This window comes from Herbaspirillum seropedicae, assembly GCF_001040945.1.
In the GTDB taxonomy this organism is placed as follows: Bacteria; Pseudomonadota; Gammaproteobacteria; order Burkholderiales; family Burkholderiaceae_D; genus Herbaspirillum; species Herbaspirillum seropedicae.
The window spans coordinates 1-57671 of the sequence record NZ_CP011930.1; the positions used below are offsets into that span (position 1 = coordinate 1).

At 60.5% G+C, this 57671-nt stretch carries 45 protein-coding genes (1 of these 45 running past the window's edge); 30 read left to right on the forward strand and 15 right to left on the reverse strand.

What is annotated here, in order from left to right; genetic code table 11:
* The 3 genes from dnaA (at position 1) to gyrB (ending at position 5753) form a co-directional block, all read left to right on the forward strand.
* Positions 1 to 1398: a chromosomal replication initiator protein DnaA gene (gene dnaA, locus ACP92_RS00005; protein WP_013232086.1), complete on the forward strand. Its 1398-nt coding sequence runs from the start codon at positions 1 to 3 to the stop codon at positions 1396 to 1398.
* 613 nt (positions 1399 to 2011) lie between these two features.
* Positions 2012 to 3118: a DNA polymerase III subunit beta gene (gene dnaN / locus ACP92_RS00010; protein WP_013232087.1), complete on the forward strand. Its 1107-nt coding sequence runs from the start codon at positions 2012 to 2014 to the stop codon at positions 3116 to 3118.
* Between the two features lie 136 nt (positions 3119 to 3254).
* Positions 3255 to 5753 (forward strand): DNA topoisomerase (ATP-hydrolyzing) subunit B, encoded by a 2499-nt coding sequence (gene gyrB / locus ACP92_RS00015; RefSeq protein WP_013232088.1) that lies wholly within the window; start codon positions 3255 to 3257, stop codon positions 5751 to 5753.
* Between the two features lie 99 nt (positions 5754 to 5852).
* On the opposite strand, the gene ACP92_RS24100 is transcribed toward gyrB, so the two are convergent.
* Positions 5853 to 6176, reverse strand: a complete 324-nt coding sequence (locus ACP92_RS24100) for a helix-turn-helix domain-containing protein (RefSeq protein WP_167578372.1) — start codon at positions 6174 to 6176, stop codon at positions 5853 to 5855.
* Between the two features lie 84 nt (positions 6177 to 6260).
* Here ACP92_RS24100 and ACP92_RS24460 point away from each other — a divergent pair, with 84 nt between their 5' ends.
* From ACP92_RS24460 to ACP92_RS00030, 4 genes are read left to right on the forward strand one after another with little or no spacing between them, the layout of a single operon-like run.
* Positions 6261 to 7127, forward strand: coding sequence for a sce7726 family protein (locus ACP92_RS24460; protein ID WP_167578373.1), 867 nt, complete (start codon positions 6261 to 6263; stop codon positions 7125 to 7127).
* A 56-nt stretch (positions 7128 to 7183) separates the two neighbouring features.
* A complete protein-coding gene (locus tag ACP92_RS24000) occupies positions 7184 to 8122 on the forward strand; it encodes a sce7725 family protein (protein WP_013232090.1) in 939 nt (312 codons plus the stop codon).
* Between the two features lie 54 nt (positions 8123 to 8176).
* Entirely contained in the window at positions 8177 to 11245 is a 3069-nt protein-coding gene (locus tag ACP92_RS00025; protein WP_013232091.1) for an RNA-directed DNA polymerase, read from the forward strand.
* Positions 11214 to 12347, forward strand: coding sequence for a DUF6516 family protein (locus ACP92_RS00030; RefSeq protein WP_156181666.1), 1134 nt, complete (start codon positions 11214 to 11216; stop codon positions 12345 to 12347). The genes ACP92_RS00025 and ACP92_RS00030 overlap by 32 nt, the downstream gene beginning before the upstream one ends.
* 85 nt (positions 12348 to 12432) lie before the next feature.
* On the opposite strand, the gene ACP92_RS00035 is transcribed toward ACP92_RS00030, so the two are convergent.
* Complete coding sequence (locus ACP92_RS00035; protein WP_013232093.1) at positions 12433 to 13761, reverse strand: aspartate aminotransferase family protein; 1329 nt, start codon at positions 13759 to 13761, stop codon at positions 12433 to 12435.
* Between the two features lie 224 nt (positions 13762 to 13985).
* Here ACP92_RS00035 and ACP92_RS00040 point away from each other — a divergent pair, with 224 nt between their 5' ends.
* The 6 genes from ACP92_RS00040 to ACP92_RS00065 all read left to right on the forward strand — a co-directional run bounded on the left by ACP92_RS00040 (position 13986) and on the right by ACP92_RS00065 (position 22787).
* Positions 13986 to 14987, forward strand: coding sequence for a phosphotransferase enzyme family protein (locus ACP92_RS00040; RefSeq protein WP_013232094.1), 1002 nt, complete (start codon positions 13986 to 13988; stop codon positions 14985 to 14987).
* Positions 14988 to 15046: 59 nt separating this feature from the next.
* On the forward strand, positions 15047 to 16108 hold the full coding sequence (qhpR, locus tag ACP92_RS00045; protein ID WP_013232095.1) for an AraC-like transcriptional regulator QhpR: 1062 nt from the start codon (positions 15047 to 15049) through the stop codon (positions 16106 to 16108).
* A gap of 203 nt (positions 16109 to 16311) precedes the next feature.
* Entirely contained in the window at positions 16312 to 17625 is a 1314-nt protein-coding gene (locus tag ACP92_RS00050) for a citrate-proton symporter (protein ID WP_013232096.1), read from the forward strand.
* Positions 17626 to 17666: 41 nt separating this feature from the next.
* A complete protein-coding gene (locus ACP92_RS00055) occupies positions 17667 to 19115 on the forward strand; it encodes an amidase (RefSeq protein ID WP_013232097.1) in 1449 nt (482 codons plus the stop codon).
* 362 nt (positions 19116 to 19477) lie between these two features.
* On the forward strand, positions 19478 to 20413 hold the full coding sequence (locus ACP92_RS00060; protein ID WP_013232098.1) for a type 2 periplasmic-binding domain-containing protein: 936 nt from the start codon (positions 19478 to 19480) through the stop codon (positions 20411 to 20413).
* Positions 20414 to 20450: 37 nt separating this feature from the next.
* Entirely contained in the window at positions 20451 to 22787 is a 2337-nt protein-coding gene (locus ACP92_RS00065; RefSeq protein ID WP_048348471.1) for a putative bifunctional diguanylate cyclase/phosphodiesterase, read from the forward strand.
* Between the two features lie 61 nt (positions 22788 to 22848).
* On the opposite strand, the gene ACP92_RS00070 is transcribed toward ACP92_RS00065, so the two are convergent.
* A complete protein-coding gene (locus ACP92_RS00070; protein ID WP_041309906.1) occupies positions 22849 to 23139 on the reverse strand; it encodes a DUF4148 domain-containing protein in 291 nt (96 codons plus the stop codon).
* A 202-nt stretch (positions 23140 to 23341) separates the two neighbouring features.
* Here ACP92_RS00070 and ACP92_RS00075 point away from each other — a divergent pair, with 202 nt between their 5' ends.
* A complete protein-coding gene (locus tag ACP92_RS00075; RefSeq protein WP_013232100.1) occupies positions 23342 to 24049 on the forward strand; it encodes a heavy metal response regulator transcription factor in 708 nt (235 codons plus the stop codon).
* Entirely contained in the window at positions 24046 to 25449 is a 1404-nt protein-coding gene (locus ACP92_RS00080; protein ID WP_013232101.1) for a heavy metal sensor histidine kinase, read from the forward strand. Before ACP92_RS00075 ends, ACP92_RS00080 begins: the two co-directional genes overlap by 4 nt.
* Positions 25450 to 25496: 47 nt before the next feature.
* Here ACP92_RS00080 and ACP92_RS00085 read toward each other — a convergent pair whose 3' ends face one another.
* Positions 25497 to 25766 carry a helix-turn-helix domain-containing protein gene (locus ACP92_RS00085; RefSeq protein WP_013232102.1) on the reverse strand — a complete coding sequence of 90 codons (270 nt, stop codon included), beginning with the start codon at positions 25764 to 25766 and terminating at the stop codon, positions 25497 to 25499.
* A 263-nt stretch (positions 25767 to 26029) separates the two neighbouring features.
* On the opposite strand from ACP92_RS00085, the gene ACP92_RS00090 reads away from it, so the two are divergent.
* A complete protein-coding gene (locus ACP92_RS00090; protein ID WP_013232103.1) occupies positions 26030 to 27307 on the forward strand; it encodes a DUF445 domain-containing protein in 1278 nt (425 codons plus the stop codon).
* 19 nt (positions 27308 to 27326) lie between these two features.
* Here the strand turns inward: ACP92_RS00090 and ACP92_RS00095 are convergent, their stop codons facing one another.
* A complete protein-coding gene (locus ACP92_RS00095) occupies positions 27327 to 28949 on the reverse strand; it encodes an acyl-CoA synthetase (RefSeq protein WP_232284953.1) in 1623 nt (540 codons plus the stop codon).
* Positions 28950 to 29276: 327 nt separating this feature from the next.
* On the opposite strand from ACP92_RS00095, the gene ACP92_RS00100 reads away from it, so the two are divergent.
* From ACP92_RS00100 to ACP92_RS00145, 10 genes are all read left to right on the forward strand, one after another.
* Positions 29277 to 32018, forward strand: a complete 2742-nt coding sequence (locus ACP92_RS00100; RefSeq protein WP_048348472.1) for a type VI secretion system Vgr family protein — start codon at positions 29277 to 29279, stop codon at positions 32016 to 32018.
* 3 nt (positions 32019 to 32021) lie between these two features.
* Positions 32022 to 33752 carry an esterase/lipase family protein gene (locus ACP92_RS00105; protein ID WP_013232106.1) on the forward strand — a complete coding sequence of 577 codons (1731 nt, stop codon included), beginning with the start codon at positions 32022 to 32024 and terminating at the stop codon, positions 33750 to 33752.
* A gap of 89 nt (positions 33753 to 33841) precedes the next feature.
* Positions 33842 to 34816: a T6SS immunity protein Tli4 family protein gene (locus ACP92_RS00110; protein ID WP_232284888.1), complete on the forward strand. Its 975-nt coding sequence runs from the start codon at positions 33842 to 33844 to the stop codon at positions 34814 to 34816.
* A gap of 74 nt (positions 34817 to 34890) precedes the next feature.
* Positions 34891 to 35952, forward strand: coding sequence for a T6SS immunity protein Tli4 family protein (locus ACP92_RS00115; protein ID WP_013232108.1), 1062 nt, complete (start codon positions 34891 to 34893; stop codon positions 35950 to 35952).
* Positions 35949 to 37553: an esterase/lipase family protein gene (locus ACP92_RS00120; RefSeq protein WP_013232109.1), complete on the forward strand. Its 1605-nt coding sequence runs from the start codon at positions 35949 to 35951 to the stop codon at positions 37551 to 37553. The genes ACP92_RS00115 and ACP92_RS00120 overlap by 4 nt, the downstream gene beginning before the upstream one ends.
* Positions 37554 to 37677: 124 nt before the next feature.
* Complete coding sequence (locus ACP92_RS00125; protein WP_013232110.1) at positions 37678 to 38736, forward strand: T6SS immunity protein Tli4 family protein; 1059 nt, start codon at positions 37678 to 37680, stop codon at positions 38734 to 38736.
* Positions 38733 to 39218, forward strand: coding sequence for a hypothetical protein (locus tag ACP92_RS25000; RefSeq protein ID WP_013232111.1), 486 nt, complete (start codon positions 38733 to 38735; stop codon positions 39216 to 39218). The genes ACP92_RS00125 and ACP92_RS25000 overlap by 4 nt, the downstream gene beginning before the upstream one ends.
* Complete coding sequence (locus ACP92_RS25005) at positions 39209 to 39643, forward strand: hypothetical protein (protein ID WP_013232112.1); 435 nt, start codon at positions 39209 to 39211, stop codon at positions 39641 to 39643. Before ACP92_RS25000 ends, ACP92_RS25005 begins: the two co-directional genes overlap by 10 nt.
* Positions 39644 to 39732: 89 nt before the next feature.
* On the forward strand, positions 39733 to 40713 hold the full coding sequence (locus ACP92_RS00140) for a T6SS immunity protein Tli4 family protein (protein WP_013232113.1): 981 nt from the start codon (positions 39733 to 39735) through the stop codon (positions 40711 to 40713).
* A 51-nt stretch (positions 40714 to 40764) separates the two neighbouring features.
* Positions 40765 to 41031 (forward strand): PAAR domain-containing protein, encoded by a 267-nt coding sequence (locus ACP92_RS00145; protein ID WP_013232114.1) that lies wholly within the window; start codon positions 40765 to 40767, stop codon positions 41029 to 41031.
* 42 nt (positions 41032 to 41073) lie between these two features.
* Here the strand turns inward: ACP92_RS00145 and ACP92_RS00150 are convergent, their stop codons facing one another.
* The 8 genes from ACP92_RS00150 to ACP92_RS00185 form a co-directional block, all read right to left on the reverse strand.
* Positions 41074 to 42678: a methyl-accepting chemotaxis protein gene (locus tag ACP92_RS00150; RefSeq protein WP_013232115.1), complete on the reverse strand. Its 1605-nt coding sequence runs from the start codon at positions 42676 to 42678 to the stop codon at positions 41074 to 41076.
* Positions 42679 to 42909: 231 nt separating this feature from the next.
* Positions 42910 to 43548: an ABC transporter ATP-binding protein gene (locus ACP92_RS00155; RefSeq protein WP_013232116.1), complete on the reverse strand. Its 639-nt coding sequence runs from the start codon at positions 43546 to 43548 to the stop codon at positions 42910 to 42912.
* A gap of 65 nt (positions 43549 to 43613) precedes the next feature.
* The gene (locus ACP92_RS00160) at positions 43614 to 43865 is read right to left on the reverse strand and encodes a hypothetical protein (RefSeq protein ID WP_041311393.1); all 252 of its coding nucleotides are present in this window, start codon (positions 43863 to 43865) and stop codon (positions 43614 to 43616) included.
* A gap of 232 nt (positions 43866 to 44097) precedes the next feature.
* Positions 44098 to 46470 carry a TonB-dependent receptor gene (locus ACP92_RS00165; RefSeq protein ID WP_013232118.1) on the reverse strand — a complete coding sequence of 791 codons (2373 nt, stop codon included), beginning with the start codon at positions 46468 to 46470 and terminating at the stop codon, positions 44098 to 44100.
* A 116-nt stretch (positions 46471 to 46586) separates the two neighbouring features.
* The gene (locus tag ACP92_RS00170) at positions 46587 to 47597 is read right to left on the reverse strand and encodes a FecR domain-containing protein (protein WP_013232119.1); all 1011 of its coding nucleotides are present in this window, start codon (positions 47595 to 47597) and stop codon (positions 46587 to 46589) included.
* 16 nt (positions 47598 to 47613) lie between these two features.
* Positions 47614 to 48108 (reverse strand): sigma-70 family RNA polymerase sigma factor, encoded by a 495-nt coding sequence (locus tag ACP92_RS00175; protein WP_269147543.1) that lies wholly within the window; start codon positions 48106 to 48108, stop codon positions 47614 to 47616.
* Between the two features lie 110 nt (positions 48109 to 48218).
* On the reverse strand, positions 48219 to 48794 hold the full coding sequence (locus ACP92_RS00180) for a DUF2325 domain-containing protein (protein ID WP_013232121.1): 576 nt from the start codon (positions 48792 to 48794) through the stop codon (positions 48219 to 48221).
* A gap of 202 nt (positions 48795 to 48996) precedes the next feature.
* Positions 48997 to 50235 carry an MFS transporter gene (locus tag ACP92_RS00185; RefSeq protein ID WP_013232122.1) on the reverse strand — a complete coding sequence of 413 codons (1239 nt, stop codon included), beginning with the start codon at positions 50233 to 50235 and terminating at the stop codon, positions 48997 to 48999.
* A gap of 134 nt (positions 50236 to 50369) precedes the next feature.
* Here ACP92_RS00185 and ACP92_RS00190 point away from each other — a divergent pair, with 134 nt between their 5' ends.
* Positions 50370 to 51365, forward strand: coding sequence for a LysR family transcriptional regulator (locus tag ACP92_RS00190; protein ID WP_041309917.1), 996 nt, complete (start codon positions 50370 to 50372; stop codon positions 51363 to 51365).
* Positions 51366 to 51383: 18 nt separating this feature from the next.
* Here the strand turns inward: ACP92_RS00190 and ACP92_RS00195 are convergent, their stop codons facing one another.
* Positions 51384 to 52886, reverse strand: a complete 1503-nt coding sequence (locus ACP92_RS00195; RefSeq protein ID WP_013232124.1) for an acetyl-CoA hydrolase/transferase family protein — start codon at positions 52884 to 52886, stop codon at positions 51384 to 51386.
* Positions 52887 to 53059: 173 nt separating this feature from the next.
* On the opposite strand from ACP92_RS00195, the gene ACP92_RS00200 reads away from it, so the two are divergent.
* From ACP92_RS00200 to ACP92_RS00210, 3 genes are all read left to right on the forward strand, one after another.
* Entirely contained in the window at positions 53060 to 53965 is a 906-nt protein-coding gene (locus tag ACP92_RS00200) for a LysR substrate-binding domain-containing protein (protein ID WP_013232125.1), read from the forward strand.
* Positions 53966 to 54161: 196 nt separating this feature from the next.
* On the forward strand, positions 54162 to 56297 hold the full coding sequence (locus tag ACP92_RS00205) for an FUSC family protein (RefSeq protein WP_013232126.1): 2136 nt from the start codon (positions 54162 to 54164) through the stop codon (positions 56295 to 56297).
* 85 nt (positions 56298 to 56382) lie between these two features.
* On the forward strand, positions 56383 to 57507 hold the full coding sequence (locus tag ACP92_RS00210; protein ID WP_013232127.1) for a mechanosensitive ion channel family protein: 1125 nt from the start codon (positions 56383 to 56385) through the stop codon (positions 57505 to 57507).
* 112 nt (positions 57508 to 57619) lie between these two features.
* Here the strand turns inward: ACP92_RS00210 and ACP92_RS00215 are convergent, their stop codons facing one another.
* Positions 57620 to 57671, reverse strand: partial view of a DUF4148 domain-containing protein gene (locus ACP92_RS00215; RefSeq protein WP_041309920.1) — the final stretch only. The gene runs 245 nt beyond the window's last position; only the last 52 of its 297 coding nucleotides appear in the window; its start codon lies beyond the right edge, outside the window — the gene reads right to left on this strand; its stop codon occupies positions 57620 to 57622.

A 57671-nucleotide genomic window follows, 5' to 3' on the forward strand; every position in this document is an offset into this window, starting at 1 on the left:
ATGGAAAACTTTTGGCAGGCCTGCTCTCAAAAACTTGAGCAGGAGCTGACACCCCAGCAATACAGCGCCTGGATCAAGCCCCTGGTGCCGCTCGACTACGAAGACGGGCTGCTGCGCGTGGCCGCGCCCAATCGGTTCAAGCTGGACTGGGTCAAGACCCAGTTCGCCAACCGCATCACCGCGCTGGCCTGCGAGTACTGGGACGCGCCCACCGAGGTGCAATTCGTGCTCGACCCGCGTGGCAACCAGGGCCGTCGTCCGGCGGCGGCCGCCGCGGCCGGCAATGGCGCCAGCGGTCTGGGTTTGCCCAATCACGAGCAATTGCACCTGGACCCCGAACCGGCCCAGCCGGTGCGCGCGGTCGCGCCGCGCCAGGAGCAGTCGCGTATCAACCCGGTGTTGACCTTCGACAATCTGGTGACGGGTAAGGCCAACCAGCTTGCCCGCGCAGCCGCCACCCAGGTGGCCAACAACCCCGGCACGTCCTACAACCCGCTGTTCCTGTACGGCGGCGTCGGCCTGGGTAAGACCCACATCATCCACGCCATCGGCAACCAGGTGCTTGTGGATAACCCGGGCGCGAAAATCCGCTACATCCACGCCGAGCAATACGTGCGCGACGTCGTCACGGCCTACCAGCGCAAGGGTTTTGACGACTTCAAGCGTTATTACCACTCGCTGGACCTGCTGCTGATCGACGATATCCAGTTCTTCGGCGGCAAGAGCCGTACCCAGGAAGAGTTCTTCTACGCCTTCGAAGCCCTGATCGCGGCCAAGAAGCAGATCATCATCACCAGTGATACCTATCCCAAGGAAATCAGCGGCATGGATGACCGCCTGATCTCCCGCTTCGACTCGGGCCTGACGGTGGCCATCGAGCCGCCGGAGCTGGAAATGCGGGTAGCGATCCTGATGAAGAAGGCTTCCGCCGAAGACGTGGTGCTGTCCGATGACGTCGCCTTCTTCGTGGCCAAGCACCTGCGCTCCAACGTGCGTGAGCTGGAAGGCGCGCTGCGCAAGATCCTGGCCTACTCGCGCTTCCACGGTAAGGACATCACCATCGACGTGGTCAAGGAAGCCCTGAAAGACCTGTTGTCGGTGCAGAACCGCCAGATCTCGGTGGAAAACATCCAGAAGACGGTGGCCGACTTCTTCAACATCAAGGTCGCCGACATGTATTCCAAGAAGCGCCCGGCCAACATCGCCCGCCCGCGCCAGATCGCCATGTACCTGGCCAAGGAACTGACCCAGAAGAGCCTGCCGGAAATCGGCGACCTCTTTGGTGGGCGCGACCACACCACGGTGCTGCACGCGGTGCGCAAGATCGCCGCCGACCGCGCCAAGAGCCCGGAATGCAACCACGAGCTGCACGTGCTGGAGCAGACCCTGAAGGGCTGACCGGCCTTTCCCTGGCCTGTGGATAAGATGACAATGCCGCCGATACCCCCGTATCGGCGGCATTTTTCTTGCGCCGCGGGCCAGCCTGTGGACAACTTGAAAACACCCGCCCCGCCGCGTCGCCGCAGGATCCGGATGTCCCCGAAAATCATCGCTTTTTCTCCCCAACAAGACCCTCGCCACCCCTCACGGACTACTCTGAAGGGGTGATGATTGGTACAATGGACGGCGTTATTTCGCAGGCGGACGCAAGGGCCGGCCACGGAGCAGGAAATCCGCGAAGTATCAAGGAAACATCGAACATCTACCCCGTAAATGTCGGTATTTGTATTCAAATGTTCCAAACGTGTAGCCAAGTGGTTCCGGCTGCCGGCATTGTCAGCCTGGGCTGGTCGATGCCCGCATGCTCTATCACCAGCTTATTCGGGAACGGGTCCCGGAACGGGGCTCACCATCCAGGCAGATGCAGTAGTGCAGCGTAGTCAGGCAGGTTGCAGGGCGGTAGCAAGGCGACAACCGTTTTTCATCCGAGGAGGAACACGCGCAACATGGGCATGATGGCGAGCCGTCCGACGGCATCCTTTAAACCATTATTAGCAAGGACAAATTGACTATGCAATTGGTGAAGACCCAAAGAGACACGCTCCTGCGTCCTCTGCAGATCGTGAGTGGTATTGTCGAGCGTCGGCACACATTGCCGATTCTGGCCAATATCCTCATCCGCAAGGACGGCGAGAAAGTGTCTTTCCTGTCCACCGACATCGAAGTGCAGATCACCACGCACGCCGACGTCGGCTCCGGCAGCGAGGCGACCGCCACCACCGTGGCCGCGCGCAAGCTGCTCGATATCCTGCGCGCCCTGCCCGATTCCGGCGAAGTGTCGATCTCGCTGTCCAACAAGCGCCTGACGGTGCAATCGGGCAAGTCCCGCTTCGCCCTGCAGACGCTGGCCGCCGAGGAATTCCCGACCGTGGCCCAGGCCGAGCACTACAACGCCCAGGTCAACCTGCCGCAGAAGACCTTGAAGCACCTCTTCAACATGGTCCACTTCGCCATGGCCCAGCAGGATATCCGTTACTACCTGAACGGCCTGCTGCTGGTGGTGGAAGGCAAGAACGTCATTGCAGTGGCCACCGACGGCCACCGCCTGGCCTTCTGCCAGGTCGAGACCGAAGAGGACTTCCCGCGCCAGGAAGTCATCATCCCGCGCAAGACCATCATCGAGCTGCAACGCCTGCTCGACGACAGCGACGAAGAAGTCCAACTGCAGATCGCCAACAACCAGGTCAAGCTGACCTTCGCCGATATCGAACTGATCTCCAAGCTGGTCGAAGGCAAGTTCCCAGACTACACCCGCGTGGTGCCCAAGGGCTACAAGAACAGCTTCACCATCAGCCGCGACCAGCTGCTGCGTTCGCTGCAACGCGCCGCCATCATGACCAGCGACAAGTTCAAGGGCGTGCGCTGGGTGATCGCTCCCGGCAGCCTGAAGATCAGCTCCACCAACGCCGACCAGGAAGAAGCGGTCGAAGAGCTGGAAATCGACTACGGCGGCGACACCGTCGACATCGGTTTCAACGTCAGCTACCTGCTCGACGTGCTCAACAACCTGAAGAACGACTACGTCAACATCGCCCTGGGCGATGCCAACTCGTCGGCCCTGATCACCATCCCTGACAACGCCGACTTCAAGTACGTCGTCATGCCGATGCGGATCTGAGCAGCACCGCTCCACGCGCACGAGGGGCCGTCCGAGACGGCCCCTCGGTTGCTTTTAAGAATTCCAAAGATTCGTTCCGCGAATTCCGTTTTGTGCAGTTCCCTAGTCCACAGGCTAGCAATTTCAGAAGGTAACCATGTCCACCAGCCCCGCAGACAACACCAATTCCGCGCAACAAAGTTACGGCGCCTCCTCCATCCAGATCCTGGAAGGCCTGGAAGCGGTGCGCAAGCGTCCCGGCATGTACATTGGCGACACCTCTGACGGCACCGGCCTGCACCACCTCGTCTTCGAAGTGCTGGACAACTCCATCGACGAAGCCCTGGCCGGCTATTGCAGCGAGATCCACGTCACCATCCACGCCGACAATTCCATCTCCATCACCGACAACGGCCGCGGCATCCCCACGGGCCTGAAGATGGACGACAAGCACGAACCCAAGCGTTCGGCCGCCGAAATCGTCATGACCGAACTGCACGCCGGCGGCAAGTTCGACCAGAACTCCTACAAGGTCTCCGGCGGCCTGCACGGCGTGGGCGTGTCCTGCGTGAACGCACTGTCGAAGAAACTGAAGCTCACCATCCGCCGCGACGGCAAGGTGCACGCCATGGAATTTGCCAAGGGCATCGTGCAGAACCGCGAACTGGAGATGGTCGACGGCGTGCAGGTCTCGCCCATCAAGGTCATCGGCGAATCCGACAAGCGCGGCACCGAAGTGCACTTCTGGGCCGACGAAGAGATCTTCACCCACGTCGAATTCCACTACGAGATCCTGGCCAAGCGCATCCGCGAACTGTCCTTCCTCAACAACGGCGTGCACATCAAGCTGACCGACCAGCGCACCGGCAAGGAAGAAGACTTCGCCTTCGAAGGCGGCACCCGCGGCTTCGTCGAATACATCAACAAGAACAAGAGCATCCTCAACCCGACCATCTTCCAGGCCACCGGCGAGAAGCAATCCGACCAAGGCACGATGATCACCGTGGACGTTTCCATGCAATGGAACGACGCCTTCAACGAGCAGGTGCTCTGCTTCACCAACAACATCCCGCAGCGTGACGGCGGCACCCACCTGACCGGCCTGCGCGCCGCGATGACCCGCGTCATCAACAAGTACATCGAAGAGAACGACCTGGCCAAGAAGGCCAAGGTCGAGATCTCCGGCGACGACATGCGCGAAGGCCTGACCTGCGTGCTGTCGGTGAAGGTGCCCGAACCCAAGTTCAGCTCGCAGACCAAGGACAAGCTGGTCTCCAGCGAAGTGCGCGGCCCCGTCGAAGAAATCGTCGCCAAGACCCTGACCGACTTCCTGGCCGAGAAGCCCAACGACGCCAAGATCATCTGCGGCAAGATCGTCGAAGCCGCCCGCGCCCGCGAAGCCGCCCGCAAGGCCCGCGAACTGACGCGCCGCAAGGGCGTCATGGACGGCCTGGGCCTGTCGTCCAAGCTGGCCGATTGCCAGGAACGCGACCCGGCCCTGTGCGAGCTCTACATCGTCGAGGGTGACTCCGCAGGCGGCTCCGCCAAGCAAGGCCGCGACCGCAAGTTCCAGGCCATCCTGCCCCTGCGCGGCAAAGTGTTGAACGTGGAAAAGGCGCGCTTCGAGAAGATGCTGTCCTCCGAACAGATCACCACCCTCATCGCCACCCTGGGCACCAGCATCGGCGCGGACGAATTCAATCCGGACAAGCTGCGCTACCACCGCATCATCATCATGACCGACGCGGACGTTGACGGCGCCCACATCCGCACCCTGCTGCTGACGCTGTTCTACCGTCAGATGCCGGCGCTGGTTGAACGCGGCCACATCTACATCGCCCAGCCGCCGCTGTACAAGGTCAAGGCCGGCAAGGACGAGCGTTACCTCAAGGACGACTTCGAGGAAGCGCAATACATGATGCAGATCGCCCTGAACGACGCCGAGATCAAGCCCGCCGAAGACGCGCCCGCCATCACCGGCGAAGCACTGGTCGAACTGGCCCGCCAGTACAACACCGCCAACGCCATCATCATGCGCCTGACCCGCGCCATCGATGAATCCGCACTGGACGCCATCATGACCGGCGGCGTGGTCCTGAAAATGGACAACCTCGAGCAGGCCACCGCCACCGCCGAGGAACTGAAGAAGGCCATCAACGACATCAACATCGACGTGCAGGCCCGCATGGACGAGCACAGCGAAAAGGTCGCCCTGCACATCCACCGTCGCCAGCACGGCAACATCAAGGCGACCGTGATCGACGCCGACTTCGTCAGCGGGCCGGATTACCAGGTGCTGTCGACGGCGGCCGAGACTTTCAAGGGCTTGATCCGCAAGGGCGCCACCGTTGCCCGTGGCCAGGGTGAGAAGCGCAAGGAATCGGTCATCACCGACTTCCGTCAGGCCATGGCCTGGCTGCGTGATGAGGCCGAGCGTGGCGTCAACAAGCAGCGCTATAAAGGTCTGGGTGAGATGAATCCTGAGCAGCTGTGGGAAACCACCATGGATCCGACGGTGCGTCGTTTGTTGAAGGTGCAGATCGAGGATGCGATTGCTGCGGATCAGATCTTCATGACGCTGATGGGGGATGATGTGGAGCCGCGTCGGGCGTTTATTGAGTCTAATGCTTTGCAGGCGGGGAATATTGACGTGTAACCTTGTCTGTAGATAGCCGCATAAACTGAGAAAAAATGGGCCCATATGTGATAAACATATGGGCCTTTTGCTGCGCGTACTGGTTCTAACGTGAGCGTGCTAGCCCAAGAGAGGCGCTAACGACTTGATAACCTTCGCTAATTGATTTGCTTTTCTTTTATCGCCGCTCAAGACAGTGCGAAGGGTATCTAGCAGCTCGGGGAAATTCTCTAGATCCGTATTGGCTTCAACGGTTTCAATATTTGCATAGTTGCATAACTTCAGCAAATTTCCATCAGCCCTTCTACAGACACCAGATAAAATCCGCGAAATTTGCGATTGATGGACGCCCGTCCGTACAGATAGCTCAACCTGGCTGAGTCCAGTCGCGACCATATATGCGCGTAAGTCGGAAACAAGTTCTGATGTGATGCGTTTTTTCATACCGGGATTATGCAATAAATTATGCATATCTGCATATGTCCGCATATAATTACTGCTGCATTCACATACCGTAGCCTTGCTGCCATGGAGAATTTTGATAAAAACGGGCGTTATCTCACTAAGTTATTTACGGCCACCACTTTGAGGTCGTTGGCGACCCAACCTTCGAATCAGATTGTTGCTGATGCATTGCGCTGTTCGAACGAGCTTGGATCCAAACTTAATGGAACTCTTGGCGACATCTTTAACGGTGTTTTCGATCACATGTGCCGATCTTATCGATCGGAGTACATCTATAAGAATGCTATTGCCACGAAGATTCTCGAAGGAAAGCACTCTTTAAGAGCGGCTACATTTTTGAGTGAATTTCGTGTTAACCAATCAAAAGCTGACACGGTCATTTTGAACGGGACGTCGTCCGTATACGAGATCAAAACAGAGTTAGATGATTTGGCTCGACTACCGGCCCAGCTTGATGATTATGCAAAAGTTTTCGATCAGATTTCCGTAGTTACCCACGAGGGTGGCATTGATCTATTGAGGAAAGTGCTTCCGGATCATGTAGGTATCATTTCTTTGACCCCTCGATATACTTTGCGGACTCACCGCCGGCCAATATCAAATAAGGCAAATACCCTCCCCGAATTTATATTCTCATCATTGCGTCAAAAAGAGTATTTAGCGATCTTGTACGAGTTGTGTGGGTTCGTGCCAAATGTGCCCGATGCTCTGCTCTATGAGTGCTGCCTAGAGCGATTTCGTAGCCTTCGTCCCGAGGAGGCTCACGATGCGATGGTTCGTGTCTTGAGGATGCGCTCAGCTGAAAGCGACTATGCAGACTTTATTTCGCGTTTGCCACGGTCATTAAAATCGGTTGGTCTTGGCGCTAGGCTGACAAAAAAAGAGAGGTTTGCGTTGTTAGCTAGACTTAACTCAAGTTACGTGATTTAGCTGATCAGTAATTCAAGCTACAATGGCCCCAATAACAATTTTCTCAGGGGGCTAGAATGTATGTTCCATATCTATATGGGCAGAAGTTTGAATTGCAGGCGCTTCGCGAATTAGTTACCAAGTTAGCCACCAAGAGGCGTGTTAATCCGTTAATTGACCCGGTAACTAGCAAAAACAAGGATCTTGTCCGCACGCTTTCTCTACTGGAAGAGCAGCATCTTCGATACTTCTTGATCATCAATCCTGATCGGGGAGATTTTGAAGATAAACCGGAGGGGAACGACTCTGTAAAAAATTGGTTTACCGAGCTGCATAGCGATATTCTTCCGCATGCCGCCCAGCTGATCCCAACATTCAAAATCACTGCGGCTAATGATCCCAGTGAGCTCAAACAGTTTCTTGCAATTTACAAAGAACGAACCGTCGCTTTAGTTCATAAAGCGGAATTGGCAAAGATACCGAAGTTCTCGGGCCGTACCATTCACATCTTCTCGGCAGAGCACACATCATCTCCATATCAAGACCTCTTTGTAGAGGACCGTATTCTTATCCGAGACGGGTTCAATCGCCAGGCTAAGAACGCACTGTACCCGGAGATTGAGCATTACGACGACCTGAATGTCACATATGCGGATAAGAAATTTCAAGGTTTCGGAGACTACACAATAACCGGCGATTATTTTTCATCGGGTGGCGGCGAAGCTTATGCCGTAGCCATTCATATGACAAGAGTGCACCCGGATCACGGGACACTGCAGATGCTGCATTTTGTCTCGGATACGATTACCGTCCCTCCCCGCGACAATTCGATGAAATACGGGCAGGCAGTTCGAAAGCTTGCTGAATACGTTAATAAACGTAAAAGTGATTTCAAGTATTCATCTTCTCTCCAGCTTTTTGTCCATGATGCAAAGACACTTGCCTACCATGGATTGGGGGAAATAAAAGGTCGTTCAATCCGGCATCATATTGAAACGATCGAACATCTCTACTAGCAGTCGCTAAGCGAAAGTTCCAGGAAAGAATAGCCAAAAAAGGACTTAGTAGGTATGTACAAAGTAACGCTAGCAGATCTGTATGTCGCGTACAGAAAAGCGAAGGCGGAGGCGTTTTATGAGAATACGCACTTCCATGCCCTGGCTTTTACGGAGTATGAGCAAAAACTGGATGAGAATTTAAGAGGCTTGCTTACCATTCTCTTAGATGATGCCTCGCCATGGTCAAGGTTAGATATCCAGGGGGATTATGCATACTTACCGAAGTCTGTTGACTGTGAGCCTTGGGAAAATGGGCATGAAGGACACTTCCGTGCTTTAAATCCACTACTGGACTGGCAGCAGCGGTTCCAGGAAAAGCGAATTCCTGCGATCGCTAAGCTCCGCCTCGTGATTAGGCCAACCGTAAACTTCCAAATAATTTCAGCACTATGGATTATTAAGGTCGGGCATAAATTCGACGCCGTAATTAATACGGAGGTTTCACACGGTAACCGCCTGCGTCGACGATCACGGAAGATAGACGAAAAATGGAGCGCGCGTGGCCCCCTAAATATGACTGCCGCGGGTCTCTTCGCTCCCTATTTTTCTGCTTATCGAAAATGGAGAGAGACCGGCCTCAATAGAATGGAAGAGTCTTTAAAGCAAGGCAAAGATATTCTAGCCATCACCATGGATCTAGAGCAGTTCTACCATCGTGTCGCTCCAACATTCTTACTGCGTAAGTCATTTTTACAGTCCATCCGGCTCAAGCTCACTACATTCGAGCGGCAATTCACAACAGACCTGTTAGATGCGATAGCGCTGTGGTACGAACAGACACCAGACTTCAAAGTTCGACCTCAAGGTGCTCTGCCCGTTGGATTATCCGCATCGAAGATAATCTCAAACGTACTTCTAGCGAACTTCGACAATGCAATCTTGCAGAAGATTAAGCCGATCTACTATGGTCGCTATGTAGATGACATATTCTTAGTGTTCGAAAACACAAAATTGGCCGTCAACGCAAAAGAAGTAACTCAGCGTATTGCAAAGGCAATGCATCCAATGTTGACCATTCCTGAGAATCAGGAAGGATCGCCCTCGATCAGGTTGAAAATCCCATACGCGATGGATTCAGAACTGATTTTCGCTGGGACAAAACAAAAAATATTCTCGCTTTCCTCTCCTCACGGGTTGGATCTAATTCAGCATATTCGTGAACAGATCCGGATTCAATCTAGCGAGTATCGCCTTCTACCCGTAGTGCCAAATACCGCAGTGGAAATGGCTTCTAGAGCACTTCTTGCGACACCTGACGCATCTTTGCAGGTGGACGCCCTTCGAAAAGCTGACGTAGTTTCTGTTCGTCGCCTAGGGCTTTCGTTACTTCTAAGAGATATCGAAGCATATTCTGCCGATCTTCGACCCGACTCATGGCATTCAATTCGAGCAGAGTTCTATGGCCTGGTAAAACGTCACGTGATAACGCCTGCTGGATTCTTTGAATTCATCAGCTATGTTCCTCGAGTATTTGGGTTGATGCTGAGCTGCGGGGACACAGTAGAGGCGGAACAACTTATCTTCGAACTTAACGATGTGGTGAATATACTGAGAAAAACCACCACTGCGGGGTCCGAAGAGCAAGCTAAGAATTTTGATCTGGCAGTCTATCAGTATGCTCTAGCACTTCAGCAAGCAGGGTATCAGGCCGCTACTGAGCGTAGCGTAGAACTTGATATTACTTATCTACGCGTCCTGAAGAAGCTCTCCTCTCTTTATCCCTCGATTGAGATTCCTAGAACAACCCAAGCATTTAAGAAGGTGGTGCACGAAATTTTGCTTTCGGATTGGGGACGGCGTCCATACAAAGATTATTGGTATCAAACACAGGAAGACGATGAAATCGGGCCTCCTGTCCCAGATGATGTGGAAATCAGGCGTAACCTTAGATTAGGTGGCATTCGACGATTCCGCAAAGGGTTTACTGACCTTAAAACTCCACACTGGCCAGCATTAGCGTTTCCAACTAGGCCACTACGTATCGACGAGATTGCTCTGGTTGCCCCGAAGGTATTTGAAAGTAGCTATCTATTTAAGCTGGCGGTGATGTCACTGCGTGGGGCCAAAGTGATATCTAAGGAGGAGCTAGGAATACCGCCACCTTCACCAATTGATATTGAAGAAAAATTGGTCCGGTTTTCGGTACCAGCACCAGCAAAGGACATGATCAGGGTAGCTGTGACCAGCTTTGAAACCTCGCACGAGCAATGGGAAGCGGCGGCCAAAGGCAAGCAAGACCGCTCCGTAGCTAGATATCGAAATTTGAATGAACTCATTAATAGAATCCTCAAGGAGGGGAAGCGCCCGCATTACATAATTCTGCCAGAGTTAAGCATCCCGCTTCGCTGGGCGCTTCGTGTAGCAAGAAAGCTTGCGATGAATGATGTGTCGATCCTAGCAGGCGTCGAATACAACAAAGATCGCAACACCGGTCGCCTACGAAATGACTGCCTTGTCTCACTAGTGACCAACTGGCCGGGATATCGTGGGAACATTGCGAGACTACAGCCTAAATTTATTCCTGCGCATGGGGAGCGGGATGCGTTAAAAAAAATAAGAATGAACAGGAAAAAGTTGCAGCTTTTTGAACCAAAAGGGATGTTGGCAAAGCCGACAGTCTATTCACATGGTGGCTTCTTTTTCTCCATATTGATCTGTAGCGACCTGACTAATATCGAGCATCGACATCAATTGCGAGGGGAGATCGATACACTATTTGCCTTGGAATGGAATTCCGACTTAAAAACCTTTTCTCCTTTGGTGGAAGCGACGGCAAATGATTTGCATGCATATGTTGTACAAATCAATAACCGTTCATACGGTGACAGCCGCATACGCTCACCCTCGCGAATAGACCATGCAAGAGATGTCGTTCAAGTAAAAGGCGGAGCAAGCGACTACTATGTGATCGGAGAGATTGACTACCACGCACTGCGGTTAGAGCAGTCTTCTACAAAAGAGAAAGCTCGATTTAAGCCAATTCCGATCGGATTTAAGATGTCTGCGCCACGTATCAAAGACCTAAAGCAAAAAGTCGCATCTTCGAAAAATGAGCACAAAAAAATCTTCAAAAAGATGTAAAAATAATCACCCGATCAGTTCAGTACCGGAGTTTTTAGACTTTTGCTTTAGGGAGCAGCAGCAGCTACCTGGGAAAAATATCGATCAGCTGGTCAAGACAATGGCTCACAATACGCTGGTCCCTTCTCGACCGCTCCAAGTCTACGAGATGGCGAGCGCCGATAGACTGGCAACCATGATGATGGATGCTGACTATCGCCATATTTGTGTCGCCGGCGGGATATTTCACTTTCAAGCGTGCTACCGCCATAGCGAAAAATATCCCGCTACGCGTGTCTACCAAATTAAACGGGAGCTTCTTGACGATGTCGCTCACTTGGGGATCTATCTAGAAAAGAAAGATATAAAATTGTCCCCGCTTAAAGTGGAGGACCTCCTAGTTTTGGCGGACGAGAAGGGCTATCCAGCTCGTTACGAAAAATTCAAAGAGGAGTGGCAGCGCAAGCTATCTGCGTTTAAAGGTCTCGCAGAGGGACGACAAGAGAATACGAAGATAAGCCAAAGCATATGGCTCGAAAGTCCCGGATGTATCGTGTGTGGGAGTGTCACAGATGAAATGGTCACCTCAACATTTGCATCTGATCAAGGGCTTCTTATTGGGATGAGATTTTGTGAACCCCATATGAAAGAGGCTTTCGCCTCAAAGAAAACTGCCCTAGCGTATGTGGCGGAGCATTGGGGTATGGCTGAAAGCTTCCTTTCCAAATTTAATTGGAAGTTCCACGAGCATAACGAACTAACACTTCAACTAAGTGCGGAAGCAGTAGCAAAGGAGCTGGACTGCAAAATATTGGGCATAAAGGGTGGAGTTATTACAGCTGAAAGATCTAGTGGTTTTATATTAAAACTTCGACTTGGCTCTTTGAGCGACTATGGCTACAACATTCTTTCTCCGTCGGAAGTTCCTTTGGCACGAATTGACTCAGCGAACCACCATGATGTCCCGTATGGACCGGATCATAAGCATCGGTCGCTCAAGAAAAAGAAAAAGAAGGTAGTCGAATCAAGTTTCACAACGGGTTTCCCTGTGGCCGATATTCCTGCGATTCGTAAAATGGTGGAAGACGCAGAGGCTGAATACGGACGAGAAAAGGCGAAATAAACAGCAACAAGCGGCAGCCGGGCTAGACAAGCCCGGCTTAAAAAAACATACGGCCACTTCCTAGAAGTGGCCGTATGTTTTTGGTTCAGCGCATATGAAGTACGTCGTCGATCGCGGTGACAAGCAGGTCGCAGTGCTGCCTGGAGAATTGGAGCGGCGGTCGGATTTTAAGTATATTGCCCGCAGGCCCGCAGGTGCTTATCAGGATGCGCTTTTGCCTCAGCGTGTTGACCACATGTAGCGCCATGTCCGTATCGGCCGTCTTGGTGTCCGGCAGCACAAACTCAACGGCGGCGTAGAGGCCGATTGCACGAACGTCGCCGATGCACTGATGCTGCCCTTTCAGTTGCTCCAGTCCCAGTTTCAGAGACGCTCCAGTTTCCTTGGCGTTGTTAATCAGGCCTTCCGATTCAATGACATCGAGGACAGCGGATGCAGCCGCGCAGCAAACCGTGTTCCCTCCGAAGGTGTTGAAGTAGCCAGAGCGCTCGGTAAAGGCTTGCATGATGTCCGCGCGCGTGACGGTCGCGGCGATAGGCATGCCATTGCCCATGGGCTTTCCCATCACCACGATATCCGGGACAATCCGGTGTCGTTCAAATCCCCACATTCCCTCACCAGTTCTTCCGAATCCTGGCTGCACCTCATCGGCGATGAATACCCCGCCGGCCTTCTTGACGGTTGCAATGGCATCCTTGAGGAAGCCGGGCGGATCAACAAAGAGGCCATCGCTCGAACATACGGTATCGAGGATGAGGCCGGCAAATCGGATGCCGTGGCGTTCCATGTCAGCAATGGCTGCTGCCACGTCCTGCGCGAATTTGATGCCAACAGGCGCATCTTGCCGATATCCATCCGGAGCATCGACCAGACGCACGTTGATGCCAATGGGGACACCCGGGCCGAATGCCGGTGTGATCTCGGCCACGGCGGTCGAGTGGCCGTGATAGGCGAAGCGCGTCACGATGAAGCCGCTCCCGCCCGTATAGAGGCGCGCCAGGCGCATGGCGAGGTCGACGCTTTCCGTACCGCTGCTCGTGAAGAGGACTTTGGAAAGTTCGCGCGGCAACGTGCCGAGCAGTCGTTCCGCATAGGACGTCACTACATCGGAGAGATATCGCGTGTGCGTATTGAGGGTGGCCGCCTGCTTGGACACTGCCTCGACCACACGGGGATGGCAGTGGCCCACCGATGGGACGTTATTGTAGGCGTCGAGGTATTCGAGGCCATCCTGGTCACGCAACCAGACGCCGGACGCGCTGACGAAATGTACAGGATCCCGATAGAACAATGGAACGCCATCGCCGAAGGTGTTGCGCCTGCGCTCGATCAGGGCGCGGGTCGCGGGGGCGGTGGTGCTGCCTGATTGCGGGTTGAAAGCGTTCAAGGCAAGCATGCCATCGGCGTGGGTCATGGTCTCTCCAGTACAAGATGATTCGGCACGGGAATGGTGCTCGCGAAGATACCAGTCTGTCTTGACCACCGACGACATTTCCTTGATCGCAGAAGACGCTCTGCCGGGAGCTGTAAAGCTTGCGTGCCGCTTGATATCCACGGTCAACGATTTGTGTTGCGATGTCAAACGAACTCTTAGCTGATGGCGTGAAGATGTAGGCAACGCTACTCGGAGCCTCTTTCATGACCCTCGCAACAACTGAATCCCATCTTTCCTACATCGCGGCTCTTCAAGAAATGGCTCGCTCTGCGCTTCCGAGATATGGATTCCCATCCAATGTGCAGGTCGCACTGCTGAGCCATTCGGAGAATACGGTGTTCCGGCTCGACAATCCAAACACCGGTTGGCGCGCGGTGATGCGGGTGCATCGCGCCAACTATCAGACGCCTAACGCGATCCAGTCCGAGCTGGACTGGATGACGGCATTGAACGACGCCGGCATTGCTACGCCGCAGCCGCTACGCACGCTGGACGGTGAATCGCTGATCCAGGTGGAAACAGCCGCTGCCGGTAAAAGGATGATCGCCACATTCGCATGGGTGGAAGGCGACTTTCCCGATGAGGGGAACCTGCCCCCTTCACTGCAGAAATTGGGCGAATTGAGCGCGAGAATGCATCGGCAGTCACGCCAGTGGCAACGCCCTAGCTATTTCGAACGCCATACCTGGAGTCTCGACGACACCGTGGGCGAGAATGGCCGCTGGGGCCGTTGGCGAGATGCTCCCTGGCTCGACAGAGAACAGGTGAACGTGCTCGAGCGAGCGCGAGATTTGATGAGCTTGCGCCTGGCGTCGTTCGGGATGTCGCCGGACAAATACGGGCTGATCCACGCTGACCTGCGTATCGCAAACCTCCTGGTCAAGGGGCCCCGCACCACCATCATTGACTTTGATGACTGCGGCATCGGCTGGTTTTTGCATGATATGGCGACGGCGCTGAGCTTCATCGAACATCGGCCGGACCGCCGCGAGTTGATGCTGCGCTGGGCTGAGGGATATTCGCGCTATGGCGCGCTGACGCAAGCCGACATTGAAGAGTTTCCCACCTTCTTGATGCAGCGCCGCCTGCAACTGCTGGCCTGGATGGCGTCGCACAGCGAAACCGAACTGGCACAAAGCCTTGGTGAGAGCTGGGTGGCAGGGACAGCCGAGTTGGCAACAGACTATCTGCATCAGATGGGCTAATGGTCTGAAAATTGCTAGGATGGTCGGGAAATTATTTACCATGAAAATGGAGTCCGACCATGCCCAGTGCACCGCGCGTACCTCCTGCTTCTGACCGCCAGTCGTGTATTCTTTCTGCGGCAGCAACGGGTCTGCTTGAATTCATCCAGAGCGAAGGCGGCGACCCTGAGCGCATCCTCGGGGCTGCTGGCGCCGACTGCAACGCGATCGAGCAGCCTACCGCGCGGTTGAGCCTCGACATCTATTGCAACGCGATGGAGCAAGCCGCACGCCAGACCCAAAATGAGCACTTCGGCTTGCGCTTTGGCCAACAATTCATGCCTGCGGGGCTCGGCATGCTGGGCTATCTCGGGTTGACCTCACCTACGGTAGGCGAGGCCCTGCGCAACATGGGCGCCATGTTCCACCATCATCAGCAGCGTTCTCATCTGGGCCTTACCCAGGCTGACGGCCTTGCGTACGTTGAATACCGCATCACCGATCCCCTCATCACACAACGCCGCCAGGATGCCGAGTTGTCCATTGGGATGTTCTTCAATGTTCTACGGCAGGCCTTGGGCCAGCAATGGAGTCCGCTGGAGATTCGTTTCGAACATGGTGCGCTGCACGGCAAGGAGGAACACGAGCACATTTTTGGTGCTCCCATCCAGTTCTCCCAGGGGACTAATGCCATCGTACTTCGGGGAAGCGACCTGAATGCTCCGATGCCTGGTGCAGACGCTCATCTGCATAGCCTGATGCGCAACAACCTTCGCCAGTTGGGGCTGATAGCAGCAACAGAGGAGACCCTGGTAGACAAAGTCCGTGCGGTAATCCGCCTGCGACTTGATGACAGCGAGCCGACTCTGGACGAAATTGCCAGTGCACTAGGGATGGCGAACTGGACGCTGCAACGTAGATTGCGTACGGCCGGGCTCACGTATCAGGAGCTTCTTCTGGAGGTCCGCAAGGACATGGCGCTCGAGTATCTGAAAGACCCTGATCTACAGATTTCCGAACTAGCTTTCCTACTAGGTTATTCGGAAATCAGTGCGTTTTCTCGTGCCTTTCAGCGTTGGCACGGAATGTCCCCAACCGAATGGCGGCGTCAGCATCTTGTGGGACGCCCACGAGTTCAGTGAAATGGCCATCCGGTAGCGGTCTTGGTGACGGCCTCCTCGGAGGCCTTTTTTATTGTCGTTGACTATCAAGAAGCTGTGTTTCTGAGTCAAACGGAAAATCGGGTTGAGGCGGCAAGATACAAAGGCAACAGGGCGGAAGTTATGTTTTTCGTCGCCAGTTCGTCAGTCAGCAGCGCTCGCCAACCCATTGATAGGGACCCACCGTGCAACCACAACTCAATAAACAACGTCAGGTCATTGCCGCGATTGTCGGCAATGCACTCGAATGGTACGACTTTATCGTCTATGGCTTCTTCTCGGCCATTATCGCTCGACTGTTTTTTCCTGCCGACAACGAATACACCTCATTGCTGGTTGCCCTCGCGACCTTCGGCATTGGTTTCTTCATGCGACCGGTGGGAGGCGTCCTGCTCGGTCTTTATGCTGACCGCAAAGGCCGAAAGGCCGCGATGCAGGTCATCATCGTGCTGATGACACTGGCCATCGCAATCATCGCCTTCACTCCCACGTACGCCACTATCGGCATTGCAGCCCCCATCATGATTGTCGTCGCACGCATGTTGCAGGGTTTCGCGACCGGCGGCGAATACTCCAGTTCGACCGCATTTTTGGTGGAGAGCGCGCCAGCTCACAAGCGCGGACTGTATGGGTCATGGCAACTGGTTGGCCAGTGTCTCGCGGTCTTCTGCGGCGCCGGCATGGGCGCCCTGGTGACGCGTAATTTATCGCCGGAGGCTCTGGACAGCTGGGGATGGCGACTGCCGTTCGTCCTCGGCCTGCTGATCGGCCCTGTGGGTCTGTGGATCCGTCGCCATATGCATGAGACAGATGATTTTCTGGAAAGCGCCAACAAGCCTAATGCAGCGCCCATCAAGTTGCTCGATGTGGTGAAGACCAACCTGCGTGGCGTACTCGTGTCGATGGGGCAGGTCATCAACGGTACAGTGGCCTTCTACGTCGTCCTGGTGAACATGCCGACGTTCGCCAACAAGCAGCTGGGGCTTCCTCTTGACCAGGCCTTCATGGTGCAGATGATTGCCGTAGCGTTGCTCACTGCTGTCATCCCTTTTGCCGGTGCACTGTCGGACCGCCTTGGTCGTCGGACCGTTCTGCTCTATAGCTCTCTGGCCTTCCTGTTGATGGTGTACCCGCTGTTCGTCTGGGTCTCGGCAGCCCCCAGCCTGCCTCGTCTGCTGGTAATGCAAGTGCTTCTGTGCATCGTCATTGGCGCAAATTTCGGTCCGATGCCGACCGCCCTGTCGGAGCAATTCCCGACGCGCGTGCGTTCCACCGGCCTTGCTGTGGCCTACAATCTGGCAGCGATGCTGTTTGGCGGCTTTGCTCCGTTCATCGTGACATGGCTCACCAAGACATCGGGTTCGCCAGTGGCGCCAGCGTGGTATGTGCTGTTCGCCGCCTGTATCGGTGTTTCGGCAGCCTGGGCGATGCGTGACCAAAGTCCGGCGGCAAAGAACCGGCAGACTGAAGTCTTCGCAGGAATTGGAGAGATCAAGTGACAGAAGGAAAGCCCTCGCAAGCGAATCAAGGAGCAGAAAAGATGCACCAACTGGTCACGCTCGATGCACTGGCGTTGTCTGCTGCAATTCGCAGCAAGGAAGTCTCTTGCCGTGAAGTCATGCAAGCGTATCTGGAACATATCGAGAAGATGAACCCGCATGTGAATGCGATCGTCTCGCTCCGACCGCCGGAAGAACTGCTCGATGAAGCGAAACGCGCGGACCAGTTACTTGCGCAGGGCAGGTATCTCGGATGGATGCACGGCATGCCCCAGGCGCCGAAGGACCTCGCGTCGTGCAAAGGACTTCCTACCAGCAAAGGCTCTCCTCTATCGTCCATGGCGCCCGACCAGAGCGACGCAACGTGCGTGGCCCGTGTACGCGACGCCGGCGCCATTTTCATCGGAAAGACTAACGTCTCCGAATTCGGACTTGGCTCAAACAGCTACAACCCGCTGTTCGGCGTGACCAGGAACGCTTATGACTTCTCTCGCATCGCTGGCGGTAGTAGCGGTGGCGCTGGTGCGGCGCTGGCGATGCGTATGTTGCCGGTGGCCGACGGCAGCGACATGATGGGGTCCTTGAGAAACCCGGCGGCGTTCAATAATGTGTATGGCTTCAGGCCAACCCAGGGAAGAGTTCCTTACGGTTCCGGCGGGGAACTCTTTCTGCAGCAATTAAGTACGGAGGGCCCAATGGGGCGAACCGTGGCTGATGTCGCCCGACTTTTCGCGACCCAGGCAGGATATGATCCCCAGTGCCCTCTTTCCAGCGACACGGATGTCACTGGCGACGCAGCGCAATTGAAACGGGATTTCAAAGGCGCCCGAATTGGATGGCTCGGAAACTATGATGGCTACCTGCCGATAGAAGAGGAAGTCATGGTGCTGTGCGAGGCCGCGCTGTCGGACTTTGCGGACATTGGCTGTACGGTAGAGCAATGTCGACCTGACTATCCGATGGAAAAGCTCTGGGAAACGTGGCTCGTTCACCGGCAATGGCTAGTGGGCGGAAATTTGAGCGTCTACTTTGCTGATCCGGCGCGGCGTGGCTTGCTCAAGCCAGAGGCGCAATGGGAAGTGGAGTCAGGCCAGTACTTGACGGCCGCCGATGTTTTCCGCGCATCCATGGCACGCAGCGATTGGTATCGCGCCATTCACAAGCTCTTCGAACAATTTGATTACCTGCTGTTGCCCAGCGCACAGATGTTTCCGTTCGATGTGGCGACGAAGTGGCCGCGAAACGTAGCTGGTCGGGAAATGGACACCTACCATCGCTGGATGGAGGTAGTCATTGGCCCGACGCTGGCTGGATTGCCGGCGATGAGTGTACCGGTAGGGTTTGGCGCGAACGGTCTACCTATGGGAATGCAAATCATCGGTCCCTCCCGGGATGACAGAGGTGTTTTGCAGTTGGCGTATGCATTGGAAGGCTTGCGTCCGTGGAGCGCACAAGCTCCACTAGCTGTCATCGATGCACTCAGTCGATAGCCAGTCGGGATACCTGACAAACCGAGGTCGTGGATCTATTCTTTTAGATCGGGGAACATCTTTTTATTTGCAGAGAGTTAATAGATAGTGAAAATGAAATGACCGTATAACTTAATTTTCAAACTGCTGAAGTAGCCTTGCCTACGCAAATAATCTCGGTTCAAGGTCCTCAGCCATCCACCGCCATCCACCGCAAAATCGCACTTCCTCACCCCCAATCCTCACCGTCCCAAACATTGTTGCACCCTACCAACTAGTAACCCCGCCACTCGCCACGGCTCACCCAAAGCCCACCACAACTTCCTTGCGATTCCCCCACCCCTTCAATACCATCAAAAAAAACATTCGAGCGGATCGCAACCATGCACACCTTCAAGACGAGCGTCCTGAGCGTAGTCGCAAGCACTCTCGTCGTCACGATGGGATTGGTGTGCGCCCGCCCTGCCATTGCGCAATCGACCACGATTTCACCTGCGCCTGCAGGAAATGAATCCACCATCGAGATCAAGCTCGCCGATCTCAATGACGACAATCCCCTCATCAACTACCGCAAGGCCGTGATAGAACTGGCCATGAGAGCCAGCGGAAAATCCTACACTCTCACGGGCTGCCAGATCACCGAGGCGAGTACCTCCGACCGGCGCTTTGTCCAACTGATACAGGCCGGCCAATACTGCAACCTCATGGCCACTTCCGCGGGCGGTGAGCTCACGCGCGGCCTGGAAACCATTCCCTTCCCCATCTACCTGGGCGGCGGCGGCATCCGCGTGCTGCTGGCCCACCGCAAGAGCCTGGAAGCGGCTACCACCCTCCGTTCACTCAACGACCTGCGCAAGTTTCGCATCGGGTCCGGATCCGGTTGGGTCGATACCAGCATCATGCAAGCCAATGGCCTCACCGTCGTGCAAAGCAGTTACATGAACCTGTTCGAGATGCTCAAGGCGCAGCGCTTCGACTTCTATAACCGCTCCGTCTTCGAGGCCGTCGGCGAGCTGGAAAATTATGATCCCCAGCACCAGCTGGCCGTCGTCCCCGATCTCATCCTCTACTACCCTTCGGATCTCTTCTTCTACACCACGCCAGGCCGCGACGATATCCGCGATGCACTGCTCGATGGACTCAGGAAGATCCAGCGCAACGGCGCCCTGGCCGAACTGATCCAGAACCATCGCTCCACCCGCAATGCACGGGTGGCCCTGAAGTCGGGCAAGCTGCGGGTGCTGGCGCTGACCAATGAACGATTGACCCCGATAGAACGCGAAGCCCTGGAAACCTACAAGCTGGATTGGTTCAGGTAGCAGACCGGATGGCTCCACCTCTTGCACTGGCACGACCATGAATCAGAAATTCAACAGCCTAGCCGTCTACATCGCAATGGCGACCCTGCTTGCACTGAGCCTGCCTGTGGTCGTGGCGCTGACCGTCCTCAATGGCACGCGCGAAAGACAGATCAGCGCGGACATCAACAAGCTGGTCGATGAAAAGGTCGATATGCTGCGTCACGGTCTGGTCCTGCCGGTCTGGAATCTCGACCAGTCCGACATCATGGCGCTGCTGAAGGGGGCGATGCTGGACCGGCAAGTGGTCTCCATCGAGGTCATCGATCCGGAAGAAAAAGCCTTGGCCAGGAGGGCGGAGCCACAACGTAGCGCTGGTCACCTGATCCACCGCACCGCGCCCTTGGTGATGCAGCAGAACCAGCAGGATGTGAGCCTGGGCAGCCTGCACATCGTGGTGTCGGACCATCAGCTGCAGAAAAAGCTGGCTGCTGACAAAAGTTTCTATGCCCTTGTTCTGCTGGCGCAGGCGATCGTATCCCTGCTCATCATCGGCCTGCTGGTCTACCGCCGCATCCTGGGGCCCATCGGCAAGCTCACGCAGGCCACAGCACGTATCCAGCGCGGCAGCTTCGAGCAGGGTATCGACCTGCCGCAGCAGGATGAGATCGGCCAACTGGCGCGTCATATGGAAGCCATGCAGGCCAGCCTGAAGACGCTCTTCGATGAACAGGCGGCGATCCTTGGCAATATTCCCGCCGGCGTGCTGTTCGTGCGCAAGGGCAAGATCGTCTTCGGCAACGAGGCGGCGCAGGCGCAGCTGGCGCGCGATGATCGCAGGCTGGTGGGCGTGGCGGCCGAAGATCTGTTCGTGGAATCGGTGCAGCAGGCGGTGTATGTGGCCAGGGCCGTGGCGCGCTCCAGCGGCGCGGCGGGTGAGATCGTGCTGCTGCGCAACGCCAGTGGCGCCAGCTTCCCTGCGGAATTGCATACCTCGCTGATCGACCCCGCCCGTCCGGGGGAGCAGATCTGGGTGGTGATCGATGTGAGTGCGCGCCTGGAGGCGGAGAATCGTATCGACCAGTTGGCCTTCTATGATCCGGTGACACAGCTGCCCAACAAGAAGCTGTTCATGGACCGCCTGCGTCGTGGCCTGGACCGGCGGCGCACTTCAGGCCATGCGGGTGCGGTCTTCGTGATGGAAATCCATCGCGCCGACCTTTCTTACGGCAGCGTCAAGGCCGATGAGATGGAGCAGTTGCTGATCGAATGCGCGCGCCGCTTCTCAAGCTGCATCACGGCCGAGCAGACGGTGGCGCGGATGGAGGGTGAGAAGTTCGCGCTGGGTACTGAAATCAGGAGCAATGAACTGGCTGAATGCATCCGCTACTGCGAAGCGCTGGCCCAGCGCATCCTCGATGCGTTTACCGATCCGCAGAGCCTGAGCGCGGCGCGTTTCCCCTGTTCGGTCAACCTGGGTATCAACATCGTGCGCGATGAGCAATACGGGGCTTCGGAACTGGTGATGCAGGCCGAGCTGGCGATGGTGCAGTCACGGGCGGCGGGTCGCAATGTCTTCCGTTTCTTTGACCCGGCCATGCAGGCGCTGGCCAACCAGCGCAGCCAGCTGGAGGCCGAATTGCGCCAGGCGGTGGCGCGGCGCCAGTTCATCGTGTATTACCAGCCCCAGGTCACCTACGAGGGCGATGTGGTCGGGGCGGAGGCGCTGGTGCGCTGGCAGCATCCCATCCGCGGCATCGTCTCGCCGACGACCTTCATCTCGCTGGCCGAGGACATGGGCTTGATGGATGAGATCGGCCGGCAGGTGCTGCATCGCATCTGTACCGATCTGGAGAACTGGCAGCGCGAAGGATTGGCGCGTGACCTGGTGGTGGCCATCAATGTGTCGGCGCAGGAATTCAAGGTGGACAATTTCGTCTATCGCTTCCGCGAGATCATGCGCGAGCATCACGTGCCGAGTCATTCGGTGAAGGTGGAGCTGACCGAGAGCATGATGGTGGATCACATCGAGGATGTGATCACCAAGATGCAGGCCTTGCGGTCCAATGAAGTCTCGATCTCGCTGGACGATTTCGGGACGGGCTATTCGTCGCTGTCCTATCTCGGACGTTTTCCTATCGACCAGATCAAGATCGACCAGACCTTCGTGCGCGAGATGCAGAACGATGCGGCCATGGCCAGCATCATCCGCAGCATCATCATGCTGGGCCAGAGCCTGAACCTGTCCATCATCGCCGAAGGCGTGGAGACGGAGCAGCAGCGCGATTTCTTGCATGCCCAGGGCTGCCTGCTGTACCAGGGGTATTGGTACAGCAAGCCGATACCGGGCGAGCAGTTTGCCGATCTGCTCAATACGCCGGGCCGTTTCCGCTGATCCGTGTGGCGGGGGTCACCGCATCGGAGCGGGGCCGGCTTATGCGTTGCTGATGTAGGGCTTATGCGCCGTTGTACAGCGAAGCATCAGCGGCCTGGCCCTGGGTGGTGCTGCCTTCCATCGAGGGCTTGGCGGCCTGGGCCGGCATCGGCACGCCGTCGCGGGCGGCCTGCAGTTCGGCCATGACATCGGCGCGGGTCTTGCTGCTCTTGAAGGTGACTACGGGATAGTTGCTCTCGGCGGTCAGGTTGGCCTTGTCGCGGGCGGCGTCGGTGCTGACGGTGGATTGGGCGAAGGCCGACATCGAGCAGACGGAGACCAGGCCGGCGAGGATGAGGTGGGAAGTTTTCATGAGAAGCTCCTAGAGGGGATGTGCAAAAAACGTCAGCCGCGCTGCGCGGCCGTCCTGTCGATCCCGTCGCTGCGGCGGGTATCGTTGGAAGCCATTCTAGGGAGCCGCTGCGCACAGAAAGATTGCCCAGTCATTACAGATTTGTAATGAATCCGGCGCGGCGCTGGTTCAGAATACTGGCTTATCCGTCAGGAATCCGATCATGCATATCTTGTTGGTAGAGGACGAACCCAAGTCTGGCGACTACCTGCGCCGTGGCTTGACCGAGTCCGGCTTTGTGGTGGACTGGGTGCAGACCGGGGTCGATGGCCTGCATAATGCGCGCACGCTGGACTACAAGCTCATCATCCTGGATGTGATGCTGCCCGGCATGAATGGCTGGGACATCCTGCGCGAACTGCGCCGCACGCATGACACGCCCGTGCTGTTCCTGACCGCGCGCGACGAGGTGGAAGACCGCGTCAAGGGTCTGGAGCTGGGCGCAGACGATTACCTGGTCAAGCCCTTCGCCTACACCGAACTGCTGGCGCGGGTGCGCACCCTGCTGCGCCGTGGTCCCAGCCGCGAAGTCGATCTGATCGAATACGACGATGTGGTGCTCGATGTCCTGCGCCGCAAAGTGACCCGCGCAGGACAACGCATCGACCTCACCGCCAAGGAATTCGCGCTGCTGCACATGTTGATCCGCCGCCCCGGCGAAGTGCTCTCGCGTCCGCAGATCGCCTCCCAGGTCTGGGACATGAACTTCGACAGCGACACCAACGTGGTCGACGTCGCCGTGCGTCGCCTGCGCGCCAAGCTCGATGAGGGTTTCGAGAAGAAGCTGCTGCATACGGTCTGGGGCATGGGCTACGTGTTCGAGGTGCGGGAGGGGCGCGAGGTGCGTGAGGTGCGTGAGGAGCGCCCATGAGGCGCTTCGCGCCGGCTTCGCTGAGCCTGCGGCTGGTGGCGTTGTTCGGCTTGCTGGCCATGGTGATCCTGGCGGCGCTGGGGACTTATCTGTCGCATTCGCTGCACGTCCAGCTGGAGCGCCGCGATGACGAGGAGTTGGCCGGCAAGTGCCGCTCCATCAATCACCTGGTGGAGCATGCGGCGTCGCTGGAGGATATCCTGGCGCGGCGCCACCTGGTGCTGGACACCCTCACCGGCCATGACCAGCTGCTGGTGCGCATTGCCCGCGCCGACGGCAGCACCCTCCTGGAAAGCCACGACCCGACCCGCACCCCGCCCGGCATCGATCTCTCGCAGGTCGACATTCGCGCCTGGGATAGCATCCAGTCCTGGAAGCTGGGCGATCTGCGCGCCCGCTATGTCGCCAGCAAGCCAGTGACGCGCTCGGGCGAGCAAGCCGTCGTGCTGGTCGTGCGCACGGCCTCGGATCGCATGCTGCTGCTGGCTGAATATCGCTCTGATGTCTGGTGGGCCGCTGGCGTGGGCGCGCTTCTGGCCATCCTGATGAGCTACTTCCTGGTGCGCAGCGGCCTGCGGCCCTTACGGACCATGGCCGCGCAGACGCGGGCGGTGTCCGCCAACCGTCTCGATACCCGGCTGGACCTGCAGGCGGCGCCGCGTGAGCTGCATGAGATCGTCGAATCCTTCAACGAGATGCTGGACCGCCTGCATCGCAGCTTCCAGCAACTGAGCCAGTTCTCCGCCGATCTCGCCCATGACGTGCGCACCCCGCTCAACAACCTGATGGTGCAGACCCAGGTAGCGCTGGGCAAGCCCCGTGGCATCGATGAGTATCAGGCCCTGCTCAGTTCCAATATCGAAGAGTATGAAAGGCTGTCGCGGATGATGGAGAGCATGCTCTTCCTGGCGCGCGCCGAGAACGCCCATGTGGTGCTGCAATGGCAGGAACTGGATGTGGCCCAGGAATTGACCCGCATAGCGGATTATTTTGAAGGGATCGCCGACGAGGCCCAAGTGCGCCTGGTGGTGCAGGGCGCCGGACGCCTGCAGGCTGACGCCACGCTGTTGCGCCGCGCGGTGGGCAACCTGGTGGCCAACGCCATCCGCTACACCCCCGCTGATGGCGTGATCCGCTTGCAGGTCGACGCGGCCGGGGATGGCATGGAGATCAGCGTTTCCAATCCCGGCGCGGGTATTCCTGCCGAGCAGCTGGAACGCCTGTTCGACCGCTTCTATCGCGCCGATCCCTCGCGCAGCAGTGCGGGCGGTTCCAGCGGGCTGGGTTTGGCCATCGTGCGTTCGATCATGATGCTGCACGGTGGGCAAGCTTCGGTGACCAGCTCGCCCGGCCAGCTGACGGTGTTCAGCCTGCGATTCCCCGGTCGCAGTGCGGTGTAGAGGTCAGCGTCAGGCCAGCACCAGCGCTGCCCGCGGATGATGCAATGTCAATCGGACGCCCGGTGCTCTTCCTTGGGCAGTGCCAGCAGCGTGTGTCGCAGAAGGTCGGGCAATTCCATTTCCAGTGCCTCTGCCAGAGCTTCCATGTTGTCCACGGAGATGTTTCTTTCCCCGCGTTCAACTTCGCTCAGGTAGGTGCGACTGATGTCAGCCCGGAAGGCAAGCTCTTCTTGCGACATCTCTTTAAGCCGGCGAACTCTGCGAACATTTTGTCCAAAGATGAGCCGGGCGCTCGGTGGAGTCTCAGTGGTTTTCATGAGCGCAAGGATCAGGCGGCTAGTAACGACGGTCGATTAGCTACAATTACTAAGGCACCTACTATCGGTGACATGATAGTTATACTCGCGAATCTCTCTGTATTTAATCGAAATTTATCGAGAATAACTTCAGTCTTTAAGCGAGTCATTTATAGAAATATTTTCAGTACGTGCTCGATAAATTTGGGGAATTCCACCGAGATTGAATCGACGGTTCTCGTAGAGCGAGTGAAATTTTTGTTTCCGATCCTTTTCTGATTCTCATGGACAAGCAAGACGCACTTCGCCGGACCAAGCGGCTCGCATTCATCTGTCTGCTCGCGGCAGCCGCCCTCTTCATCATCGCCTCGCTGGCCCCGCCGTCCTGGTGGAGCGGCCTGCTGCGCGCCATGGCTGAGGCTGCCATGGTGGGGGCGCTGGCGGACTGGTTCGCCGTGAGTGCCTTGTTCCGTCGCATTCCCCTGCCCTTGCTGTCGCGCCATACCGACATCATTGCTCGCAACAAGGAGCGCATCGCCCACAACCTGGCCGTCTTCGTGGAAGAAAAATTCCTCAGCCCGCAGTCGCTGGCCGCGCTGATACGCCGGCATGATCCGGCGCAGCACCTGGCCCGCTGGATGGCCCTGCCGGAGAACGCCGCGCGCCTGGGCGGCTACATGGCGCGGGCGGTGGGCGGCGTACTCATGCTCACCGATGACCGTCGCATCCAGTCCTTCCTGCGCCAGGGCTTGCATGCGGCGGTAGGCAAGCTGGACCTGTCGCATTCACTGGCCGCTGTGCTCGACACCCTGACCCTGGACGGCCGGCACCAACAGTTGCTCGATCGCGCCATCATCGAACTGGCCGCCCTGCTGAACCGCGAGCAGACCCGGATCTTTATCGCCGAGCGCATGGTGGATTGGCTGCGCCAGGAATATCCCAAGATCGAGAAGATCCTCCCCTCGCAGTGGATAGGCGAGAAATCCGCGCAGACCCTGGCTGACATCCTCGACAAGCTGCTTAGCGGCATCGCTGAGGACCCCCAGCATTCACTGCGCCGCGCCTTTGACGAGCAGGTCGCGCGATTCATCGTGCGCCTCAAGGAAGACCCTGCCCTGCGCGAACGTGCCGACACCTTCAAGCGCGAGTTGCTGGAAGGCGAAGCGGTCCATGCCTACGTGGGCGGCCTGTGGGACAGTCTGCGCCAATGGCTGCGCGCCGACCTGGAGCGCAGCGATTCGGTCTTGCGCCGCCACGCCCAGGACGCCACCCAATGGATAGGCCAGGCGCTGCAGGACGACGCCGCGTTGCGGGCCTCGCTCAACACCCATCTCGAGCACGCCATCGCCAGCTTGAGTCCCGAGCTGGCGCAGCTGCTCTCGCGTCACATCAGCGACACCATCCGCCAATGGGAAACGGTCGAGCTGTCGCGCCAGGTCGAACTCAATATCGGCCGCGACCTGCAGTTCATCCGCATCAATGGAACCCTGGTGGGCGCACTGATCGGCGCCGTGCTGTTTGGCCTGTCAGCGCTGATGCAATGGCTGGTGCACGGCGTTTGAACATGCCGATGCCGACGGCCTACTGATCCATCTCCTTGAGCGTCTTGCGCATGATCTTGCCGGTCGCCGTGGTGGGCAAGGCCGCCACGAAGCTGATCAGGCGCGGATACTCGTGCGCCGCCAGTTGCGCCCGGACGTGCTGCTGCAACTCGGCCTTCAAGGCCTCGTCGGGCGTGACGCCATCCTTGAGCACTACGAAGGCCTTCACCACCTCGGTCCGCAAGGCGTCCTTGACCCCTACCACCGCGGCGATGCGCACGGCCGGATGGCGCATCAGGCATTCCTCGATGGCGGCGGGTCCGATGCGGTAGCCGGCGCTGGTGATGACGTCGTCGTTGCGGCCCAGGTAGCGGATGTAGCCTTGTTCATCCATGCTGCCCAGATCGCCCGTGAGCAGGAAGTCGCCAGCGAATTTCTCGCGCGTGGCTTCCTCGTTGCGCCAGTAGCGCAGGAACATCACCGGATCAGGGGCGCGGATGGCGATATTGCCGACCGTGCCGTGCGGCAGCACCTGGCCTTGCTCATCGACGATCTGCACTACATGGCCGGGCACAGCGCGCCCCATGCTGCCGGAGACCGATGGATAGCAATGCGAGGAAGACGAGACCACCAGGTTGCATTCGGTCTGGCCGTAGAACTCGTTGATGGTGACACCCAGCGCTTCCCGCCCCCAGGCGATCAGGTCGTCACCCAGCGTCTCGCCGCCGCTGGCCACGCTGCGCAGCGAAAAGTCCGCCTGCGCGCGCACCGTCGCGGCGCCGCGCAGCATCTTCAGCGCCGTGGGCGGAAAGAAGACGTTGCGGATCTGATGCCGCGCCAGCAGTCCGAATACCTCCGCGGCATCGAATTTTTCCAGACGCCGCGCCACCACGGCCACTCCGTGGTACAGCGACGGCAGCAGCACATCGAGCAAGCCGCCGATCCAGGCCCAGTCGGCGGGTGTCCAGAAGCGGTCGCCCTCTTGCGGGAAGCTGTCGTGCGACACCTCCACGCCCGGCAGATGGCCCAGCAGCACGCGGTGCGCATGCAGCGCGCCCTTGGCCTTGCCGGTGGTGCCGGAGGTGTAGATGATCATGGCCGGATCATCGGCTAGCGTCAGCACCGGATCCAGCTCGGCAGGGGCGGCGTGCAGGCGGTCCCAGAAGTCGGTGGTCTGCGGCAGCACCAGGTCTGACGATTCCACGCAGAACACCAGCCTGAGCGCCGGCAGTTCCCCTGCCAACGTGGCCTTTTCCATCCCGCTGGCATCGGTCACCAGCGCGACCGCGCCGCTGTTGTCGAGCCGGTAAGCGATGGCGTCCGGCCCGAACAGGTAGAACAGCGGCACCGTGATGGCGCCCAGCTTGTAGGCGGCGAGATGGGTGATGACCGTCTCGATGCGTTGCGACAGGTAGATGCCGATGCGGTCACCGCGCCCGACGCCGGCTGCACGCAGGGCATTGGCGAATCTGTCGCTGAGGATCTTGAGCTGGTCGTAGCTGTAGCTCGTGACGCTACCGTCGGCGTCTTCGCAGATGATGGCCGTGCGCCCACTGCCGTCGGCCCAGCGGTCGCAGGCGGCCTGGGCGATGTTGAAGTGGGTGGGGATCTGCCATTCGTAGGGTGAAGGGTTGCCGGCGCGGTAGTGTGCGGCGCTGATCACAGAGCGGGGTGCGATATTGGGGGGCACTTCGTGTCTCCTATGGGATGTTCGATGGGGCTGCCTGCAAAGGGGCTGGGCTCCTCAGTCACCGGGATCCGGCATGCCGCCTATCATAGCGTCCCCAATGACGATCGGCATGGACGCGGCCAAGTGCATTTGCACGATGCGCGGTCGAAATCCGACGAATTCGGCAGCCAATCTGCTCCCCTTCACCAAGCGGTGCTCTGGTCTCCGCTAGCATGAACTCTCCCTTCGCCACCTGCCGTTCCCCTCCTGCGCCACCTGCCGTGCGCACGGCTGCGGACGGATTTCTGCAAGGATTTTCCCATGCTCTACCGGATACTTTCCGAGGCGCTTTCCACCTGGACGCAGAAGGCTCGCGCTATTCGCTTGCGTCTGCCGCCCTCTCATCAAGCACTGCAGGATGCACTGCTGGTCATGCACGTGACGGGGCGCGAATCGCTGTGCGGCGCCATGGAATATGAACTTCTATGCCTGACTTCGCGCGAAGATCTGGCTCTCGAGGATTTCGTTGCACTGCCTGTGGAAATCCAGCTGGTCACGGATCTGGGCCTGCTGCGCACGGTGTGCGGCTTCATCGCTGAGGCCCATGCAGGCCAGCTGGATGACGAGCTCGTCAGCTATCGCCTGGTGCTGCGCGATGCCCTGAGCCTGATGGGCCATCGCATCAACACTCGCGTCTTCCTGCGGGCCAGCGAAGCCGATGTGACGCAGGCGCTGGTGAGCGAGTGGCGGCAACGCAGTCCCCTGATGGCCAGCAGTTTCGAGGTGGACTGGTCACTGCTGGCAGAGCGCTTCCCCGCGCGCGAATTCATCATGCAGCACAACGAATCCGATGCCGACTTCCTGCGGCGCCTATGGAAACGTCGTGGCATCAGCTGGTTCATCCGCCCCGGTGAGCCGCCTTTACCTCACCAGGCGGGCAGTCCGCGCCATACCCTGGTGCTGTTTGACGACGCCGTGCAATTACCGCGCAATGCAGCTGGCGCCGTTTCCTACCGGCAGGATCACGCGCCTGCAGAAGAGGATGGTATCGTCCGCTGGCTGGGTACCCGTCGTCTGCGCGCGGGCAGTGTCAGTCGGCATGCCTGGGATCACGCGCAGGATGGACCCATGCGCAGCCAGGTGAATACGGTAGCCGAGCAGGGCGAGCTGGGCGACCACTTCGCTCGGCTGCTGGATGACTATTTCATCGAAGCGCCGCATATTGCCGATGATCGCGAGGACTTCCACCAGATTGCCACTGCGCGCATGCAGCGGCTGGCGCAGGAGACTGCAGAGTTCCAGGCCGACTCCACCATTCGTGCGCTACGGGTGGGGGAATGGATCGGCGTAAAGGATCATCCCGAACTGGACCGACGGGCTGCGCATGAGCGCGAATTCGTCATCACCCGGTTGGAGGTGTACGCCGAGAACAACTTTCCTGCCTCCCTCGACGAGCACGTCCGGCTGGTTGCGCGGCATCATGAAAGCTCCCTTGAGGACCTGGCGCCCCTGCGCCGCCGCTGCCTCGCACAAGGTCGGCGTTACCTGAATCGCTTCACCTGCGTGCGTCGGGGCACGCCGCTGGTCGCGGCCTTTGATCCACGCGTGGACCTTCCCGCAGTGCGCGTACAGAACGCCCATGTGGTCGGTCCGGCCGGCGAGGAACTGTACTGCGATGCGTTGGGCCGCATCAAGCTGCGGTTTCACGGTACGCGTATGCAGGACCACCAGCATGCGGGTGGTGCAGGCGCCAGCGGCAGTGAACGGGATTCGGCCTGGGTGCGCGTAGCCAGCCATTGGGCGGGCCGGCAATGGGGCGCGATCAGCCTGCCGCGAGTGGGCGATGAAGTCCTCGTCGATTTCCTGGGCGGTGATCCAGACAAGCCCATCGTGGTCGGCCGAGTGTACAACGGCCAATCCCTGCCACCGGCGTTCAGCCGGGTTGGCAGCCTGCCGGGAAACCGCTTCCTGGCAGGCATCAAGAGCAAGGAAATCCAAGGCCAACGCTACAACCAACTACGCCTGGACGACACGCCGCAGCAGATCAGCGCCCAGCTTGCCTCGCAGCATGGGCAGAGCGAACTGAACCTGGGTTGGCTTACCCATCCTCGTGCAGGAGGTCGTAGTGATGCGCGTGGCGAAGGCGCCGAGCTGCGCACCGACCAGGCCCTGGCACTGCGCGGCGGGCAAGGCGTACTGATCAGTGCCGTGATGCGCCAGGAGGCCAGCGGTACGCAACTGGATCGTGCGGAGATGCTGGGTCTGCTACACGTGCTCCAGGACGTGCAGCAGCAACTAGCCACCCTGGCCCAGACCCATCATGCGGACGATACCCAGCTCCAGACATTCAGCCGGTTGCGCGATCAGCTTGATGCCTGGGAGGCCGGCAGCAACACGCAGGCCAAGAGCGATGGTGGCGGCAAGCCGATGGTCGCCGTGACTGCGCCGGCGGGCGTGGCCATCACCAGCGACGAAGGGGTGGCCCTTGGCGCACAGAAGGAAATTGATCTCATCAGCGTGGGCAACACGCAATTCTCCGCCGGCAAGAAGCTGCTGGCACGTGTGGCCGAGAGCATCTGTCTGTTCGCCCAGCGCCTGGGCATCCAGCTGGTTGCCGCCAACGGAAAGCTGCAGTTGCAGACCCATGGCGGTGACGTTGAAGTGACTTCGGCTCGCCGCATCGTCCTGACCGCAGCGGACGAGATCGTCCTGCAGGCGCCTCGCCTACGGCTGCAGGCGCAGGGGGCGCAGATTGATCTGGGAGGTGGCGTCATCACCCAGCAAAGCAGCGGTGACCACGTCATCCGTTCCGGCAATTTCCATCATGTGAGCGGCGCCGACAGCCAGCCTCCGGGCGTGGAGCTGCCAGCCAGCACGATGCGAACTGACGAGCGCTTCATCCTGGCGCGGCGCGGCAGTGGCCGGCCCCATGTGCGGCAGCGCTATCGCATCGAGCTTGATGACGGCAGCGTCATCGAAGGCGTCACCGACGAACAGGGTCGCACGGCATTGAGTCAAGACATGGCCATGCGGATCGCGCGCCTGCGCATTGTGAAGGAGTAGAAGATGAGCGGATTCGAACCGACACGGCTGGTCGGCACGACCTGGGATGACGACGGCAATGATGTGGCGCAGTCGGTGCTGACCGGACAGAACATGAAGGTCAGAGCCCTATGCCTGACCACGCCGGACGTGGTAGTGCCTATCCTGTTTGTGCCAGGCATCATGGGGACCCGACTCAAGGTCACCGGACGCGACAAAGGACCGGCGTGGTTTCCGCCGGAGTCCACGTGGGAGAGCCTCGTGCTGGCGTTCAAGCACCTGGTCCGTACGCCGGCAGACCGGCAACGTCTGCTCAACCCCGACACCACCGAGGTCGATGAAGACGGGCCCGCTTCTCCAGACGACACCAGCAAGACGCTACTCTCGCTGGCCCCCGGCAATACCGATGCCGAGCGCATCAAGTGGCGGGGCTGGGGACAGCTTCACGCAGATAGTTATCTAGGGATTCTTTCGATGCTGGAGACCAGCATGGCGATGATCTTCGATCCTGCCAGCCAGGGGACATTGCTTACTTCCCGATGGAAGGAGCTGGTCATGGATCGCCAGGATGCGGCCAAGCTGGGCGCCCAGAAACCTTTTGTTCCGTTGGAGGAAGACCACTTGCGGGATGCTGCCGAATTGCTCTATCCGGTGCATGCCGTTGGCTACAACTGGTTGCAGAGCAACAAGGTATCGGGCCAGCGATTGGCTGGCGAGATCGAGCGTATTACGGCGTATTACCGCAGCAAGGGGAAAAGTTGCGAGCAAGTGATTCTGGTCACGCACAGCATGGGCGGTCTGGTGGCGCGTGCTTGTGCGCAATTACCGGGAATGGCTGAACGTATTCTGGGCGTAGTCCACGGCGTGATGCCCGCCATCGGCGCACCGGCCACCTACAAGCGCATCCGGGCTGGGTTTGAAGGGATGGCTCAGGTGGTCCTCGGCCGCAATGCTGCCGACTGCACTGCCGTGATGGCCAATGCGCCGGGACCCTTGGAGTTGCTGCCTACTGCGCAGTACAAGACCTGGACCAATCAAGGAGAGCGGCACTGGTTGCGCACCAGCTATCGGGCTATTGGCCAGCGAGGAATGCCTGAGGAGATGGACAGCTTTTTGGGCGAGGGGGACCCGTATGCGGAGATCTATCTGAACAATACGTTGGATTGGTGGAAGCTGGTGCGGGAGGAGCTGATTGATCCGGCGGGGAAGGAAGACAAGGAACGGGCGAGGAGTGAAAACAAGGTGCTGGCGCGGGAGGATGCAAAATCCTCTGATTTTGAGCAATTTGCAAAGAGAATGGACAAGGCGCTGACACTTCATCAACAGATTGAAGACCAATATCACCCCAATACCTACGCGTATTACGCGGCCGACCCACAACAGCCTGCTTGGAACGAGATCAACTGGAAGTGTGGTCCGATGGTGCCTGGCGATCCCGCCAAAGCGCAACTGGCAGAAGATGATCTGAACGGGATGTTGGAGCTGCGCTTTGGCGAGCATCATCGCCGCTTCTTCACACTTCAGGATGGCACTGGCCCTGGAGATGGCACGGTTCCGGCGGAATCGGGTGGTGCTCCCAAGCCACACGTTGTCCAGCTGTTCAAGCATGAGGGCAAGCAGAAGTCCCACGACAGCTATGACCACCAGTTTTCCTACAACGCCAAAATTGCACAGGCGGTCACCCTCTATTCCATCATTAGGATCGTCAGCTCGTCGACGCATTTTAAAACACCCTCAGGAGATAAATGCGTATAAAAAAATCGCTTCGCCGCATCGCCATATCGGCCTTTACAGTTTGGCTTTTTTTGTCTGGAGATTTCTCACCTCAACAAGGATCGCACATCATGAACACATCCCAGGCACACGAATCCGGTTCGGCCCCGTCAACTTTTTGTACGGGTCGTTTCCTAATTGATATGCCTGCGGGCTCGGTGCTCAGCGGCGGCAATTATCGCTACGATTTTGTGCGGCTGGATAAACCAAAAGCCATGACCTTGGAAGAGTTCGAGGTGGAAATGGCAACCAAGGAAAAGACCCTCAGCTCGACAAAGCATAAGGTCGAGCCCAGTCTATTGCGCTTGTTGGTAAAACCAGATCCCTACTCATGGATTTTCATCTATTGGGAGGAGAGCTTTGTGACATCAATTGCGCAGGTAGATGGATACCGCTGGATTAACGGGACACGTTACCTGTTCAGGAGTCACGCAGGCATGAGTAAGCCTCGTACCGGCACGATGAGTCGCCAGGACTACGCCATCGAGGGCATGCGCAAGATGCTCTCCAGCCTAAAAAAAAGGTCGACGCATGAAATTCCCTCGGAGCCGGGCTATTGCTTCGAAGGTGGTTTCATCGCCAACCCCGAATGGGAGATGGAAGAAGCGGCCATCGACATCGACATCGCCGGCCACCCTGACGCGTTCGTTTCCATATGGTTCTATCCGCTATCCCGCCGGGCGCACAGTGCCCCCTTGCTGGACCGCGTCGGCGGCGTACTGCAAGCGCTGGGCCGGATGGCCACCTCAGTACATGTGCTGCGGAGGGGAGACCGTCAGGTGGGTCCCTACAAGGGTCAGGAATTCCTGGTCACTGCCCCCAACAGCGGCGGCCTGCGCGGCCACAGCTTCATCTGGGAGACCGAGGGGGAGGGCACTCTTGATGCGCCAGCACTCAAGATCGAATTGACGACCGGCCATCGTGACAAGAACGGCAATCCGCAGCAAACCAGACTGACCAATGAAGAGGCCATGAAGTTGTGGGACGAGGTGCTCGATAGTTTCCGCCTGCGTCCTGTTGTTGCCCCCCAAGAGAATCAGCCATGACCTGTTTAGTCTGCACTCTTCCTATTTGCGTGCGTACCGGTGCCTCTGAATTCACCGGTCTGTGAGAAATGACCATGGGAAAACCACTTCGCCTTATTGTCACTGCGGCCATGCCGATCTTGTTGTGGTTGTCCGGAGATATCTCGTCTCGACAAGGATTGCACATCATAAACACAGCTCAGGCAAACGAATCCGCTCCTGCCGTCTCTACTTTTTGTACGGGTCGTTTCCTAATTGATATGCCTGCGGGCTCGGTGCTCAGTGGCGGAAATTATCGCTACGACTTCGCGCGGCTGGATAAACCCCGAGCCATGAGCCTAGAAGAATTCGAGGCGGAAATGGCCACAAAGGAAAAGAAGCTGAGATCGACAAAGCATGAAACCGAGCCTAGCTTATTGCGGTTATTAATTAAATCTGATCCGCATTCATGGATATTTGCCCATTGGGAATACGACTTTAGCGAGCATATTGTATTAGTGGACGGATATCGCTGGATTGATGGCACCAGGTTTCTCTTCAGAAGCAAAGCAGGCATGAGCAAACCCCCTTCCGGCACAAAGAGCTATCAGGAAGACGCCATTGACCGCATGCAAACAATACTCGCTGGCCTGCGCAAACGATCAACGCATGAGATTCCCACTGAGCCCGGTTATTGTTTTGAGGGTGGCTTCATCGCCAATCCCGAATGGGAAATGGAAGAAGCCGGCATCGACATCGCCGGCCACCCTGACGCTTATGTTTCGGTATGGTTCTATCCGCTCTCTCTCCGAGCGCACAGTCAGCCCTTGTTGGACCGCGTCGGTGGCGTGCTGCAAATGCTGGGCCGCATGGCCACCTCAGTACACGCGCTACGGAGGGGAGACCGTCAGGTGGGTCCCTACAAGGGCCAGGAATTCCTGGTCACCGCCCCCAACAGCGGCGGCCTGCGCGGCCACAGCTTCATCTGGGAGACCGAGGGCGAGGGCACGCTTGATGCGCCAGCACTCAAGATCGAATTGACGACCGGCCATCGCGACAAGAACGGCAATCCTCAACAAACCAGACTGACCAATGAACAAGCCATGAAGTTGTGGGACGAGGTGCTGGATAGTTTCCGTCTGCGCCCGGTCGCCCATCCCCAGGAGACTCGGCCATGACCCGTCCAGCAGCTGCCGCCGGCCCGATGCGTCTGGTTCCGACAGCCTGGGACGAGGTGGGCAATGATGTGATGCAGTCAGTACTGACCGGCAAGTCGATGAAGGTGCGTGCCCTGTGCCTGACTACGCCAGATGTAGTGATACCTATCGTATTCGTACCCGGCATCATGGGCACGCGGCTCAAGGTCAAGGGACGTATCAAGGACGCCGCATGGTTCCCACCCGACGGCGGATGGGAGTCCCTGGTGCTGGCCCTCAGGCATATCGGTCGTACTGCCGCAGATCGCCAGCGATTGCTCAATCCAGCTACCACCGAAGTGGACGATGACGGGCCCGCTTTTCCAGATGACATCAGCAAGACCCTGCTGGGCTTTGCTCCCGGCAAGACCGATGCGGAGCGCATCAAGTGGCGAGGCTGGGGGCAACTTCATGCCAGCAGCTATTTGTCGATTCTGTCGTTGCTGGAGAGCAGCATGGCCTTGATCTTCGACCCGGCCAGTCAGGGGAAGAAGCTCACTTCGCATTGGCAAGACCTGGTGATGTCGCGCCAGGATGCGGCCAAGCTGGGCGCGCAGAAGCCGTTCAAGCCTTTGCAGGAAAGGCAGTTGCAGGACGCCGCCGAATTTCTGTACCCCGTCCATGCGGTGGGGTACAACTGGCTGCAGAGTAACAAGGTGTCGGCACAGCGGCTGGCCAGCGAGATCGAACGTATCACAGCCTATTACCGCAGCAAGGGAAGAAGTTGCGAGGAGGTGATTGTGGTCACGCACAGCATGGGTGGCTTGGTGGCAAGGGCTTGCGCACAGTTGCCGGAGATGGCCGAGCGCATCCTGGGAGTGGTGCATGGCGTGATGCCAGCCATTGGCGCACCGGCGACTTACAAGCGCATCCGGGCAGGATTCGAGGGCATCGGACAGGTGGTGCTGGGACGCAACGGTGCGGAGTGTACGGCGGTGATGGCCAATGCGCCCGGACCGCTGGAGTTACTGCCCACGGCGCAATACAAGACCTGGACCAATCAGGGCGAGCGGCATTGGTTGCGAGTGAGTTATCTGGGGATCGGGCAGCGCGGGCTTCCCGAGGAGATGGAGAGCTTCCTGGGTGAAGGGGACCCTTACGCGAAGATCTATCTCAACAATACGGCGGATTGGTGGAAGTTGATCCGTGAAGATTTGGTTAATCCAGCGGGTCGGGAAGACAGAGAGAGAAATACAAGAACGGAAAGGGCTCTCCACGGCAATCTTCGTAGGCCAGACTTCGATAGGTATGCGCAGAACTTACAAAAGGCCTCTGAATTACACAAGCTCATTCACCAAAGATATCACCCGAGAACCTACGCCTATTATGCAGCGGATCCTCAACGTCCTTCTTGGAACGAAGTGCAATGGAAGTGTCCGGTCTCTCTTCCAGACGATATTAAAACCGCGAAGCATCGGGACGATAACTTGAATGGCGAGATATTCCTAGCGTTCAAGAAAGATATTGCACGCCGTTTTGTCTTGCAGGATCCGAGCGGGCCCGGTGACGGAACCGTACCGGCGGAATCCGGTGCTGCGCCAACTCCGTATGTCCTGCAGATTTCAAGCATGAGGGAAAACTGAAGGGCCATGATAGTTACGACCACCAGTATTCCTACGACAGCAAGATCACGCAGGCAGTGACCCTCTATTCCATCGTCAGCATCGTCAGCGAGTCGGAATGGGTGCGAAGGGACTTCAATAAATCATGAATCTCAAGAGTTCGTTTTTCATCAATGGCATCTCGATAGTGTTATGTACTGTTGCGATGTCTGGAGACCTGTCAATTTATCCCGGATCTGGAAGCATGAAAAAACCACCTAGCCCCATGACTACCTTCTGTGTCGGCCGCTTCCTGATTGATGTACCAAAAGGCTCAACGTTAAGTGGTGGAAATTACATCTATGACTTTACGCACATTGAGCGACCGCAAGCCTTAGAGTTCGAGGAATTTTCCGCTCGTCTCGCAGAAAGGGAGCGCTTGCTCAAAGAGGAAAAGCACAATAGCGAACCAAGTCTCCTACGCGTGGTGGAATCACCTGACGTCCATTCCAGAATACATGTGTACTGGGAAAGTGCCTTTATTACTGCCGCTGCTGAGGTCGATGGGTATCTCTGGATGGATGGGGTCCAGTTTCTCCTGAAGACCTGGGCAGGAACGAGCCCGCCTCCCCCTGGGATCACCAGCCGGCAAGACTACGCCGTTGCACGAATGCGAGAGACGCTCGCGAACCTGAGAACTCGTCAAGATGACGATATTCCCACTGAGCCCGGATATTGTTTCGAAGGCGGCTTCATCGCCAACCCGGAATGGGAAAACGAAGAAGCCGGCATCGACATCGACATCGCCGGCCACCCCGACGCCTTTGTCTCCGTCTGGTTCTACCCGTTGTTGATGAGCAAGCACGACAAGCCTCTTCTGACGCGCATGAGCAGTGCAATCCAGTCGCTGGGCCGCCTGGCCGCCGCCGTGCGCGTGCTGCGCAAGGGCGAGCGCCAGGTTGGTCCCTACACAGGCCAGGAATTCCTGGTCAGCGCCCCGAATAGCGGTGGGATGCGCGGCCACAGTTTCATATGGGAGACCGAGGGCGAGGGAACGCTCGACACGCCTGCGCTGAAGATCGAATTGATCACCGGTCATCACGATAAAGACAGCAATCCGCAAAAGACAAAGTTGAGCGATGCTCAGGCGATCCAGCTTTGGGATGAGGTGCTCAATAGTTTCCGCCTGCGTCCCGTTGCCGATACAGAGGAAAGCCAGCCATGATCATGCAGTCAAAAGGCCCTGGCCCCACGCGCTTAGTCCCGACCGCCTGGGACGAACAAGGCAACGATGTCGCCCAGTCGGTCTTGACCGGCCAGCGCATGAAGGTGCGCGCCTTGTGTTTGACCAGTCCGGACATCGTAATCCCCGTCGTGTTTGTGCCCAGCATCATGGGCACGCGGCTCAAGCTCAAGGGACGCGGCAAGGGGCCGGCGTGGTTTCCTCCGGAGGGCAAATGGGAAACTCTGGCGCTGGCGCTCAAGCATGTCGGCCGCACCGCAGCTGATCGGCAGCGATTGCTCAATCCCGATAATACCGAGGCGGACGAAGACGGCTCGGCCTATCCCGACGACATCAGCAAGACGCTGCTGGCCTTTGCCCCCGGCAAGACCGATGCCGAGCGCATCAAATGGTGGGGCTGGGGCAACTCCACGCGGACAGCTATTTGTCCATTCTTTCACTGCTGGAGAGCAGCATGGCCTTGATCTTCGATCCCGCAAGCCGGGGCAGGAAGCTGACTTCACATTGGCAGGAACTCGTCATGGCGCGGCAGGATGCGGCTAGGCTGGGGGCGCAGAAGCCCTTCACGCCGCTGCAGGAAAAGCAGTTGCAGCAGGCTGCTGAAGCGCTCTATCCGGTACACGCCGTGATGCCGGCCATTGGCGCACCGGCCACCTATAAGCGGATCCGCGCCGGATTTGAGGGTGCCGGGCAAGTGGTGGGAGCCGCCCCGAAGCCGCATGTCGTGCAGCTTTTCAAGCATGAAGGAAAGCGAAAAGGGCATGAAAGCTATGACCATCAGTTCTCTTACAACGCTCCGATTTCACAGGCGGTCACCCTCTATTCAATCATCAGGATCGTCAGTTCTTCCAAGCTGGTGGCTAATGCTTTTGAAGAAAGCGGATCATGAAAATATCTCCGCGTTCAAAGGTCGTCCTGGCAGTGTTGATCTTGACGTCCTTGTCTGGAGACCTTTCACCTTATCAAGGATTGCGCATCATGAATTTTGCCCAAGCAAGCCGAGCTGTACCTTCCGTCTCAACGTTCTGTACTGGGCGTTTTATGTTGGATATGCCAGCAGGTTCGACACTCAGTGGAGGCAATTATCGATATGACTTCGCTCGGCTGGAGGCGCCCCAAGCCATGAGCCTGGAAGAATTTGAGGCAGAACTAGATGCCAAGGTAAAGACTCTCAGATCAATCAAGCATGAAACCGAACCTAGTCTGTTGCGAATGCTGATCAAGCCTGATCAACATTCGCGAATCTTGGTCTATTGGGAGGAGAGCTTTATCGAGGAAATCGCGCAGGTAGAGGGATATCGCTGGATTGATGGGACGCGCTATCTGTTCAAGACAGAGGCCGGCATGAGCCCACCTCCTGCGGGCATGCCAAGTTATCAGGCCGACGCGATAGAACGAATGCGACTAACGCTTGCCGCCCTGCGCAAGCGGGCTACGCATGACATTCCCCAAGACCCCGGCTACTGCTTCGAAGGTGGCTTCATCGCCAATCCGGATTGGGAAAACGAAGAAGCCGGTATCGATATCGACATTGCCGGCCACCCTGATGCCTTTGTCTCCCTCTGGTTCTACCCCCTGGCCATGAGCAAGCACGACCGCCCGCTGCTTGATCGCATGAGCAGCGGGCTGCAGACGCTAGGTCATCTCGCCACCGCCGTGCGTACCCTGCGCAAGGGCGACCGCCAGGTCGGCCCTTACCAGGGACAGGAATTCCTGGCCACCACGCCCAACCGCGGCGGTGGACGCAGTCACAGCTTCATCTGGGAGACCGAAGGCCAAGGTACGCTCGATACCCCCGCCATCAAGATCGAACTGACCACCGGCCATCACGACAAGAACAGCAATGCGCAAGCGACCAGAATGTCCGATGCGCAAGCCCTGCAGCTGTGGGATGAGGTGCTGAACAGCTTCCGCCTGCGCCCGGCCATCCCGCCTCAAGCCTCCAGCCCGTCACCATAGCGGGCACAGGCCCTCCCCCTCCCCTGCCGCTCCCCTTTGAAAGGAATCCGCATGCCCAACATCATCCGCCTCGGTGACGCCACCTCCCACGGAGGCAAGGTCACGCAAGTGAGCACCACCCATTTCAAGGTCGGCGGACTGCCCGTCGCACGGGTCGGTGACGCCTGCAGCTGTCCGCAGCAGGGACACGACAACTGCACCATCGCCGAAGGACATCCCCATCACAAGATCGATGGTGTCGCCGTGGCCTACGAAGGACACAAGACCAGCTGCGGCGCCACCCTCATCGCCAGCACGGACAACTTCACCGCACGCTGACCCTGCCGCATCCCGCCAGCCCACACTCCGAGCACAGAGGTTTCAGGCGTAACTCAGTCGAGGGCTGGCCGGCGCTGCCACGCGCCTCGGTTCTGACGCCGCGTCCTCCAGCTTGAATATCGATACCATCCGCGCCAGTTGCGCGGCCTGGTCCTGCAGCGCCTGCGCGGCGGCCGCTGCTTGCTCCACCAGTGCGGCATTCTGCTGCGTCACCTGGTCCATCTGCACGATGGCCAGGTTGACCTGTTCGATGCCCGCGCTCTGCTCTTGGCCTGCGCTGCTGATCTCGTTGACCACTTCCCCGACCCGCTGCACGCTCTGCACCACTTCATGCATGGTCCGCCCGGCCTGCTCCACCAGTTTGCTGCCATTGCCTACCCGCGCCACCGAGTCGGCAATCAGGGCCTTGATCTCGTGCGCGGCGGTGGCCGAGCGTTGGGCCAGCGCCCGCACTTCGGCGGCCACTACCGCAAAGCCGCGTCCCTGTTCGCCTGCGCGGGCTGCTTCCACGGCGGCGTTTAGGGCCAGGATGTTGGTCTGGAAAGCGATACCGTCAATGACCCCGATGATGTCGACGATCTTCTTGGAGGAGGCGTCGATGGCGCCCATGGTCTCGACCACATGGCCGACCACCTCTCCGCCCTGGCGCGCAATGTCCGAAGCGGAGCCGGCCAGCTGGCTGGCCTGGCCGGCATGGCTGGCGTTCTGCTTGACGGTCGCGGTGAGCTGCTCCATCGAGGAGGCCGTTTCCTCCAGCGATGCCGCCTGCTCTTCGGTGCGCGAAGACAAATCGAGATTGCCGCGCGCGATCTCGCTGCTGGCCGTGGCGATGGTATCAGTCGAGACGCGTACCTGGCTGACGATGTCCAGCAGGCGGTCATTCATCTTCTTGAGCGCACGCAGCAGCATGCTGGTTTCATCGCGGCCGTGCGCATCAATGGCCGAGGTCAGGTCGCCGGCCGCTACCGTCTCGGCTACGCGCACGGCGCGATCCAGAGGGGCGGTGATGCTGCGCGTGATCATCCAGGCAATCACGGCGGCGGCGGCCAGGCCGGCGGCGGCCAACAGCAGCAACAACGTACGCGCCTGGGCGTAGTTGCTTTCGACTTCATCGCCGGCGGTTTTCATCATCTCGTGCTGTTGCCTGATGAGGGCGTCGGCCGCGTTCATGGTGGCGCTTTGCACGGGCCGCACTTCGTCGATGAGCATATCGATCGCCCCCTCTTTGCCGCCTTGCTGCACCATCGCCAGCACCTTGTCGCGTTTCTCGAAATAGGCGTTCTGGGCCGTCACCAGCGTGGTGAGGGCAGCGCGGCTATCGCCATCTGTGAGCAGCTTGTCCAGCTGCGCCAGGTCCTCGCGGATGGCGCGGTCGGCGCCGCTGATGCGCTCATACTCGCTCTTGATCTGCGGTTCGCGTTTGAGCAGCAGGATGTTGCGTACGGAGCGCGCGATCAGGTTGAGCTGGTCGACGATGTCCCCGGCCACGACGGTCTTGGGATACTTGTCGTGGATCACATCCTTCATCTGCGCGTTGAGCTGTCCCAGGCGAGCGATGCCGCTGGCGGCCATGGCCAGCATCAGCACCATCAGCAGTCCGAAGCCCAGCCACAGGCGCACACGAATGGTTACGTTGGATAGTTGCATGGAATTCCCCCTGTTATCGTTGGTTGTCAGCAGGCAAGCTGGTGGCGGTAACCGAAAAACAACCCATGCGTGGCGCCAGGTTGCATCCCGCCTATTTCAGCATAGGTGACGGACGGGAGGAAACCAAGCGCGGCTGCGCATGCAGGCAACACGAGGAATCGGGAGGTGAGCAAGGATGGGGATGAGCTCAGAGACCGCAGCCCATGCGGCAACGGCGCTGCAGACTGCCGCTCAGTCCCCGAGATCGATAGTGCCGGCCAGCCTGATGGCTTCGGGCGTCTCGTACATGGCCACCACCCACGCCTGTCGCGCATCCTCAGCATGCGCGTTGAGCATGGCTGCAACGAAGTTGATGGACGCACGATCCAGGCTGGCATAGGGATCGTCCAGCAAGGTCAGCGTGGCCTGCGCAGCGAAGGCCGCGGCCAGGTAGACCTTGCGCTTGCTGCCGGTGGAGAGCATGAAGAGCTTCTTCTCCAGATGCGGCGTGAGCGACAGGCCTTCCGTCAGCGCCGGCAAGCGCGCGTGATCGAAATGCGGATGGCGTTCGGCCAGGGCGGCGAAGACTTCCGGGGGCGTCATCTGCTCATACGCTTCGCTACGGGGGTCGATGAAGAAGACCTGACGCCGGTAATTCTCGGCTTCGCTGTCCAGGCGCAGGCCATCCAGTTCCAGCACGCCATCGCGCACCGGCATGAGGCCGGCCAGCAGGTTGAGCAGCGTGGTCTTGCCTCGGCCATCGCCGCCGCGCACCAGGGTCAGGCCGGGCGTGATGCGGGCCGAGAAATCCTGGAACAGGTCCAGGCCGGGATAGGAGAAATTCAGGCGGGATACCAGCAGCAGCGCGGTGCGATCGGAGGCTTGGGTCATCGGTGCAAGGCGTGGCGATTCGGGGAAGCCGGCTCAGCGCGGACGCACTGGGCCGGGCGGTGTAGTCAGCGACCCTGGCGGCGGGCGGCCTGGCGCTGGGCTTGCTCGGCGGCCTGCTTTTCCTTGCGGGCGTCGGCCAGCATGGCCAAGGCCAGCGCCAGCGGGGGATAGAGCAGGATCAGCCCGCTCCAGTCGTGATCCGACAGGAACATCAGCGTGGCGATGCACAGGTCGATGGCCATCAGGAACATCAACGGCCAGCCCACGGGGGCGCCCAGGAAAGTCTTGTGTCGCTTGTTCTTGAAATACAGTGCCATGCCGTTCACCGTGCGTTGCTCGCAGCATCGTCGCCGCGTACCGGGCCGGATCGGCGCGATATCTGTCTGGCAACTGCTGGCGATGGGTTGTCTCCTGGCGACGATTATAGAAGATGTGGTCGCAACGGTGGGTGTTGCGCACGATGTTCCTCTGGAGAAAACCGGGCTGGGCCAGATGCAGCATCACGTAGCATCCCCTCCCCATCGCGCTGCAAGCGGATCATGCGGGGCCTCACCAATCCACCTGCATCGACAACAACACCGTGCGCGGCGCAGCTACCGTGACGTAGGGCTTGTCCAGCAGCCAGGTGCTGTGATTGAAGAGGTTCTCCACGTTCAGCCGCCATACCACCGGTCGCTCGCCCAGGCGGCTGCGATAGCGTACCCCCAGATCCCAGCGCGTCCAGCTGGGCAGGCGCAGGGTGTTGGCGGCATCGTAGTAGACCGGACCGGTATGGATCATGCGGCCCGAGAAGGCCAGCCCGGGCAGCCCTGCCGGTTCCCAGTCCAGGCTCAGGTTGGCCGCCCGCAGCGGCACGCCAGGAGCGGTGCGGCCATCGTTGAGGCCGTTAGCGGTGCGCAGCAGACGAGCTTGATAGAAGGTGGCGCTGGCCAGCAGGCGCAGGCCGCGCATGAGCTCGCCGTAGGCCGACAGCTCCAGTCCGCGATTGCGCTGGCGGCCGTCGTAGCCGTAGGAACTGCTGGCCGGCGTGCTCGCCTGCGTGGTGATGACGGCGCTGGGGTTGTCGATCTGGAACCAGGCCGCTTGTGTCATCACCCTGCCCCAGTCCAGCTTCGCGCCGGCCTCCAGCTGGCGCGAACGATAGGGCGCCAGCACCTGGCCGGCATTGGCCAGGCCGGTAGGGACGATGGTGCCGCGTGTGAGCCCCGAGGTGGTGTTGGCATAGAGCGAGAGCCCTGCCACGGGCTTGACGACCAAGCCCAGCAGCGGCGAGATGGCGCTGGCCTCATAGGAGGAGAGCTGCGCACCGCTGACAGTATCGAAGCTGTCATAGCGCACCGACTGTCGACGCGCGCCCACCAGCAGTTGCAGGCGATCCTCCAGCAGCCGCAGCGTATCGGTCAGCGACAGGCTGTCCAGCGTCATATCGTAGGCCTTGCGCGGTTCAGTGCGGGCTGCGCTGATGACGGGCAGCGTGGCCGGGGCATACAGGCTGTAGGCGCTGCTGTCGGCTGAGACCAGGTAGGCATTGCCGGCCTGCTGCCTGAGCCGTGTGACACCCAGCGACACGCCGTGCCGCACCGCTCCGGTGGCCGCTTGCAGGCGCAGCCCGGCGTCGGCGCTGAGCGTGCGGCTGGCGGTGTCGTAATAGGCATTGCGCACGCTCCCTGCGCCGCTGGCGTCCACCGAGCCGGTGGGCAGGTTCTGCTGGGTGGCGCTGCGCCGCTGGCCCACGGCGGCGTAGGCGCTGAGCTGCTCGCTGAGCTCAACCTCCACCCGCGTGAGCAGCGCGTCGTCCTGGAAGCTCAACTGGTTGCCCGAAAAGAAATCCAGGTCCCCCGACGGTGGGGCCGGCAGCGCCGTCACACCCGGCAAGAAGCCGACCTGCGGACGGAAGTCGCTGCTGTTCTCGCGCTGCCGGTAGGCGTCCAGCGACCAGCGCCATCCACGGCCCCGGTAGTCCAGCGCCAGTGCGCCAGCGCCGGCGTCCTGGCGGCCGCCGGCAATGCTGGCCTCGCCCCGGCGCAAGACGGTGTTGAAGCGGATGCCCCAGGCGTCCTGCGTACCGAAGCGACGGCCCAGATCCACCTGCACGCCCGGCTGGCGGCGGCTCTGGTAGAGCGCGGTCAGCCGGGTCAGCGGTTCGTCCTCGGCACGCTTGGTCACCAGGTTGATGCTGCCGCCGATGCTGCCCTCGGGGCTGATGCCATGCAACAGCGTACCCGGCCCCTTGAGCACGTCCACCCGTTCGATCATCACCGCCGGCATGCGGTTGCCGGAGGCCAGTCCGAACAGCCCATTGACGCCCACATCACCGCTGGTGAGCCCATAGCCACGGATCTGGTAGGTCTCGCCAAAGCCGCCCGTAGAGGTGAGCATGCGGATGGATGCGTCATTGAGCACCGCGTCGGCCACGGTGCGGGCCTGCTGGTCCTGCAAGAGCTCGTTGGTGTAGTTCAGGGTAGCCAGCGGGATATCCATCACCGCCCTATTGCCCAGTACGCCCAGTGCGCCGCCGCGGGCCAGATAAGCCCCCGCGTACGCCGAGGTATCGGCCGCCGCCCGGATCGTCACGGCCGGCAGGGGCGCGCTGGCCAGCGTGTCGACCGGCTTGAGCAGATAGCTGCCATTGGCCTGACGTATCGCCTGCAACCCGGTGCCGGCCAGCAGCGCAGCCAGGCCCTGCTCGCTCTCATACTGCCCCGCCAGTCCTTCACTGTGCATGCCGGCCGTCTGCTCGGGCCGGAACGACAACAACAACCCGGCTTCCTGGCCGAAGCGGGCAAGCGCGTCTTCCAGCTTGCCTGCCGGAATGGCGTAGCTGCGCCATGTCGCCTGGGCCTGCGCCGTGACGCTGCCCGACAGCGCCAGCAGCAGCGCTGCTGTGCGCCGCCACTGTCCTGCCTTGCTTGCCTGCCTCATGTCGATACGCTGGTTCCAGGTCGGGTCAGAAAGTCGGATTCGCCAGGGAGGCGTGCCATATCGCCTTCCTCCCAGCCTTGACACGCCAGATCGGCAAACGGCTCAACGCAAGCCGTTCATGCATCGGGCGATGGCGCCAGGTACCACTGGCGGCCACCCCAGAAGCGCTGACGCAGTTGGGCCTGCAGCCCCAGCGCGGCGGCCAGGGTGGCGATGACGGCGTCGCTGTCGGCCACCGGATAGGAGCCCGAGATCCGCACGCCGCTCACGGCCGGCGCGCAGCTGAGCCGGTCGGTGGTATAGCGGCCCAGTTCGGCCAGGAAGGCGTCCAGCCGCATGCCGCGCGCCACGATCACGCCATCGGTCCAGGCCATGCGGGTCTCATCGGCCGTCGTGACATCGCCCACGCCCTGCGCGCTGAAGGCGGCTTGCTGGCCCGCCTGCAACACCCGCGCTTGTTGCGCTGCCTGGCGCGGGACCAGGCGTACCGCACCTTCCCAGACGCTGACCTCGGTGCGGCCCGCGCGCTGGCGCACCGCGTACCGGGTGCCGAGGGCGTAGGCCAGGCCCTGCGCCGTCTCCACCAGGAAGGGCCGGCCGCCGCCGGCCTTGCCAGTGGTCACCAGCAACTCGCCGCTGATGAGGCGCAGGCGACGCTCCTCGGCGCTGAAGGCCAGGTTGACGGCGCTGTGGGTGTTGAGCACCAACTGGCTGCCGTCTTCCAGCACCAGGCGGCGTTGCTGGCCGATATCGGTGCGCAGGTCGGCGCGCCATTGCTGCCAGGGTTCGGAGCGCGTGAGTCCCCAGGCGACGCCGCCGCCAAAGACCAGCAGCGCCAGCGTCTTGATGACCTGGCGGCGGTTTCCGGAGGGTGTGAGCGCGGCCTGGGCAAGGGCGGCATTGACCGGTGAAGCCAGCGCCTGCAGGCGACCGCGTACCGATTCGATGCGCCGCCACGCGCGTTCATGGTCGGGATGCGCGCTCCGCCAGGCCTCCCAGGCTTCCAGGGTGGACGGCGCAAGCGGCTGGGTTTGCAGCTCCAGCAGCCATTCCAGTGCCCGCTCGGCCACCTGCGGCGGCACGTCGGCGGCGTCGGCCGTGGGCTGGTACCAGGATGAATGCGCCAACAGCTGCCCCGGCTCTTCAGGCGCTGAAGGAGATGTCGGCGAAATAGCAGCGCTGCAAGGCCTTGACCAGGTAGCGTTTCACCGTCGGAATGGAAATGCCCAGGGCGGCTGCGACCTGGGCGTGGGTCAGGCCGTCGAGCTGCGAGAGCAGGAAAGCGCGGCGCACGATGGAAGGCAGCTCGTCGAGCAGCTGGTCCAGCTCCAGCAGGGTTTCCAGCAGGATGGCCTGCTCCTGCGGCGAGGGCGCCAGCGCCACCGGGGCCTGCGCCAGCGCCTCCAGGTAGGCCTGCTCCAGTTTCTCGCGGCGCCACAGGTTCGATACCAGCCGTTGCGCCACCGTGGTCAGGTAGGCGCGCGGCTCGTGGATCACGCTGGGCACACGCTCGCTGCCCAGCAGCCGCAGGAAGGTGTCCTGGGCCAGGTCCGCCGCCTGCTCGCTATTGCCGAGACGACGTTGCAGCCATCCCTTGAGCCAGGAATGGTGGTCGCAATAGAGGGCTTCGATAGACATGGGAACCGGCATCCCTGGACAAGTAGGCAGAAGGGCAGGCAAAGGCTGCAAAGTGTCCAGTATAAATGATAGTGATTACCATTAACAATGCCGCTGCCGGCCGCCCCTCCTCAGCCGTCGCTGTCGAGCTGCAGCGCTTCGTGAACCTGGTGGATGCGCACGACCCGGTAGTGTTCCGGTTGCTCCACCAGCACGCAGGTCTTGCCAGTGCGCTTGCAATGGTCTTGCACGCGCCAGTAGGCGCCATGGCTCAAGCACCCGGTCTGGCAGATCACCAGGTCGGCCGCGACGATGCCGGCCTCCAGTTCGGACAGGTCGGGTTCGGCCGTCGAGGGCGGGCTGGCCGAGATCGGCATCTGCAATTTCTCGCGCATCAGGTCTTGCAGCCGTGCATGCAGCTCCTTGACCTTGCGCGCCAGCCGCACGCGCGGCGCCAGGTCCGGCGCGGCCGCTTCCAGCGCGGCGCGGTCGGCCTGCGCCCAGGCCAGGGCGCTGTCGCGGGCGATGATCTGGGCGCGCAATTGCATGGTCTGGCCGCGCAGGCGGGCGATTTCCTGCGCCTGCTGCGTCAGCAGTTCACTGCAGCGTTTCTGCACGGCGGCCAGGTGGCGCAGCAGGATAGCGTGTTCCACCGACGCAGGATCAGGGGGCGGTGTGGGCTGTGCGGGCTGTGTTTCTTCGTTCATGTCTTGTCTCCCTTGCGGTCACGTCGGGCCGCAGGAGCTGCGTCACGACGAACGGCTACCGATTATAGATGAGAATGATTGTCATTTGCTGATTTCATCAGCAGGGTTATTTCCCCGCTCGCTGGAAAAATATAAAAAAAACGGTCCCGACAAAGTCGGGACCGTTGACTGCCGCACCGTCACTTCAGTAGCGGTCTCATCCTCAGCGGGCGCGGGCGGCGCCCGGCCAGAGGCGCACCACCAGCGCCAAGCCAGCTGCCAACGTTGCCAGCGCCACCACGGCAATCCAGCCCCATTGCGCCAGCACCAGGCTGCCCAAGGCTGCACCAGCGGCCATACCGATGAACATGCCGACGAACAGGATGGCGTTGAGGCGGCTGCGAGCGCCGGGCTCGATGCTGTAGACGATGGTCTGGTGCGCCACCAGGGTAGCCTGCACGCCCAGGTCAAAACCCACCGCAGCCACTGCCAGCAGCACCAGCTGCCCCTGGGTCGAGAACCACGGCGACAGCGCCATGGCGGCGAAGGACACGATGGCCAGACCCACGCCCAGACGGGTCACCAGTTCCGGGCCCTTCTTGTCCGAGATGCGCCCTGCCAAGGGTGCGGCCAGTGCACCCGCTGCGCCTGCCAGGCCGAACGCGCCGGCCGCTGCGCTGCCGAGGTGGAACGGCGCGCCGTGCAGCATCACCGCCAGGGTCGACCAGAAGGCCGAGAAGCCGACCGACAGCAAGCCTTGCGCCAGCGCGGCGCGGCGCAGCGCCCCATGCTTCTTGAACAAGGTCGCCAGCGAAGCCATCAACGCGCCATACGACAGGTGCGTCGTCGGATGGAAGCGCGGCAGCCCGCGCCACGCCGCCAGCCCGATCAGGGCGATACTGACCGCAGCCGCCACGAACATGGCGCGCCAGCCAAAATGCTCGGCCACGAATCCGCTGACCACGCGCGAGAGCAGGATGCCCAGCAGCAAGCCCGTCATCACGGTGCCCACGACGCGGCCCCGGCTTTGTTCCGGCGCCAGGCTTGCCGCCGCCGGGACGATGTCTTGGGCCAATGTGGCCGTGAGCCCCACCGCCAGGCTGGCCGCCAGCAGCGCGCCCACGCCCGAGGCCGCGCCAGCCAGCAGCAGCGCCGCCGTCAGGATGGCGGCCTTGATCAGGATGATGCGGCGGCGGTCATACCGGTCGCCCAGCGGCGCCAGCAACAGGATGCCCAGCGCATAGCCGAGCTGGGTGGACATCGGCACCATGCCGACGGCGCGTTCGGAGGCGCCGATGTCATCGGCCAGCACCCCCAGCATGGGTTGCGAGTAATACAACGAGGCCACGGCCAGGCCGGCCCCCGAGGCCAGCAACAGGATCAGCGAAGAAGACAGCCCATGGGCCGAGGCCCCCGGTTGTGCCCCGGTGTGGCCTGTATGCGTCTTTTGAATGGTATTCATGGTGGAAACTCCGTTCAGGTAGTCGTGCTGCCGACCCGGGAAATCCCCTCTCTGCCAGCGTTGGAACGGATTTTCCGCCACCCGGCGGGGTTGCGGTAGTAGCGCCGACGGCAGAATTGTTATACGTTAGCCGTATGACCAAGCCCTCTATCCCTGCTTCCCCTGCCTCCCCCGCCTCCCCCGCCTTTTCGGCCACCGGCCTGACCGACCGCATCGAGCTCATGCAGACCTTCGTGCGCATCGTCGAAGCCGGCAGCCTCTCGGCCGCCGCCGCGCAACTGGCCACCACCCAGCCCACCATCAGCCGCCGCCTGCAGACGCTGGAGCGCTCGCTCGGGGTGCGCCTGCTGCAACGCTCCACCCACGCGATGAAGATGACCGAGGACGGCGAGCGCTGCTACGAGCGCGCCAAGGAATTGCTGGCCGGCTGGGATGATTTCGAAAACGAGCTGCGCGGTGCGCGCCAGCATGCCGAGGGTGCGTTACGGGTGGTGGTGCCGCACGCCTTTGGGCAGAAGCAACTGATCGGACCGCTGGCGCAGTTCATGCGCCAGCATCCGCGCATCACGGTGGAATGGCTGCTGCATGACCGCGCCGCCGACTTCATCAGCCAGGGCATCGACTGCGCCATCCAGGTCGGCGAGGTCAACGATCCCTCAGTGGTGGCCATCCACCTGGCCGAAGTGCCGCGCATGACCGTGGTGGCGCCCTCGGTGCTGGCCGGCCGCCCCATGCCGCGCCACCCGGCCGACCTGGCCGAGTTGCCCTGGATCGCCATTCCCGCCTTCTACCGCCGCGAAGTCACCCTCACCCACGCCCACACGGGCGAGCAGCGCCAGGTCTCCTTCCGTCCGCAACTGGTCACCGACAGCCTGTACGCCCTGCGCAATACCGCCGTCGCGGGACTGGGGGTGGCCGTCGGTTCGTCCTGGGTGCTCAATGAAGATGTGGCTGCGGGCCGGCTGGTGCAGTTGCTGCCGGACTGGCAGCCGGCCCCGCTGCCGGTCTGCCTGCTCTACCCCTATGCCCGCTTCCAGCCCGCGCGGCTGCGCCACTTCATCGATACCATGAAGGAAGCCATGCCGGCGGTGGTGCATCAGGCCGTGGGCTGGGGCGCATCGCCGTCCTGAGCGCCCTGGCCGCTGCGCCTAGCCGGCGCGCTGGTCCAGCCGCATGGTGCGATGGCGGGCGTAGTGCTGGTGCCACGAGAAGGCCTCGCCCAGCAGGTGCGGTGTGTGGCCGCCGGCCTGGCAGGCGCGCTCGAAGTAGTCGCGCAGCTGGGCGCGATAGTCCGGATGGCAGCACTGCTCGATGACCTTCACCGCCCGCTCGCGCGGCGCCAGACCGCGCAGGTCGGCCAGGCCCCATTCGGTGACCAGCACATCGACATCATGCTCGCTGTGGTCCACATGCGAGACCATCGGTACCACACTGGAAATGGCGCCATCCTTGGCCACCGACTTGGATACGAAGATCGAGATCTGCCCATTGCGCGCAAAATCGCCCGAGCCGCCAATGCCGTTCATCATGTGGGTGCCGCCCACGTGGGTGGAATTGACATTGCCGTAGAGGTCGAACTCCAGCGCCGTATTCAACCCGATGATGCCCAGCCGGCGCACCAGCTCGGGATGGTTGCTGATCTCTTGCGGACGCAGCACTACCTTGTCGCGGTAACGGTCGATGTTGGCGAGGAAATGCGCATACTTGTCCTGCGACAGCGTGATCGACGAGGCCGACGCAAACGCCAGCTGGCCCGAATCGAGCAGGTCGATGGCGCTGTCCTGCAAGACTTCCGAATACATCACCAGGTTGCGGAAGGGCGACTCCACCAGTCCATGCAACACCGCATTGGCAATGGTGCCAATACCGGCCTGCAGCGGCGCCAGCGTATGCGGCAGCCGGCCCGCTTCCACTTCGCATTCGAGGAAATGGATGACGTGGCCGGCGATGGCGCGGGTCTCGTCATCGGGCGGCAAGACCGACGAGGGGCTGTCGGGCGTCTGCGTGAGCACGATGGCCACCACCTTGGCCGGATCGAAGGGGATGGTGGTGCTGCCGATGCGCTGGTCCGCCACCGTCAACGGGATCGGTTCACGCGCCGGACGGGCCGCCGGCAGATAGATGTCGTGCAAGCCTTCCAGCGCCAGCGGCACACTGGTGTTGAGTTCGATCACGATCTGCCGCGCCTGCTCCACGAAGCTGGCCGAATTGCCCACCGACATGGTCGGCACGATGCCCTCTTCGGTGATGGCGGCGGCTTCGATGACGGCGATGTCGATGCGCGAGGGTGTGCCGCTGCGTAGTTGCTCGGCGGTCTCAGACAGATGCTGGTCGATGAACATCACCTCGCCCGCATTGATCTTGCGACGCAGGGTCGGATCGACCTGGAAGGGCAGGCGTCGCGCCAGCAGGCCCGCTTCGGCCATGAGGCCATCGCTGCCGTTGCCCAGCGAGGCGCCGGTGATGACGGTGAAATGCAGTTCTTCCTGCGCCGCCCGGTCGGCCAGCGCGCGCGGCATGGCCTTGGCGTCGCCGGCGCGGGTGAACCCGCTCAGGCCGATGGTCATGCCGTTGTGGAAGAAGGTGGCCGCCTCGGCGGCGGACATGACTTTGCCCGCCAAGGCGGGCTGGCGGATGCGCTGGCTATCCATGAGAGTGTGCTCCTGCTCGGGTTCTTTAGGGAGTGAGAAGTGCATCCGTGACGGACTTCTTGCATTCTTGTTGGTCCAAGTATAGGAGCCGCGTACTATGCGCTGTATGATTAAAATTCCCGTTTTCCAGTCATAGAACGCATAGCTCCCTACCCCGCCGAAAGTCCCTCGCCATGGATATCCGCGCCCTGCGCTACTTCACCGAAACGGTGCGCCACAGCAGCTTCAGTCGCGCCGCCGACGCCCTGCACGTCACCCAGTCCACCGTCAGCAAGATGGTGCGCCAGCTCGAGGAAGAAGTGGATGCGCCGCTGCTCATCCGCGATGGCCGCCGCTTGCAGCTCACCGATACCGGCCGCGTGGTCTACGAACAGGGCCAGCAGATCCTGGCCGCGATGCAGCGCCTGCACGCCGAGGTGCGCGATACCAAGGCGCTACGCTCGGGCCGGCTGGAGATCGGCATCCCGCCCATGATCAACATCCTCTGCACGCCCGTGCTCAAGGCCTTCCGCGAACGTCATCCCGACATCGCCGTGGTCCTGCAGGAAGACACCGGACCGCAGATCGAGCAGCGCGTGGCCAATGGCGAACTGGAGATCGGCATGACCGTGCTGCCGGCCGATCCTGAACTGGGACTGGAAACCCTGCCGGTGGCCAGCTATCCGATGTGGGCCGTGGCCCAGGCCGGCAGCTTCCAGAAGAACCGCGCCAGCCTGCGCTGCGCCCAGCTCGATGGCATGCCGCTGGTCCTGCTCAACAATGAATTCGGCCTGACCCGCAGCCTGCGCGGCGTCTTCCGCGAACACGGCATCAAGCCCGAGATCGTGGCCCAGAGCGCCCAGTGGGACTGGCTGGTGGCCATGGCCCTGGCCGGCATGGGGACGGCCCTGCTGCCCGAGCCCTTCATCCACCGCCTGGCCACCCAGCAGTTGCAGGCCGTGCGGCTGGTCGAGCCCGAGGTGCAGTGGAAGGTCGCCTACGTCACCCGGGGCGGCTATCTCTCCCATGCGGCCCACGCCTGGATGGCGGTCTCCGCGCAACTGTTCGCGGGCGGCAAGCTGCGCAAGAGCGCGAGCTGAAGCATCCATGCACAGAGGGAATGCAATATCGGAACTTAAGTCATACCGTGCATGCAGCGCTTTCCTATACTGATCAGGCCGATACCTGCCTCCCCTCTTCATCCGCGCCGGCGGAACCGGAATGACGTCGTTGCGGCCATGAGCGCGCAGGTGTCGGCACTCTCCACGCCAGCCGCCTCCCTCCGCCCACCTGATCATGCCGCCGCTCCTGACGCCGCGTTTTTCCCAGTATTTCTCGCTGTACCGCCTGCTCCTGCTCTCCCATTGCCGCCGCTGCCGCACCCGCGTGGAGCGCTGGCGCGCGCAATTCCCCCTGCGCCACGCCAATCTGTCCGAAGGCCTGCGCGCCGCCTGCAGCGCGGCGGCCATGCTGCTGTTGGGCGAATGGCTGGGCAATCCCCTGTTTTCCTGGGCCGCCATCGGCGCCTTCCTCACCTGCCTGGCTGACAGCGCCGGTTCCAACCGCGCCCGCCTGGCCTCCATGGGCGGCTTCGCGCTGGCCTCCACGCTGGGCGGAATGGTCGCCGCCAGCGCCGCTTCCCTGAGCGTGGAACTGGGCTGGCTGACCATCATGGCCTGCGCCGGCGTGGCGGGCTTCTCGCGCATCTATGGCGCCGCTGCCGGGCTGGTGCTGATGCTGGCCGCCGGCGTCTCGGCCATCATGGCCGATGCCCCGGTGATCCTGTGGCCGCTCTCCCAGAGCCACGTGCTGATCTACTTTGGTGGTTGCCTGTGGGCGCTGCTGCTGGGGCTGACGGTGTGGCGCATCCATCCCTTCGGGCCGGCGCGGCAAGCCGTGGCGCGCGCCTACGGCACGCTGGCCGAGCTGGCCTCCATTGCCGCGGCCAACGGCCTGGACGACCCGGCCTACGCCATGCACGCCGCCGACCTGGCTGCGCATGCACGCCGTCATGCGCGTTTCGACATCGCCGCCGCGCGTCGCGCCCTGCAAGCCGTGGCCGTGGAGCGCACCGAATCGCGCCGCCTCTACGACAACCTGCTGGTGCGCCTGGCCCGCGCTGACGATCTGCTCGATGGCGTCACCCTGCTGGTGGACCTGCAGCTGACGCACTACCAGGAACCCCGCGCACGCCAGCGCACCACGCGGGTGCTGGCCGGCATTGCCCGCCAGCTGCAGGCCATGCAGGCCGCCATGAGCCAGGGCGAAGCCATTGCCGCCGACGAGGATGCGCGCATCATGGCGCGTCTGCGTCAACTGGTGGCGCGCCTGCCCAGCGGCACAGGCCGCTTGTTGCAACAGGTGCATACGCCCTTGGCCGTGGGCAGCGACGACCCGGCCGGACTCAAGCTGATGGCCCGCAGCGCTGCGCCCGCACCCGCCCTGCCGGCGATCCTGCTGCATCGTGTGCGGGCGTGGTGGCGCAAGGCCGCCTCGCATGCGGCCACTGGATCGGCCGAGTGGCATCACGCCTGGCGTTGCGCGGCAGCGGCCGGCGCCACCTACCTCATCGTGCATCTGCTGGAACTGCCCTTCGGTTACTGGGCCACCATGGCGACCATGCTGGTGATGCAGCCGAGCATTGCCGAAAGCTGGTCGCGCAGCATGGAGCGCGCCGTCGGCAGCGTGGTGGGCGGCGTGCTGGCCGTGGTGCTTTGCCTGGTGGTGCATTCGCCGCTGGCGCTGGCCCTGCTGGTGTTTCCCCTCACGGTGTTGACCATGGCCTTGAAGCCGGTCAGCTATGGGCTGTACGCCACCTTCCTCACGCCGGTATTCGTGCTGGTGGCCGATGTGGGCGGCGATCCTGCGCACGAACTGGCCAATGCCGCACTGCGCGCCGGCAACAATGTCATCGGCGCGGTGGTGGCAGTGCTGGCCAGCTATCTGTTCTGGCCGCGCCGTCATCCCGAAGATCCGCAGGCGCAATTGCAGCGCATGGCCCAGCTCAACCTGGCCTATCTGATCGAGGCCCTGGCCACGCCGGCTGCGCCGCCCATGGCCACGCTGCACGCCCACCGCCGCGCCGCCTGCGTGGCCAATGTGGAAGCCGGCCTGCTGCTGCAACGGGTGGCGCGCGAGCGCGGCTGGCCCGAGCGTGATCATGGCCGCGGACGCACTGCGGTGGCCCTGTCGCGGCGGCTGGCGGCAGCGGCCAGCCACATCTGGGCGCACCCGCAGGCGGCGTCACCGGAATTGCTGGGCTGGCTGCGCGCGCTGGCCGCGGCCTTGTCCGCGCATCAGAGCAGGGCGCTGCACGACTTGCTGCGCCACCGCCCCGCCCCCATGCACCTGGCCCAGGCCGCGGCGGTGGAGACCGCCTGCCTGCTGGTGGCCACGCTCGATGCGGACACCGCGATGCCCGCAGGAAAATAAGCGGAAACAAAATCGCCCTTCCCTGTTCGAACCGGAAAAACGCTTCTGCGTGCCGCTTCGACAACATGCCAATGGAAGGGAATGGATGAGCATTGACCTGGATTTTCTCTACAACATGAACGAGGGCCCGCTGCGCTCCGGCCTCATCGTGCTGGGCGTGGCCCTGGTGGCCGTGGTGGTGGCGGTGTTCCTGCACCGGGTGGGGATCGCGGTGGTGCGGCGGCTGGCACGGGGCCGCCCCTTCACCACCACCGCTACCGAGGTCACCTTCAGCGCCAGCCGTACCTGCGTGATCCTGTTCATGCTGCGCCTGGTGCTCACCGGCGCACCCGACAATACCCCTGGGTTGACCAGCATTTCCTACCTCACTTCCATCGGCCTGATCCTGGCGCTGACCTGGTTCCTGATCCGTTGCGTCAAGTCGGTCAGCCTGACTGTCATCAATCTCAATCCCTATGACGTGGCCGACAACCTCAAGGCACGCCGCATCCTCACCCAGACCCGGGTGCTCTCGCGCAGCGCCTATTTCATCATCGCCATGCTGGGCCTGTCCTTCGTGCTGTTGACGCTGCCCGGCGCGCGCCAGTTCGGCGCCAGCCTGCTGGCCTCGGCCGGGGTGGCCGGCATCGTCGCCGGTATCGCGGCCAAGCCGGTGCTGGGCAATTTCTTTGCGGGTTTGCAGATCGCCTTTTCGCAGCCGATCCGCATCGACGACGTGCTCATCGTCAAGGGTGAATGGGGCCGCGTGGAAGAGATCACCGGTACCTTCGTGGTGGTGCGCATCTGGGACGAGCGACGCATGATCGTGCCGCTGCAATGGTTCATCGAGAACCCCTTCGAGAACTGGACCCACACCTCTTCCACCATCCTCGGCACGGTGTTCCTGTGGCTGGACTTCTCGGTGCCCACGCAGGCCATCCGGGACGAGTTCGAGCGCGTCTGCAAGAGCCTGCCGCTATGGGACAAGCGCGTCTGCGTCATGCATGTCACCGATGCCAGCGAGCGCACGATGCAGGTGCGCCTGCTGGTCTCAGCCAAGGATTCGGGCAGCGCCTTCGACCTGCGCTGCCAGATCCGCGAACACATGATCGGCTTCATCGCCCGCAACTATCCGGGTGCGCTACCGCGCCTGCGCGCCGAGGTCGAGGCGCGCAACGATCCCGAGGCGATCGACAGCATCATCGACGGACCGCCCACGCAGAAGGCCTGAGCGCGCTTGACGCTGCGCAGACGCTGGACATGACAAGGGCCTCGGATCACGAGGCCCTTGTCATGTCTGGCCTGCGGCAACTGTCGTGCAGCGTGCCGCAGGCGCAAGGCGCTTACTGGTCGGTGACCTTCATCTCGCCATTGGCGCGGGCTTGCGCCAGCTCG

Bases quoted from the DNA above. Each gene is read 5' to 3' on its own strand.
- ACP92_RS00055 (WP_013232097.1), top strand. From the start codon at position 17,667: ATGCACCAACTGGTCACGCTCGATGCACTGGCGTTGTCTGCTGCAATT.
- ACP92_RS00145 (WP_013232114.1), top strand. From the start codon at position 40,765: ATGCCCAACATCATCCGCCTCGGTGACGCCACCTCCCACGGAGGCAAG.
- dnaN (WP_013232087.1), top strand. From the start codon at position 2,012: ATGCAATTGGTGAAGACCCAAAGAGACACGCTCCTGCGTCCTCTGCAG.
- ACP92_RS00190 (WP_041309917.1), top strand. From the start codon at position 50,370: ATGACCAAGCCCTCTATCCCTGCTTCCCCTGCCTCCCCCGCCTCCCCC.
- ACP92_RS00075 (WP_013232100.1), top strand. From the start codon at position 23,342: ATGCATATCTTGTTGGTAGAGGACGAACCCAAGTCTGGCGACTACCTG.
- ACP92_RS00030 (WP_156181666.1), top strand. From the start codon at position 11,214: ATGAGCACAAAAAAATCTTCAAAAAGATGTAAAAATAATCACCCGATC.
- ACP92_RS00205 (WP_013232126.1), top strand. From the start codon at position 54,162: ATGCCGCCGCTCCTGACGCCGCGTTTTTCCCAGTATTTCTCGCTGTAC.
- ACP92_RS00080 (WP_013232101.1), top strand. From the start codon at position 24,046: ATGAGGCGCTTCGCGCCGGCTTCGCTGAGCCTGCGGCTGGTGGCGTTG.
- ACP92_RS00090 (WP_013232103.1), top strand. From the start codon at position 26,030: ATGGACAAGCAAGACGCACTTCGCCGGACCAAGCGGCTCGCATTCATC.
- ACP92_RS00140 (WP_013232113.1), top strand. From the start codon at position 39,733: ATGAATTTTGCCCAAGCAAGCCGAGCTGTACCTTCCGTCTCAACGTTC.
- ACP92_RS00210 (WP_013232127.1), top strand. From the start codon at position 56,383: ATGAGCATTGACCTGGATTTTCTCTACAACATGAACGAGGGCCCGCTG.
- ACP92_RS00155 (WP_013232116.1), bottom strand. From the start codon at position 43,548: ATGACCCAAGCCTCCGATCGCACCGCGCTGCTGCTGGTATCCCGCCTG.
- ACP92_RS00040 (WP_013232094.1), top strand. From the start codon at position 13,986: ATGACCCTCGCAACAACTGAATCCCATCTTTCCTACATCGCGGCTCTT.
- qhpR (WP_013232095.1), top strand. From the start codon at position 15,047: ATGCCCAGTGCACCGCGCGTACCTCCTGCTTCTGACCGCCAGTCGTGT.
- ACP92_RS00100 (WP_048348472.1), top strand. From the start codon at position 29,277: ATGCTCTACCGGATACTTTCCGAGGCGCTTTCCACCTGGACGCAGAAG.
- ACP92_RS00105 (WP_013232106.1), top strand. From the start codon at position 32,022: ATGAGCGGATTCGAACCGACACGGCTGGTCGGCACGACCTGGGATGAC.
- gyrB (WP_013232088.1), top strand. From the start codon at position 3,255: ATGTCCACCAGCCCCGCAGACAACACCAATTCCGCGCAACAAAGTTAC.
- ACP92_RS00060 (WP_013232098.1), top strand. From the start codon at position 19,478: ATGCACACCTTCAAGACGAGCGTCCTGAGCGTAGTCGCAAGCACTCTC.
- ACP92_RS25000 (WP_013232111.1), top strand. From the start codon at position 38,733: ATGATCATGCAGTCAAAAGGCCCTGGCCCCACGCGCTTAGTCCCGACC.
- ACP92_RS00165 (WP_013232118.1), bottom strand. From the start codon at position 46,470: ATGAGGCAGGCAAGCAAGGCAGGACAGTGGCGGCGCACAGCAGCGCTG.
- ACP92_RS00125 (WP_013232110.1), top strand. From the start codon at position 37,678: ATGAATCTCAAGAGTTCGTTTTTCATCAATGGCATCTCGATAGTGTTA.
- ACP92_RS00175 (WP_269147543.1), bottom strand. From the start codon at position 48,108: ATGTCTATCGAAGCCCTCTATTGCGACCACCATTCCTGGCTCAAGGGA.
- ACP92_RS00180 (WP_013232121.1), bottom strand. From the start codon at position 48,794: ATGAACGAAGAAACACAGCCCGCACAGCCCACACCGCCCCCTGATCCT.
- ACP92_RS00160 (WP_041311393.1), bottom strand. From the start codon at position 43,865: ATGGCACTGTATTTCAAGAACAAGCGACACAAGACTTTCCTGGGCGCC.
- ACP92_RS00195 (WP_013232124.1), bottom strand. From the start codon at position 52,886: ATGGATAGCCAGCGCATCCGCCAGCCCGCCTTGGCGGGCAAAGTCATG.
- ACP92_RS00025 (WP_013232091.1), top strand. From the start codon at position 8,177: ATGTACAAAGTAACGCTAGCAGATCTGTATGTCGCGTACAGAAAAGCG.
- ACP92_RS00200 (WP_013232125.1), top strand. From the start codon at position 53,060: ATGGATATCCGCGCCCTGCGCTACTTCACCGAAACGGTGCGCCACAGC.
- ACP92_RS00110 (WP_232284888.1), top strand. From the start codon at position 33,842: ATGAACACATCCCAGGCACACGAATCCGGTTCGGCCCCGTCAACTTTT.
- ACP92_RS00065 (WP_048348471.1), top strand. From the start codon at position 20,451: ATGAATCAGAAATTCAACAGCCTAGCCGTCTACATCGCAATGGCGACC.
- ACP92_RS00150 (WP_013232115.1), bottom strand. From the start codon at position 42,678: ATGCAACTATCCAACGTAACCATTCGTGTGCGCCTGTGGCTGGGCTTC.
- ACP92_RS24460 (WP_167578373.1), top strand. From the start codon at position 6,261: ATGGAGAATTTTGATAAAAACGGGCGTTATCTCACTAAGTTATTTACG.
- ACP92_RS00070 (WP_041309906.1), bottom strand. From the start codon at position 23,139: ATGAAAACTTCCCACCTCATCCTCGCCGGCCTGGTCTCCGTCTGCTCG.
- ACP92_RS25005 (WP_013232112.1), top strand. From the start codon at position 39,209: ATGGCCTTGATCTTCGATCCCGCAAGCCGGGGCAGGAAGCTGACTTCA.
- ACP92_RS00115 (WP_013232108.1), top strand. From the start codon at position 34,891: ATGGGAAAACCACTTCGCCTTATTGTCACTGCGGCCATGCCGATCTTG.
- dnaA (WP_013232086.1), top strand. From the start codon at position 1: ATGGAAAACTTTTGGCAGGCCTGCTCTCAAAAACTTGAGCAGGAGCTG.
- ACP92_RS00085 (WP_013232102.1), bottom strand. From the start codon at position 25,766: ATGAAAACCACTGAGACTCCACCGAGCGCCCGGCTCATCTTTGGACAA.
- ACP92_RS00185 (WP_013232122.1), bottom strand. From the start codon at position 50,235: ATGAATACCATTCAAAAGACGCATACAGGCCACACCGGGGCACAACCG.
- ACP92_RS00120 (WP_013232109.1), top strand. From the start codon at position 35,949: ATGACCCGTCCAGCAGCTGCCGCCGGCCCGATGCGTCTGGTTCCGACA.
- ACP92_RS24000 (WP_013232090.1), top strand. From the start codon at position 7,184: ATGTATGTTCCATATCTATATGGGCAGAAGTTTGAATTGCAGGCGCTT.
- ACP92_RS00035 (WP_013232093.1), bottom strand. From the start codon at position 13,761: ATGACCCACGCCGATGGCATGCTTGCCTTGAACGCTTTCAACCCGCAA.
- ACP92_RS24100 (WP_167578372.1), bottom strand. From the start codon at position 6,176: ATGAAAAAACGCATCACATCAGAACTTGTTTCCGACTTACGCGCATAT.